Annotated in this window: 40 protein-coding genes, 1 tRNA gene and 1 pseudogene (1 of these 42 cut by a window edge); 33 read left to right on the plus strand and 9 right to left on the minus strand. The window is 46.8% G+C overall.

Translation table 11 applies throughout. The features are described from left to right. The first annotated feature begins 556 nt into the window (after window positions 1–556). The 4 genes from HMPREF0240_RS01695 to HMPREF0240_RS01710 all read left to right on the plus strand — a co-directional run bounded on the left by HMPREF0240_RS01695 (window position 557) and on the right by HMPREF0240_RS01710 (window position 3,912). Window positions 557–988: a hypothetical protein gene (locus HMPREF0240_RS01695; RefSeq protein WP_009001731.1), complete on the plus strand. Its 432-nt coding sequence runs from the start codon at window positions 557–559 to the stop codon at window positions 986–988. A 148-nt stretch (window positions 989–1,136) separates the two neighbouring features. Beyond that, a complete protein-coding gene (locus HMPREF0240_RS23270) occupies window positions 1,137–1,685 on the plus strand; it encodes a helix-turn-helix transcriptional regulator (RefSeq protein ID WP_009001732.1) in 549 nt (182 codons plus the stop codon). A gap of 73 nt (window positions 1,686–1,758) precedes the next feature. Continuing rightward, window positions 1,759–2,715, plus strand: coding sequence for an aldo/keto reductase (locus tag HMPREF0240_RS01705; protein ID WP_009001733.1), 957 nt, complete (start codon window positions 1,759–1,761; stop codon window positions 2,713–2,715). A 21-nt stretch (window positions 2,716–2,736) separates the two neighbouring features. Continuing rightward, complete coding sequence (locus tag HMPREF0240_RS01710; RefSeq protein ID WP_009001734.1) at window positions 2,737–3,912, plus strand: iron-containing alcohol dehydrogenase; 1,176 nt, start codon at window positions 2,737–2,739, stop codon at window positions 3,910–3,912. Window positions 3,913–4,283: 371 nt separating this feature from the next. Here the strand turns inward: HMPREF0240_RS01710 and HMPREF0240_RS01720 are convergent, their stop codons facing one another. Then, complete coding sequence (locus HMPREF0240_RS01720) at window positions 4,284–5,282, minus strand: ROK family protein (protein ID WP_009001735.1); 999 nt, start codon at window positions 5,280–5,282, stop codon at window positions 4,284–4,286. A 266-nt stretch (window positions 5,283–5,548) separates the two neighbouring features. On the opposite strand from HMPREF0240_RS01720, the gene HMPREF0240_RS01725 reads away from it, so the two are divergent. The 9 genes from HMPREF0240_RS01725 (at window position 5,549) to HMPREF0240_RS01765 (ending at window position 15,528) form a co-directional block, all read left to right on the plus strand. Next, window positions 5,549–6,586, plus strand: a complete 1,038-nt coding sequence (locus HMPREF0240_RS01725) for an NAD(P)-dependent alcohol dehydrogenase (protein ID WP_009001736.1) — start codon at window positions 5,549–5,551, stop codon at window positions 6,584–6,586. 2 nt (window positions 6,587–6,588) lie between these two features. Then, the gene (locus HMPREF0240_RS01730; RefSeq protein WP_009001737.1) at window positions 6,589–7,542 is read left to right on the plus strand and encodes a carbohydrate kinase family protein; all 954 of its coding nucleotides are present in this window, start codon (window positions 6,589–6,591) and stop codon (window positions 7,540–7,542) included. 30 nt (window positions 7,543–7,572) lie between these two features. After that, a complete protein-coding gene (locus HMPREF0240_RS01735) occupies window positions 7,573–8,643 on the plus strand; it encodes an alcohol dehydrogenase catalytic domain-containing protein (RefSeq protein ID WP_009001738.1) in 1,071 nt (356 codons plus the stop codon). A gap of 3 nt (window positions 8,644–8,646) precedes the next feature. After that, a complete protein-coding gene (locus HMPREF0240_RS01740; protein ID WP_009001739.1) occupies window positions 8,647–10,098 on the plus strand; it encodes an aldehyde dehydrogenase family protein in 1,452 nt (483 codons plus the stop codon). A 12-nt stretch (window positions 10,099–10,110) separates the two neighbouring features. After that, entirely contained in the window at window positions 10,111–10,962 is an 852-nt protein-coding gene (locus HMPREF0240_RS01745; protein WP_009001740.1) for a class II fructose-bisphosphate aldolase, read from the plus strand. Window positions 10,963–11,021: 59 nt separating this feature from the next. After that, window positions 11,022–12,395, plus strand: coding sequence for an MFS transporter (locus HMPREF0240_RS01750; RefSeq protein WP_009001741.1), 1,374 nt, complete (start codon window positions 11,022–11,024; stop codon window positions 12,393–12,395). Window positions 12,396–12,808: 413 nt separating this feature from the next. Continuing rightward, window positions 12,809–13,258: a ribose 5-phosphate isomerase B gene (gene rpiB / locus HMPREF0240_RS01755; RefSeq protein WP_035312238.1), complete on the plus strand. Its 450-nt coding sequence runs from the start codon at window positions 12,809–12,811 to the stop codon at window positions 13,256–13,258. A gap of 80 nt (window positions 13,259–13,338) precedes the next feature. Then, window positions 13,339–14,418, plus strand: a complete 1,080-nt coding sequence (gene mtnA / locus HMPREF0240_RS01760) for an S-methyl-5-thioribose-1-phosphate isomerase (protein WP_009001743.1) — start codon at window positions 13,339–13,341, stop codon at window positions 14,416–14,418. 348 nt (window positions 14,419–14,766) lie between these two features. Continuing rightward, entirely contained in the window at window positions 14,767–15,528 is a 762-nt protein-coding gene (locus HMPREF0240_RS01765; RefSeq protein WP_009001744.1) for a DeoR/GlpR family DNA-binding transcription regulator, read from the plus strand. A gap of 459 nt (window positions 15,529–15,987) precedes the next feature. Here HMPREF0240_RS01765 and HMPREF0240_RS01770 read toward each other — a convergent pair whose 3' ends face one another. Beyond that, entirely contained in the window at window positions 15,988–16,782 is a 795-nt protein-coding gene (locus HMPREF0240_RS01770) for an HAD family hydrolase (RefSeq protein WP_009001745.1), read from the minus strand. A gap of 304 nt (window positions 16,783–17,086) precedes the next feature. On the opposite strand from HMPREF0240_RS01770, the gene HMPREF0240_RS01775 reads away from it, so the two are divergent. Both HMPREF0240_RS01775 and glmM read left to right on the plus strand, forming a co-directional pair. Then, the gene (locus HMPREF0240_RS01775; protein ID WP_009001746.1) at window positions 17,087–18,487 is read left to right on the plus strand and encodes an FAD-dependent protein; all 1,401 of its coding nucleotides are present in this window, start codon (window positions 17,087–17,089) and stop codon (window positions 18,485–18,487) included. Between the two features lie 159 nt (window positions 18,488–18,646). Next, a complete protein-coding gene (glmM, locus tag HMPREF0240_RS01780) occupies window positions 18,647–19,993 on the plus strand; it encodes a phosphoglucosamine mutase (protein ID WP_009001747.1) in 1,347 nt (448 codons plus the stop codon). 412 nt (window positions 19,994–20,405) lie between these two features. On the opposite strand, the gene HMPREF0240_RS01790 is transcribed toward glmM, so the two are convergent. Beyond that, the gene (locus HMPREF0240_RS01790; protein ID WP_009001749.1) at window positions 20,406–21,131 is read right to left on the minus strand and encodes a MerR family transcriptional regulator; all 726 of its coding nucleotides are present in this window, start codon (window positions 21,129–21,131) and stop codon (window positions 20,406–20,408) included. A gap of 171 nt (window positions 21,132–21,302) precedes the next feature. On the opposite strand from HMPREF0240_RS01790, the gene HMPREF0240_RS01795 reads away from it, so the two are divergent. Further along, a complete protein-coding gene (locus HMPREF0240_RS01795) occupies window positions 21,303–23,816 on the plus strand; it encodes an excinuclease ABC subunit UvrA (protein ID WP_009001750.1) in 2,514 nt (837 codons plus the stop codon). A 14-nt stretch (window positions 23,817–23,830) separates the two neighbouring features. On the opposite strand, the gene HMPREF0240_RS01800 is transcribed toward HMPREF0240_RS01795, so the two are convergent. The 3 genes from HMPREF0240_RS01800 to HMPREF0240_RS01815 form a co-directional block, all read right to left on the minus strand. Then, the gene (locus HMPREF0240_RS01800) at window positions 23,831–26,413 is read right to left on the minus strand and encodes a PEP/pyruvate-binding domain-containing protein (RefSeq protein ID WP_035312240.1); all 2,583 of its coding nucleotides are present in this window, start codon (window positions 26,411–26,413) and stop codon (window positions 23,831–23,833) included. Window positions 26,414–26,584: 171 nt separating this feature from the next. Next, window positions 26,585–27,349 (minus strand): N-acetylmuramoyl-L-alanine amidase, encoded by a 765-nt coding sequence (locus HMPREF0240_RS01810; protein WP_035312243.1) that lies wholly within the window; start codon window positions 27,347–27,349, stop codon window positions 26,585–26,587. Window positions 27,350–27,526: 177 nt separating this feature from the next. Further along, on the minus strand, window positions 27,527–28,861 hold the full coding sequence (locus HMPREF0240_RS01815; RefSeq protein WP_035312245.1) for a hemolysin family protein: 1,335 nt from the start codon (window positions 28,859–28,861) through the stop codon (window positions 27,527–27,529). Between the two features lie 433 nt (window positions 28,862–29,294). Between HMPREF0240_RS01815 and HMPREF0240_RS01820 the strand changes: the two genes are divergently transcribed. From HMPREF0240_RS01820 to HMPREF0240_RS01850, 7 genes are all read left to right on the plus strand, one after another. Then, window positions 29,295–34,646, plus strand: a complete 5,352-nt coding sequence (locus HMPREF0240_RS01820; RefSeq protein ID WP_009001754.1) for a glycoside hydrolase N-terminal domain-containing protein — start codon at window positions 29,295–29,297, stop codon at window positions 34,644–34,646. A 334-nt stretch (window positions 34,647–34,980) separates the two neighbouring features. After that, window positions 34,981–35,886, plus strand: coding sequence for a UDP-N-acetylmuramate dehydrogenase (gene murB, locus HMPREF0240_RS01825; protein WP_035312247.1), 906 nt, complete (start codon window positions 34,981–34,983; stop codon window positions 35,884–35,886). Window position 35,887: 1 nt separating this feature from the next. Next, on the plus strand, window positions 35,888–36,766 hold the full coding sequence (gene rapZ / locus HMPREF0240_RS01830) for an RNase adapter RapZ (RefSeq protein ID WP_009001756.1): 879 nt from the start codon (window positions 35,888–35,890) through the stop codon (window positions 36,764–36,766). A gap of 9 nt (window positions 36,767–36,775) precedes the next feature. Beyond that, entirely contained in the window at window positions 36,776–37,735 is a 960-nt protein-coding gene (gene whiA / locus HMPREF0240_RS01835) for a DNA-binding protein WhiA (RefSeq protein WP_009001757.1), read from the plus strand. Next, on the plus strand, window positions 37,732–37,989 hold the full coding sequence (locus HMPREF0240_RS01840) for an HPr family phosphocarrier protein (RefSeq protein ID WP_009001758.1): 258 nt from the start codon (window positions 37,732–37,734) through the stop codon (window positions 37,987–37,989). The genes whiA and HMPREF0240_RS01840 overlap by 4 nt, the downstream gene beginning before the upstream one ends. Before the next feature lie 149 nt (window positions 37,990–38,138). After that, window positions 38,139–39,095, plus strand: coding sequence for a YegS/Rv2252/BmrU family lipid kinase (locus HMPREF0240_RS01845; RefSeq protein WP_009001759.1), 957 nt, complete (start codon window positions 38,139–38,141; stop codon window positions 39,093–39,095). Window positions 39,096–39,311: 216 nt separating this feature from the next. Further along, window positions 39,312–39,383 (plus strand) — tRNA-Glu (locus HMPREF0240_RS01850). 153 nt (window positions 39,384–39,536) lie between these two features. Here the strand turns inward: HMPREF0240_RS01850 and HMPREF0240_RS01855 are convergent. Further along, complete coding sequence (locus HMPREF0240_RS01855) at window positions 39,537–40,121, minus strand: TetR/AcrR family transcriptional regulator (RefSeq protein ID WP_009001760.1); 585 nt, start codon at window positions 40,119–40,121, stop codon at window positions 39,537–39,539. A 274-nt stretch (window positions 40,122–40,395) separates the two neighbouring features. Between HMPREF0240_RS01855 and HMPREF0240_RS01860 the strand changes: the two genes are divergently transcribed. The 3 genes from HMPREF0240_RS01860 (at window position 40,396) to HMPREF0240_RS01870 (ending at window position 45,897) form a co-directional block, all read left to right on the plus strand. Beyond that, on the plus strand, window positions 40,396–42,444 hold the full coding sequence (locus HMPREF0240_RS01860; RefSeq protein WP_035312249.1) for an FAD-dependent oxidoreductase: 2,049 nt from the start codon (window positions 40,396–40,398) through the stop codon (window positions 42,442–42,444). 250 nt (window positions 42,445–42,694) lie between these two features. Continuing rightward, a complete protein-coding gene (fba, locus tag HMPREF0240_RS01865; RefSeq protein WP_035312250.1) occupies window positions 42,695–43,561 on the plus strand; it encodes a class II fructose-1,6-bisphosphate aldolase in 867 nt (288 codons plus the stop codon). A gap of 221 nt (window positions 43,562–43,782) precedes the next feature. Then, window positions 43,783–45,897, plus strand: a complete 2,115-nt coding sequence (locus HMPREF0240_RS01870) for a glutamine synthetase III (protein ID WP_009001763.1) — start codon at window positions 43,783–43,785, stop codon at window positions 45,895–45,897. A gap of 261 nt (window positions 45,898–46,158) precedes the next feature. Here HMPREF0240_RS01870 and HMPREF0240_RS01875 read toward each other — a convergent pair whose 3' ends face one another. Further along, on the minus strand, window positions 46,159–48,003 hold the full coding sequence (locus HMPREF0240_RS01875) for a CocE/NonD family hydrolase (RefSeq protein WP_009001764.1): 1,845 nt from the start codon (window positions 48,001–48,003) through the stop codon (window positions 46,159–46,161). 117 nt (window positions 48,004–48,120) lie between these two features. After that, window positions 48,121–48,846: a Crp/Fnr family transcriptional regulator gene (locus tag HMPREF0240_RS01880; protein WP_035312251.1), complete on the minus strand. Its 726-nt coding sequence runs from the start codon at window positions 48,844–48,846 to the stop codon at window positions 48,121–48,123. 167 nt (window positions 48,847–49,013) lie between these two features. Between HMPREF0240_RS01880 and HMPREF0240_RS01885 the strand changes: the two genes are divergently transcribed. From HMPREF0240_RS01885 to HMPREF0240_RS01915, 7 genes and pseudogenes are all read left to right on the plus strand, one after another. Then, complete coding sequence (locus tag HMPREF0240_RS01885; RefSeq protein ID WP_009001766.1) at window positions 49,014–50,402, plus strand: APC family permease; 1,389 nt, start codon at window positions 49,014–49,016, stop codon at window positions 50,400–50,402. 106 nt (window positions 50,403–50,508) lie between these two features. Beyond that, complete coding sequence (locus HMPREF0240_RS01890; RefSeq protein ID WP_009001767.1) at window positions 50,509–52,329, plus strand: CocE/NonD family hydrolase; 1,821 nt, start codon at window positions 50,509–50,511, stop codon at window positions 52,327–52,329. Between the two features lie 328 nt (window positions 52,330–52,657). Then, entirely contained in the window at window positions 52,658–54,106 is a 1,449-nt protein-coding gene (locus HMPREF0240_RS01895; protein WP_009001769.1) for an aspartate ammonia-lyase, read from the plus strand. 37 nt (window positions 54,107–54,143) lie between these two features. Continuing rightward, window positions 54,144–55,307, plus strand: a complete 1,164-nt coding sequence (locus HMPREF0240_RS01900; RefSeq protein WP_009001770.1) for a malic enzyme-like NAD(P)-binding protein — start codon at window positions 54,144–54,146, stop codon at window positions 55,305–55,307. Between the two features lie 63 nt (window positions 55,308–55,370). Further along, entirely contained in the window at window positions 55,371–56,657 is a 1,287-nt protein-coding gene (locus HMPREF0240_RS01905; RefSeq protein ID WP_009001771.1) for a hypothetical protein, read from the plus strand. Window positions 56,658–56,865: 208 nt separating this feature from the next. Beyond that, a pseudogene (locus tag HMPREF0240_RS23275) lies at window positions 56,866–57,156 on the plus strand (metal-sensing transcriptional repressor); the annotation flags it as partial. Window positions 57,157–57,166: 10 nt separating this feature from the next. Further along, on the plus strand, window positions 57,167–57,671 hold the beginning of the coding sequence (locus tag HMPREF0240_RS01915) for a heavy metal translocating P-type ATPase (protein WP_009001773.1). 2,021 nt of this gene lie beyond the right edge of the window; only the first 505 of its 2,526 coding nucleotides appear in the window; its start codon is at window positions 57,167–57,169; its stop codon lies beyond the right edge, outside the window.

The raw sequence follows: 57,671 nt of genomic DNA on the forward strand, positions 1-57,671 counted from the left end.
GCGGCATGCAACCCGAAATTCGATAATTTCGGGTCTTAGGCCGCTTCAGAATTTGCCGTGAGACGACAAATTCTGCCCGCCATTTTCTATGTTTGTTCCTTAAGAGCCTCTAACGTAAACTCTAGGACTTTTAAAATGGCATCTATGCTCCCGACAGGGGTCAGGCTTCCCGGCTTCTCAGCTTGGTACATCCGGCCGGTAGGAAATGTTCAGCGTTGGGAGGGGCTCTGAGCCGTGGCAGCGTATTAATTTGCTTGGTGGAACGTAAAAGTTCCGGTAAATGATTCATAGTATATCAGCTATGTTCTGTAAATATGGAAAGAATATGTATATTGTTGTATAAGGCTATTCCTTTATTTCGCGTCCTCATTCGTTCACAAGGCTAAAGCTTGTTCCCTGAGATTTGGTTAGGTACTGGCTGAGGGATAAACAGTTAGATTTTATTAGTTTTGTATTCGGGCGGGGGATATTCAATTGTGGATAACTTCCGCCTGTGTTAAACTGAAAGTGTTAAAGTGTATTTGATGATGGGGTTAAGGGAAGTGGAGGGATAGAGATGAAGACAGTGAAAGAATTTAGAGCAGTCATTTTGGTTTTATTCGTGTATGTTATATTTGGGTGTAATCTGTGGTTGGAGAAATATGCTCTGGGGCAGCTTGAGAGAACCTATGAGGCCAGGTACAGGTATATGGCTCTGGTTTCCATGGTGGTGTTCTGGCTGCTGGCCGCCGCGGTGATTGCCCTTCTGGGCGGGATTGCCAAGAAATACTTCATGTGGGTAGAAATTGTTTTGATTGATATACCGGCGGTGCTGATGCTGTTTGCACAGATTCTTTATTTTAAGGCACCTGTTCCGCTGCTTCCCTATGTAGTGGGGATGTATTCGGATAAGTTTATGGTTTTGGGCGCGGTTCTTGCCGGCTGTGAGGCGGTGCGGTATGTACGGTATTTTAGAAATGGGCGGAGTCCTTATAAACGGATTGTATAAAGAGCGCTTCTGAGATTTTTTCTGAGTAGTAAAATGCCTGGAAACTGGGCGATGCAACTCCGGGTTGCGGCGATGTAAATTCGATCTGGTAGCTCAAAATATACGGGGATGGTATATTAAAGGCAGAAAAGATAAGGAGGAGAAGCGTATGACACTGGGCGAAAAGATACAGAAGCACAGGAAAGAGAAAAGCATGTCCCAGGAAGAGCTGGCAGCCCTGCTGGGCGTGTCCAGGCAGGCGGTTTCCAAATGGGAGCTGAATGATACCATACCCGATACGGAGAATGTGATACAGCTGGGGAAAATTCTGGAGGTATCTCTGGATTATCTTCTGAAACCGGAACGGGAGACGCCTGATGAGGGCGGGGACACTGCAACAGCCGGGAATGTTACGGCTGGGAGCTTTCAGGCTTATGATCCATCCGGCTCGGGGACCTGTGGAACCGGCGGGCAGACTAAAAACAGTATGTGCGGGAATGGTGACCGGGAAAATCCGGGAAGGCCGAAAAAAAGAAGATGGGGGCTCATTGGATGGGGAATATATCTGGTGGCTTTGATTATTTTTCTTGTGGTGATGCTGGAGAAGTCTTCTTTTGCGGTAGGGGTGATGTATGGAATTAATATTACGGTTCTGGCAGTATTTGTTTATATTGTCTGGCTTCTGATAAAAGCATTGAAGAAGTATATACAAAAGTAAAGAGAATAATTATAATAGAAGTGCCGGGGCAGTGATATTGCCGCCGGTACTTTGACTTGAGAGGAGTATTGGAATGAAAAAAATTGTGATACCCAATACAGAACTGGAATTATCCCCCATGGGGATGGGGTGTGTGAATGCCGGTCTGAAGTGGGATGGGAAGGATGCAGATTACTTGTTTGATGCCTTTCTTGACATGGGCGGTAATCTCTTTGACACTGCGCGAGTGTATTCCGACTGGGTTTTGCCGGAATCAGGGCGCAGCGAGCGGGTTCTGGGGGACTGGCTGGAACGGAGCGGCAAGAGGAGCAGGATCGTGCTGATCACCAAGGGGGGACATCCTGATATGACCTGTCCCAAACCGGATCTTCATAAAAACCGGATGCAAAAGGAGGATATGCGGCAGGATGTAGATTTGTCTCTGCGGGCGCTGCGCACGGATTATATAGACCTGTATTTTTATCACCGGGATGATGAGTCCATACCGGTGGAAGAACTGATTGAGACGATGGAGACATTTGTAAAGGAAGGAAAGATCCGCTATTACTGCTGTTCGAACTGGAATACGGGCAGAATGCGATCAGCAGACGAGTACTGCAGGAAACAGGGATACCGGGGGTTTGCGGCGAACCAGGTACTTTTCAATCTGGGTTCCCGATATATGAAGCCTCTGGAGGACGACACCATGCGGTATATCGATGAGGAGATGCAGAGGTATCATAAGGAGAATCCGGCGAATCTGGCTATGCCATATATGGGGATCTGCGGTGGTTTCTTCCATAATTTTATAGAAAAAGGGGAAGATTCAGTGGTGGATTCCCCATACTATACACCTGAAAATATCAGACTGGCTGGAAAAGTGAAAATGGCGATGGAAAAGTATCAGGCAACCGTGACACAGGCAGTTCTGGGATTCTATACATGCCAGGATTTTCAGTGTCTTCCGCTGTATGGTCCGCGTAATGCTGAGAATTTAAAGGAAGCAATGGACAGTTTTGAGATTCCTTTTGAAAAAGCAGATTATAAATAAGAAAGATGAAGGAGAGTTATTATGGAGAATTTCACATTTTACAGCCCTACATATTTTGTGTTCGGCAGAGGTAAGGAAGAGGAAACAGGGCATTACGTAAAACGTTTCGGCGGCAGTAAAGTTTTAATTCATTATGGCGGGGGGAGCGTAAAACGTTCCGGGCTGCTGGACAGAGTGAAAGCATCCCTGGAAGGGGAGGGGCTCGAATATGTAGAACTTGGGGGCGTGAAGCCAAACCCGAGAAGCGGACTGGTATACGAGGGCATTGAGCTGTGCAGGAATGAAGGCGTGGATTTTGTGCTTGCGGTAGGCGGAGGCAGCACGATTGACTCCTCAAAAGCCATTGCGGCAGGGGCAATCTATGACGGAGATTTCTGGGACTTCTATCAGGGGAAAGCAATAGACAGGGCGCTTCCGGTGGGGACGATTCTGACGATTGCGGCAGCAGGCAGCGAAGGCTCACCGGATTCTGTGATCACGAAAGAAGAGGGCATGTTCAAGCGTGGTGCCACAGGTGAAGGAATCCGTCCGGCTTTTTCAATCCTCAATCCGGAACTGACCCAGACACTGCCCGCTTATCAGACAGCATGCGGTGCAACCGATATAATGGCACATGTATTTGAACGTTATTTTACAAATTCAAAAGACGTTGAGATTACAGACAGGCTCTGTGAGGCAGTCCTTCTTACTATGGTGAAAGAAGTACCCAGAGTGATTGCCGATCCCGATAATTATGAAGCACGGGCCAATATTATGTGGGCAGGTATGGTTGCTCATAATAATACCTGCGGTGTGGGAAGGGAACAGGACTGGTCCAGCCACGATATCGAGCATGAGCTCAGCGCAGTGTATGACTGCGCCCATGGGGCAGGGCTTGCAGTAATATTCCCGGCGTGGATGAGGTATACTGTAGAGCATAATCCGATGAGATTTGCACAGATCGCAGTCAGGCTTTGGGGATGCCAGATGGATTTTGAAAATCCTCTGAACACGGCGCTTCAAGGGATTGAGGCCTTCAAGAGTTTTCTCGGTTCAATCGGCATGCCGGTATCCTTTGGGGAACTTGGAGCAAAAGAGGAAGATATCCCTGCCATGGCAGAAAAGAGCTGTTTTGGAGATGGAAGAAGCGGAACGCTTGGAAGTTTTGTTCAACTTGGGAAAGAAGATGTGGAAAACATATACCGGCTTGCTTTATAATGTGGAAAACTGTTGCCGGACTGCGGGGCAGGGGATGCCTTTCCCGCAGATGTGAGTATTGGCATTAAGACATACAGAAAAGGGATGATATCCGGTTATAAGGATATCATCCCTCATTTTTTATCTTATAGAAAGTTCGCCTATAAGATAAAAAAGCCCTCCCGGGGGGATGCGCACTGCGGCGTAAGAGGTAGATGTCGCGGTGCGACCGCCGCAGGCGCGAGTTTCGCAAGCGAAACTCTTTTTTTATCTTATAGAAAGTTCGTCTATAAGATAAAAAAGCCCTCCCGGGGGGATGCGCACTGCGGCGTAAGAGGTAGATGTCGCGGTGCGACTGCCGCAGGCGCGAGTTTCGCAAGCGAAACTCTATTTTAAAACATATGGTCAAATGCAATCTGGGTAAGCCCGGCAATATAAGACTCCATATAGTTCTCTTCATACCGGATCTGCGGAAGATGTTCCTGAGGAATCGCCTTCAGGCATTTTTCACGGATCGGGTCCAGCATATCCGGGGTGAGGATCTCGCCGGTAAAGACAACGAGTGAGGGGTTCAATGTGGCGCAGTAGCATGCCAGCGCCATGGCAGCACAATCAATAATTGCCTGGTTACCCTGTTTTATCAGGTGGTGGATCTCGGTCTCGGAATAAGGAAGATATAAAACTTCACCGGCAAAGTTGGAATATCCGTGTACAATCTTTCCGTTCAGTATAATACCAGAACCAATGCTGATATCCGGAAAAAAGGAAATCATCACAAATCCGGATTCGGAATCCTGCTGCAGGCAGTTGTTTGCATAGGATCCGTATGCAATTGCATTCATATTATTTTCCAGATAGATTGTTCTGTGAAAATCCTTCTCCAGCAGTTCTATCAGATTACATCCATTTAATTCTTCGACTCCGCAGGAGTCAATCTTCCCATTATTATAATAGCCGGGGATGCCGATGCTGATTGTTTTGATCCGCGGCTCCTTTGTGATCAGTTCTTCTACCAGCGTATAGATTTCGGAATAGTAAATCTCTTTGTACTGCCGGGAATTTTCAAATATGATATTTCCCAGAAGGTCGACGACTGCGTAGTTGATATGCTTCTGCCCGTCTGTGACGGCGGGAAACAGGCAGCAGATATAAGAATAATCTTTGTTAAACTTGTAGGACTTGGGTGGTCGCCCTACGGATGGTGTGCCGGTTTCGATAGGTATGATCTCCTGGCTTTCTGTTAATTCGTTCAAAATGGTATTGCAGGTTGCTATACTCAATCCGGTAATCTGTGCAACAGAATGCTTTGTTCCGGATGGTACAGAACGCAAAACATTTTTGATCAGATTTACATTATGTAATTTGACTTGATTAAAAGTAGTTATTTCCAAAATGAATCTTCCTTTCCCTAGAGGTCCAATATTTAACTGGTTATAAAAACGATTATATAATCTCAGAACATTATTTGCAAGTGATATTTACTTGTTTTATTACTTTGATTATAGGAAAATATCACAATTTTGCAAGTGCGTTTTTGTCTATAATGCTAATTATTATAAACGTTAGAAAAATGTTTATAATAACGTATTGACATAATTAAATTCCGAACGTATTATAAAAACAAGTTACAAAGAGCTGGAAGGAGAAAAGTAGAAAAATGAAAAATGAAGCGGTATATCTTTTAGAAAACAGAAAAATGGAAATCCGTGAAACAGAAATGCCCGAATGCAGCCAGGGGTATGTAAAGGTTAAGGTTCAGTACTGTGGAGTATGTGGATCAGATGTACATCTTTACCAGTACGGTGAGCCGGCATGGCCGGATATCTATCCATACATACTGGGGCATGAATGCGCCGGAGAAGTCGTAGAGACCGGTGAAGGCGTTACAAAACTAAAGGTCGGAGATAAGGTGGCCTTAGAGCCGGGAATCACATGCGGCAAATGCGAGTGGTGTAAAAGCGGCAAATACAACCTTTGCCCGGACGTGAAGTTCCTGTCTGCGCCTCCCTATAATGGAGCGTTCCGCAAATATATTGTGCATCCGGAGGAATTATGCTTTAAACTCCCGGAACAGATGTCTGTTCTTGAAGGGGCGCTCGTTGAGCCGCTTGCAGTTGGAATGAATGCAGTTAAGAATTCTCAGATCACGGTTGGGGATAAGGCTGTCATTCTAGGAGCAGGATGCATAGGACTTGTCACACTGCTTTCCCTGAAGTCCATGGGGGTAACGGATATCACGGTGGTGGATTTGTTTGATATCCGCCTGGACAAAGCCATGGAGCTTGGTGCGGCGAGGGTGATCAACGGGAAAGAGACAGACGTTATCGAAGAATATATGAAGATCACGGAGGGCCGCGGTGCAGATTTTGTGTATGAGACAGCAGGCAGCGCAGTGACAACGGGCCAGAGCGTTTCGTTAGTGAAGCGGGGCGGTACCATCATGATGATTGGAAATGTGGTGGGAGAGACGAAGTTCAATTTCCAGCTTCTTGTAGATAAAGAAGTGACTATTTTATCCAACTTCAGATACCGCAATATCTATCCGGTTGCCATTGATGCAGTTGCATCGGGCACACTGCCGATTGATAAGATTATATCTACAATCTATGATTTTGAAGATACACAGAAGGCGTTTGAAGACTGTATTTCCAATAAGCAGTCTATGGTAAAAGCGGTTGTGAAAGTAGAGGAATAGCAATGGGACAGAATCTTGAAGTAATTTGTGTTGGGATGGCAGTTGCGGATATTCTGGTAAAGGGAATGAACGGCATGCCTACGGAAGGCACCACCGGATTTGTGGACAGTATAGATATGAAGACCGGAGGAGATGCGGTAAATGAGGCCGTAACGCTTGCGGATCTGGGACACCGGGCCGGGCTGCTGACGCTGGTGGGAGACGATGCCCAGGGAAGATTTATCATCGAAAACTGCCGGAAATGTAACGTGGATATGGAAGGAATCGCGGTCAGCAAAGCGTATCCTACCTCCACCAGCATTGTCCTCGTGGGCGGGAACGGAGAGCGGAGCTTTCTCTCAAGAAAAGGCGGGACGGCAGATGAGTTTGCCCTGGCTGATGTTGCTCTCGAGAAAATTCAAAAAGGAGTAAAGGCGGTATCCATTGCCAGCCTGTTCTGTAGTGAGCAGCTGAACGATGCGGAGAATTACGCAATCTTAAGGACGGCAAAGGAGGCCGGTGCATTTACGATCGCAGATCTGGTGCTGAACCGGAAAGAGTGTACGCTGGATGAGATTAAGGATACTCTTTCCCTGCTTGATTATATTGTGCCGAGCAGAGATGAGGCGGAACATTTTACCGGGAAAAAAGATCTGGAGGATATTGCGGAGACATTTCACAGGTATGGCGTAAAAAATGTGATCATAAAGCTCGGGAAAGACGGTGTCTATGCCCATACCGGACAGGAAACACTGCGGGTACCCACTTTTGCAGCGGAAGTTGTGGATACAACCGGAGCGGGGGACAACTTTATGGCAGGATTTATATCAGGCCTGATCCGGGGATGTAAGCTCATAGAGTGTCTGGAATTCGGGAGCGCCGTATCTGCCATATCTATAGGCCATGTGGGGGCAACAGGGGCTATAAAAAGCAGGACACAGGTTCAAAATTTATTAAACAAACTGAAAAAGCAGTAAACAGCTGCGGCGAATAATGGAGGAAGCAAGATGAAAGCAGTAATTAAAAAAGACTATGGACCATATGAACTGGAGTATACAGAGATTCCAAAACCCGTGGTGGGAGAAAATGACGTGCTGATCAAGGTGAAAGCAGCGGCAATCTGCGGCTCAGATCTGGGGCTGTACTACGATACGGTGGAAGGGAAAACTGTGGATTATCCGATCGTTATAGGCCACGAATTTGCCGGGGAGATCTGTGAGACAGGAAAAAATGTAACGAGATGGAAAAAGGGCGACAGAGTGGTATCAGACAATACCGGCTATGTATGCGGTGAATGCTATGCCTGCGGAAGCGGAGAATATCTTTTCTGTTCCCACAGAAAAGGGATGGGAAATGATATGGACGGCGGATTCGCAGAATACGTAAAAATACCGGGACAGGTACTGCAGGCATTTCCGAACTGTCTCTACAGAATTCCGGACAATGCAGAGTTTGAAGATGCTGCCATGATGGATCCGTGCTGTAATGGATACAAAGCGGTGATCCAGGAAGGCGGTTTGCTGCCGGGGCAGAATGTGGTCGTTTTCGGAGCAGGAGCGCTTGGTTTGTTCAGTATGATTGCGGCGAAAAACGGTGGGGCAGGAAGAATCATTGCCGTTGGTATGTCAGAGGATGAAAAAGTCCGTTTTCCACTGGCCAAAAAGCTGGGTGCGACAGATGTGGTAGTTGCAGATAAAGAGAATGCAATAGAGAGATGCCGCCAGATTGCAGGGGAAGAGGGTGTTGCTCTGATTATTGACTGTGCGGGTGCTCCGATTGTCCTGAAACAGGCGATTGACATTGTTAGAAACGGCGGAAAGATCGTAAAAATCGGATACAGCAAAAATCCGGTTGACTTTTCACTGGATGCCATGGCTCTGAAAGGCGTTTCATTAATCGGGCATATGGGTTATGACTCCACATCATGGAAAAACTGTCTCCGTTTACTGGAAAAAGGAGAGGTGGACATGAAAGCACTGATTTCACACAGAATGCCGCTGTCCCAGTGGAAAGAAGGAATCGAACTTGTTAAAAATAAGGAAGCAACGAAAGTGATTTTATTACCCGAGGAGGAGTAGAAGATGATTGCAATGAAAATGCTGGCGGGCAAAGAGTTTGTTAATGCGAGTGACAAGGCTGTACAGAACGTGGTAAATCCGGCCACACAGGAAGTGATCGGAACCGTTCCTGGGGCTACAAAAGAAGATGTGAAGCGGGCCATTGAGACAGCAGTGGAAGGGCAGAAGGAATGGGCCGGGCGCACAGTCAGAGAGCGCACCGGGCTGCTGAAGAAATTTGCCGGGATGGTGATGGAGCGCAGACTGGAGCTGGGAGAGATCCTGGCGAAAGAATCCGGCAAGCCGTACATGAAAGAAGCTGTCTGGGAATTCGATTCTGTGGCATATGTATTTGAAGGCTCCTGTGAAGTGGCGAAGCACTATTATGGGAAAACAATGCCGATCGGTACGGAACCGGGATATGACAGCGATATCCAGTTTACCATTCATGAGCCTCTGGGTGTGATTGCATGTATTATTCCCTTTAATTTCCCGCCGGCCATCTGGTCCTTTAAAGTGGCCGCAGCACTGGCCGCAGGAAACGCAGTCATTGTAAAGGCTCCTTCCTACAATCCGATGGCTGTACTTAAACTGCATGAGATGTTAGTGGAAGCAGGGGTTCCGGCATCCGTAGTCCAGGTTCTGACAGGCAGCGGCGCGAAGATCGGGGACTGGCTGGTAAACGATGGACGAATCGCATCCGTAAACTTTACCGGCAGTACAGAAGTGGGCGTGAGTATTGCGAAGGCTGCGGCAAACCATCTTACGGCTTACCAGTTCGAGCTGGGCGGCAATGATCCGTTTATCGTATATGAAGATGCGGATATGGATCTTGCAGTGAAAGAAGCGGGAGACCAGTGCCGGAACAACAGGCAGTGCTGTACAGGCTCCAAGCGTTTTCTGATCCACAACTCCAAAAAGGAAGAATTCGTGAGCAGGCTGATATCGGAGTATCTGGAGAAGGAGGTCATAGGCGATCCGATGGATCCTGAGGTAACCATGGGGCCGATGATATCAGAAAGGGCGGCAAAAGGGGTAGAAGAGCAGGTGAACCTGACGGTTTCACAGGGCGCTAAGATCGTGTATGGCGGGAAGCGCAGCGGTGCTTTCTATCAGCCTACAATTCTTATAGATGTGACACCGGATATGGATATTGCCAGGGATATGGAAGTATTTGGACCGGTGTGGCCAGTCATTGGATTTGATACAATGGAAGAGGCTGTTGAGATAGCCAACAGCTCCGTTTACGGACTGGGCGGGGGCGTATTTTCCAGGGATATCAAGACCTGCATGAAGACAGCAAAAGCGCTGAAAACCGGTCATATTGCGATCAATGGTTCTGGTAATTTCCGGGCAGCGGAACTGCCGTTTGGCGGTGGGAAACCCATGAGCGGGAACAGCAGGGAAAGCCTTTCTGCAGTCATGGATGAAGTGACACAGTCAAAGTCAATTGTCTTGAGATATGTACTGGATTAGGAGGACAAAAACATGGAGCTTGTAACTATGAAAGAGCTGATGGAGGAGGCACACAGGGGACATTATGCAGTCCCTGCCTTTAATGTCTGCAATCTGGAGACGATACAGGGAGTGCTGGAAGAGGCCGAGGAAATGCAGGCGCCGGTTATCCTGCAGACGCACTGGTCGGAAGCTTATTATTCCACGCCACAGACTGTTGTGGATATGGTCCGGAGCGTGGGGAAAAATAAAAGAATCAGGGCAGCAGTACATCTCGACCATGGTTCTTCCTATGAAGATGCGGTAAGATGTATACAAGGTGGATTTAACAGCGTCATGTATGATGGCTCACAGCTTCCTCTGGATGAGAATATCAGAATTCTGAAACAGGTTGTTGAGCTTGCCGGATATGCGAAGGTCACTGTAGAAGGCGAGATCGGAACCATCGGACAGACATCGGAGATGGGAGAGAAGCTGGAAAAATCGTACCTGACTTCACCCAAAGATGCCCAAAAGCTTGTGGATGAGACCCAAATAGACTGCCTTGCCGTTGCGATCGGAAATGCACATGGTTTCTATACAGAGAATCCAAAGCTGGATTTTGACCGCCTCAAAGAGATCACGGAAGTAGTGAAGATACCGCTGGTACTGCACGGCGGAACCGGCATTCCCGAAGAACAGATACAAAAAGCAATCACAATGGGAGTCTGCAAGGTCAATTTCAGTACAGTGCTGCGGAAATCCTTTATCAGTGAAATGCAGGCATTTATGGAGGCGGATCCTGAGAATCTGGGATTAATGGATATTCTGGACGCAGGTAAGAATTCAATGAAGGCGGCTGTAAAAGAATCTGTGGAAATGTGCATGTGTCAGGGGAAATTGTAGATGTGGCGAGAGCATGGAAGTGGATCCGCTGCTAAGCTGTGGAATAAAAGGAGGGCGTTATGGAAAGGAAAGAGACAGATATTAAGATTCCCCTGATCGGGAAAATCGCATATGGAATGGGTGATGTCGGCTGTACATTCAGCTGGGCGTTTGTTGGAAGTTTTCTGATGATTTTTTATACAGATGTATTTGGTATCAGCATGAGTGCAGTGGCGGCTCTCATGCTCGTATCAAGAGTCTGGGATGCGGTCAATGATCCTATGATCGGAAGCTTGTCAGACAGGACGAGAACAAAATGGGGGACATACCGTCCGTGGCTGCTCATTGCGGCCCCGATTACGGCAGTGATATTGATTGTCACATTCTGGGCACATCCGGACTGGTCCGCAACCAGCAAAGTTATCTATATGGTTATTACATACGGATTGTTGGTTACAGGGTATACCGCAGTGAATATTCCATATGGAACCTTATGCGGAGCGATGACGCAGAATTTTGAAGAACGTGCAAAAATCACCACATTCCGGTCAACTTTTGCGATGGCGGCAACTGCTATTCTGAATGTTATTACAGTGCCGTTGATAGACAGACTGGGACAGGGCAGCTCCACACAGGGGTACCTTCTGGTGGCAATTGTATATGGCTGTATTTTTGCGGCATGTCATTTCTTCTGTTTTGCCAAAACAAAAGAGGTTGTCCAGGTCGAAAAGACGGAGAAAATCAACTTAAAGATGCAGCTGAAAAGTGTGGTACACAACAAGCCGTTCTTACTTGTGCTGATTGGACAATGCCTGATGGGATTTACCTTCTATGCAAGAAATTCAGACATTCTTTATTATTTTACATATGTAGAAGGAAATGTGAAACTGTTTTCTATCTATTCCGCAGTTTTACTTATCCCCGGAATCTTTGGGGCCGCAAGTTACCCGCTGGTGTTTAAATTTACCCACAACAAGGGCTGGGCATCTGCATTTTTTGCAATTGGAACCGGCGTCAGCATCATTGCTTTTTATTGGTTCTCAATGTCAGATAATCCGGTAGCGTTCTGTGTCATTGCGGGGATATCATGGTTCTTCCTCTGCGGGCACAATTCAGGTATTTACGCTATGATTCCGGACTGCGTGGAATATGGTGAGTTGAAGACCGGTGTCAGAAATGATGGCTTTCTGTACTCGTTGTCCTCTCTGTCTAATAAGATCGGCATGGCATTGGGATCTTCACTGGTGGCCTCGGTTCTGGGAGCAGCAGGGTATGTTGCGAATCAGCAGCAGAATGAAACAGTTCTGACGGTTATGAAGCTGTTTTTCAGTGTGATTCCGGGGGCAGTCTGGCTGCTGATGGCTCTTGCTTATCTGTTCTACAGGCTGGATAAAAGAAAGTATGCTCAGATTCTGATAGAACTAAAAAATAAAAAATCTGGTGCAGATTCATAAGGAGCTTAGGAGCGAGCTTTAGATTCGCGAATGGATGGGGTCAGGCTTCCCGGTTTCTTAGCTGGTACATCAGGCCGGTAGGGAAAGTTCAGCTTTGGGAGGGACTCTGAACCGGGGAGGCGTATGAATTCGTTTGGTGGAACGTAATGGCAGTAAAAAGCCTATAAAAGCGACTGGGAAGAAAATATTTTATAGGAGGGTATTTGTAAATGAAGACGGCAGCCGAGTGGTTTGAAGAATTATTGTTGTGATTTATAGCAGAGCCGTTAAGTAGATTTGAGGACCGGTGCACTTGACATTTTATGTATGATGGTAGACAATAAAAAAGGTATTAGTTTTATCTGGGGCGGAAAGTTTTTGTGCCGGCAGATGAAGGACAACAGACTTATAAAATTTACTGAGGAGTGGAGAAAATGAAAATAGGTATTGGCAATGATCATTCTGCGTTGGAGATGAAGGCGGAGATTATCGAGTTACTGAAGGAAAGAGGCCACGAGGTTGTAGATTACGGGACAAATTGTGCAGAAAGCTGTGATTACCCTAAGTATGGTGAGATCGTAGGACGTGCGGTTGCGAATCATGAGGTGGATCAGGGGATCCTGATCTGCGGAACAGGGCTTGGTATTTCACTGGCTGCAAACAAGGTGAAAGGTGTCCGTGCGGCAGTCTGCAGTGAACCATTTACGGCACGGATGGCGAGAATGCACAACAACTGCAATATTCTGGCATTCGGAGCAAGGGTTATCGGACCGGAGCTTGCCAAGATGATTGTTGAAGTGTGGCTGGATACAGGCTTTGAAGAGGGCGGACGCCATCAGAGAAGAGTGGATATGCTCGGTGAGATCGAGGACAGATGGGAATAACTCCTTTTTGAGATAGTTGTGAAACAGATGCTGAAGTGGCAGTGTCCACTTTGCGAATAAAAGACAAAGGAGAATTGAATATGGCGAAAACAATTCTTGAATATGACACAGTATCACTGGATGAGGAGAACGGTGCCCTGGTGATTATAGACCAGACGCAGCTGCCCGGCCGGATTGAACTGCTTTCCCTGACCAATATCGAGGACGTGTGGGAGGCCATTTATCTGCTGAAAGTGAGGGGCGCTCCGGCGATTGGGGTGTCCGCTGCTATGGGAGTTTATCTGGCGGTGAAAGACCTGAATACGAATGATATCATGGAATTCCGTGCGGCCTTTCAGCGGGCCAGGGATTACCTGGCCACATCCAGACCTACTGCCGTGAACCTCTTTTGGGCTCTCGACCGGATGGCAACAGTAGTGGAAGAGTATATGGACTGTAATGTGGAAGAGGTGAAGGAATTGCTCCGGCAGGAGGCGCTGCGTATCAGGGAGGAAGACATAGAGGTGTGCAGAAGAATCGGTGAAAATGCACTGACTCTTGTGAAGCCCGGCGATGGGCTGCTGACACACTGCAATGCGGGCAAACTGGCGGCGGTAAAATATGGGACTGCGACGGCACCCATGTATCTCGGCCAGGAGAAAGGATATGGGTTCCGCATTTTTGTGGACGAGACAAGACCTCTTCTGCAGGGAGCGCGTTTGACAGCTTTTGAACTGCAGGAGGCTGGAATGGACGTGACTCTGATCTGTGACAATATGTCTGGATCGGTCATGAAAAAGGGATGGGTTGACGCCATATTCGTAGGCTGTGACAGAGTAGCCGCCAACGGTGACGCGGCAAATAAGATCGGAACTTCTGTAGTTGCGGCGGTTGCAAAATATTACGGGATTCCCCTGTACGTATGTGCGCCTACCTCAACGATAGATATGTCCCTGCAAACCGGAGATGCAATTCCGATAGAAGAGCGGTCGGCAGAGGAAGTGACGGAGATGTGGTATGAGAACCGTATGGCGCCAAAGGGCGTGAAGGTATATAATCCATGTTTCGATGTGACGGACCATGAACTGATCGCCGGAATCGTGACGGAATATGGTGTCGCTAGGGCACCTTATGAGGAGTCTCTTAGAAAAATATTTGCCGGTAAAAATGAAATAAAATAAAGATACGAAGCACTAAGTAAGCTGTAATACGGCTGATTTAGTGCTTTTTATTTTGCAGAGAAACTTAAAAAACACTTTTTTATATGTTAAAAATATATTATGATAACTGTTTCATTGTCGTTTATCATCAGTGAATGTAATGGAAGTACCGTAAGAGTAGCTTTCTTAACCGAAACATTATTCTTCTAAAAGTTAAAAAATGGTAAAAATTGGAAAAATATGATTTATTCTGACGGTTAAATATGGTAGAATGTGGACATAAGGAAACCTGTTAAATCATTTTCTTATTAACAATTGTGGTGTTATAGTTCGGGAATACTTTTCTAAATATTACATAGGGGGAACGGTATGGAAGAACGCAGAAGAAAAATATTGCAGGAACTGGAAGAAAAAGGGAAGGTTCGTGTAAACGAATTGAGTGCAGAGTTAGGCTGTTCCGAAGTGACAATAAGGAACGATATTAAATGTATGGAACGGGCCGGGCTCCTGATCCGCACTCATGGAGGGGCACTTAAAATAGAAGAGAATCCCCAGAAAAAGTATTCTGCAGAAAGTATTTATCGGAATACAGACAGGAAACGGGCGATAGCGGCGTGTGCGTATGAGTGTATTGAAGACCGGGATACGATTATTATTGATGATTCGTCTACCAGCTTCTATCTGGCGCTGCATATCAAGCAGCATCCGGAAAAAAGCATAGCGGTGGTGACAAATTCTCTCATGTCGGGCATCGAGCTGGCAGGGTTAAAGCATGTGGAGCTGTATATGGTAGGTGGTTCAGTGGGCGGGCATCTTGCAGCAACGATGGGAGACGAAGCTGTAGTAGACATATCCCGGTTCCATGTAGATAAGGCATTCATCGGCGTGCACGGAATTAATTTTGATGTGGGAATCACATCCATAGCCACATCGCAGATGCAGGTAAAACAGGCGATTTTAAAAGCCACAGAAAAAGTTTATGTACTGGCGGACAGCAGTAAGTTCGGCGGCGGATATTTGTCTGTCATTTGTCCATTAAGAGATGTCTATAAGATCATAACAGACAATCAGGTCAATAGAGACTATATCAAACGCGCAGAAACAGAAGAGATCCCTCTCGTGATGGCTTAGGGGGGGCAAGAGGGATTTAGAGGGGACGCCGCAGGCCCCGTACATAGGGATGTCTGGAAGCGGGGGAACGGCTGTAAGCCGGAGTAAAGCAAAAGAGACGGAAAACCAGGGCAACCTGGACACATCACCCAAAGCCTTGATAGGCTTCGCGCGCTGAGTCCAGGGAAAATTGTGATTCGGAATCACAATTTTCGCCCTGGTTTTCCGTCTCTTTTGCTTAACTCTGGCTAACAACCGTTCCTACGCTTCCAGACATCCCTATGTACGGGGCCTGCGGCTGGACGCATCCAAAAAACTGATTGCACCGGGAGGGAGCCGGCGGTGAAGTCGGACGGTGCTTCCTTAACTTTCTTGTGCTGGCACGATCCGGTTGATCGAATTAGTACGCTTACCCCGTGTCCCCCGGCAGCATTTTGCCCCCCGCTTCAGCCTGGCGTACCTCTTCACCCAGTACTCCACTCACTCGAGTTCATTTATTAGGTCTTCGAGGACTTCTTCTACGGAGTCTGTTACGTAGGTGGAATAGTAGGAGATTCCAGGGGCCGCATTGGACATGGCATAGCTGGTGCCGGCGAGCTGGAGCATTTCTATGTCATTGTACTGGTCGCCGAAGGCCATGCATTCTTCTGGTTTGAGATGGAAGAGTTCCATTATTTTTTCGAGTGCGGTTGCTTTGTTGGCGCCCGGGGCGATGAAGTCGATCCAGATATTTCCGGAGGTTACTACTTTGATTTCGTCCTTGAATATATCCTGCAGGTGCTTGAGGTATTTATCCATGATATGGGAACCCTCTGACATGTTGCAGATTGCTATTTTCAGGATCGGGCCTTCTACAGTGGAGACATCGTCCACGATTTGGGTTGTATTGTGCATGACATTTACGATGTGATTGACAAAGGCAGGATCGTTGTCCTCGATAAAGCAGGAATCCTCACGGGATACGACTATCTCAAAGTGTTCTTCCCGTTTGATTTCCGCAATAATTCTGGCGGCAAGGCTGTCTTCGATAGTGGCGCGGGAAATAACCTTTCCCTGATGTATACAGAGTGAACCGTTCTCGGCGATGTAGGAGATCTCGTCTTTAATCTTCTCAAATACTCTTCGCTGGTTATCATACTGTCTTCCGCTGGCAGAGACAAAATGTATCCCTTTTTCTGTTAATTGGCGGATCAGTTCAACGGCATGCGGGGTGAGTTCCTGGGCACCTCCCTGCAAAAGTGTACCGTCCAGGTCGCTGGCTACTAATTTAATCATATAAAACCTCCAGATTCTATTTATAAAGGCCTTATACAAAAGTTCCTGCCGGCGTCTCAGATGCCATGGATACAGAACATTCAGATATAAGGCTTGCTTCATTATAGTAAGTTATACTTCTTATATAGTACCTCAAATTGGCCGGATTGTATAGCCTTGTTCTCTGGAAAATTGTATGATACTATTCTATTGTGGTAAGTGTGCGGGAATTGCGTGGGGGTCTGACCCCTTTGCAAAAGGGGTCAGACCCCCACGCAATTCCCGCACACTTAAAGATTGATTTCAGAGAAAGCCGAGGGATAAGATGAAACAGTATGATGTAATAATTATTGGTGCAGGTCCATCCGGGATATTCTGTGCGTATGAGCTGAAACGTCAGAAGCCGGATCTGAGTGTATTGATGGTTGAAAAGGGCCGCTGTATTGAAGAGCGGCAGTGTCCGAAACGAAAGACAAAGGTGTGCGTAGGCTGCAAGCCCTGTTCAATTACAACCGGTTTTGCGGGAGCCGGTGCGTTTTCTGACGGTAAGCTGTCCCTGTCACCGGATGTAGGCGGAACGCTTCCGGCTATATTGGGGTATGACAAGGCTACGGAACTGATTCACGAAGCGGACAGCATCTACCTGCAGTTCGGAGCTGACGAGAAGGTGTATGGTATCGAAGACCAGCAGGCGATTACTGATATCCGTTCCAAGGCAATCCGTGCAAATCTGAAACTGATAGAATGTCCGATCCGTCATCTGGGAACCGAAGAAGGGTATAAGATTTACACGCGCCTTCAGCACCATCTTCTGGATGCCGGTGTGGAGATTATGTTTAAAACGATGGTGACGGACATTATCATTGAGGATGGCGTGGCAAAGGGGATCGTGACGGATAAAGACGAGACCTTTTATGCTCCGGAGATTGTATCGGGAGTAGGGCGCGAGGGTTCCGAGTGGTTCTCCCATATCTGCAAGGGGCACGATATTGAGACGAAAAACGGAACCATAGATGTGGGTGTCCGTGTGGAAGTCCGCGATGAGATCATGAAAGAGCTTAATGAAAAGCTGTATGAGGCTAAACTGGTGTATTACACCCCTACTTTTGATGATAAGGTCAGAGTGTTCTGCACAAATCCATCCGGTGAGGTTGCAACGGAATATTATGAGCATGGTTTGGCTGTTGTGAACGGGCATGCATATAAATCAAAAGACATGAAGACGCATAACACAAACTTTGCCCTTCTGGTATCAAAGAATTTTACGGAGCCTTTCAAATCACCGATTGAGTATGGAAAACATATTGCGCAGCTTGGTAATATGCTGTGCGGAGGCAGAATACTGCTCCAGAGATACGGCGATTTCCGCAGGGGCCGCAGGACGACGGAAGAGCGTCTGCTTAGAAATAATATCACACCAACTTTGAAAGATGCAGTGCCGGGAGATTTGTCTCTTGTATTTCCGCACCGGATTATGGTATCAATTGACGAAATGATCCAGGCTTTGGATAAAGTAACCCCGGGGATTGCCAGTGACGAGACCCTTTTGTACGGTGTAGAAGTTAAATTCTATTCCAATAAAGTTATTGTAAACAAGAAATTTGAGACTAACGTAACAGGACTTCGGGCTATGGGGGACGGAGCATCCGTAACGAGAGGGCTCCAGCAGGCATCTGCCAATGGACTCTGCGTGGCAAGGGCAATTATTGAGAAAATGGAGAGTTAACAGTACGCAGCCGGAAGCAGGCCTGGGGGAGAACTGGCAGTACGGCGATTGTAAAAAATAGTTGTATCCTGAAGAAGATGAGAATATAATGGTAATAAATGTTGCCATAAAAGGGAGCATTATTATAGTAACCAGACAAATTAATAAGAGGAAAAGTATATGGGCAAATATTTTGGGACAGACGGATTTCGAGGAGAAGCAAATGTAGTATTAACGGTGGAGCATGCCTTTAAGGTGGGGCGTTACCTGGGCTGGTATTTTGGCCGTGAACACAAGGCCAGAATTGTAATCGGCAAGGACACAAGACGAAGCAGCTACATGTTTGAATACGCACTGGCATCAGGATTAACTGCATCGGGAGCGGATGCATACCTGCTCCATGTGACAACGACACCGAGTGTATCTTATGTAGTGCGCACGGAAGATTTTGACTGCGGTCTTATGATTTCTGCCAGCCATAATCCGTTCTATGACAATGGAATTAAAGTCATTAACGGCCAGGGGCATAAGATGGAAGCTGAAGTTGAAGCAAAAATAGAAGCATATATCGACGGTGAGATCGAAGAGCTTCCTCTGGCAACAAAAGAAAACATCGGCTGCACAATCGACTATGCTGCAGGAAGAAACCGTTACATCGGACATCTGATCTCACTGGCTACCCGTTCTTTCAAGGACATGAAGATCGGCCTGGACTGTGCGAATGGGAGCGCATTCAGCATTGCGAAGAGCGTTTACGATGCACTGGGAGCTAAAACATATGTGATCAATAATGAGCCGAACGGAACAAATATTAATACAAACTGCGGATCTACACATATTGAAATACTGCAGCAGTATGTAAGGGATAAAAAACTGGATGTAGGGTTTGCATTTGACGGGGATGCCGACAGATGTATTGCCGTGGATGGAAACGGCAATGTGGTAGACGGAGATTTGATTCTCTATGTCTGCGGCAAATATCTGATGGAGCAGGGCCGCCTGGAGGATAATACCATTGTAACGACGGTAATGTCCAATCTGGGACTCTACAAAGCCTGCGATAAAGTCGGCATGAATTATGAGCAGACTGCCGTAGGGGACAAATATGTATATGAGAACATGCTTAAAAACGGTTACGTGCTGGGCGGGGAGCAGTCCGGCCACATCATATTCAGCAAGCATGCAAGAACCGGCGATGGTGTACTGACTTCCCTGATGATCATGGAAGTAATCATGGAAAAGAAACAGAGCCTTGCCAAAATGTGTGAAGAAGTCAAGATCTATCCTCAGCTGCTGAAAAATGTCCGTGTGACAGACAAAAAAACAGCACGCGAGAATCCGGCAGTACAGAAGGCAGTGGAAGAAGTATCTGCGGCACTCGGAACTGATGGACGCATCCTCGTCAGAGAAAGCGGAACCGAGCCGGTAGTGCGCGTTATGGTAGAAGCAGCGACAGACGAAATCTGCGAAAAACACGTAAATCAAGTCATTCAGGTAATGGAAGCGGAAGGGCTTGTTATTGGGTAGGGGGTCGCTGTGAGGAATTGAAAAACTGCATGCGGTGCGGGAACCGGACATAGGGGGGACTGGATACGGGATTGCGGCAGTAAGCTGGAGTAACGGAAAAAGGAAGGGAAACAGGAGCAACCTGGACACAGCATGTGAAGCCTTGATGGCTTCACATACTGGGTCCAGGAAAAATTGTAATTTGGTGATTACAATTTTTACTCCCGTTTCCCTTCCTTTTTCCGCAACTCCAGCTAACAGCCGCAAGACGCATCCAGTCCCCCCTATGTCCGGTTCCCGCACCGCATGCAGTTTTTCAATTCCTCACAGCTGGGCGCACCCGGCGGAAGAAAATACCAGGGAGGTGTGGGGGATGTCGTAGTACTCCTGCTTTATATGGGGAATCTTCTACATCTTTTGATTGATTTAATTCTTACCAGATTTCAAATTTATTGGATTCTACTTGTTCGCAAAGTCTGTACAAAGCGCTGATGCTTTTTATCTGCTGTCTGTTCTTGTGATAAAGATATTTTTCTATTCCATTAATGACAGCGGCCAGTTTTTCGGTGTCTTCGGTTTGGAAACGGAGGATTTCTCTGCGGAGTAGTCCAATGGAGTATTTTTCGTTTTCTGCAAAAGAAGATAGTTTCAGAGTCTGTGAGATTAAAATTTCATCTATATGTCTTTGTGTAAATACTCTGTAATTGTTTTCCTTGGAGCGTCCTGCGGACAGGAGGCCGATGTTGCTCCAATATCGGATCGTAGAGGCGGGGACTCCGGTAATACTGCTTATCTCACCGATGCTATATTCCTTTTTGGATCTTCCAAGAGGGCGTTTCTTAATAAAACGCTGCCGCATCTGCTCACAGACTCGACGGTCATTTTGCAGTTCAGCCTGGGTTTTATTTGCCAGCCACAGGGCCTCGTCAATGCGGTTTTTCATGACAAAGCCGAGCATACCGGCTATGATCTGCAGACTAAATCCATTCATCATCTCCCGGATGCAGATAAAATAAGCGATATGCTCATCGGTATAAATCCGATAACCTGTTGGAGCACGCATTACTGCGGGAACCAGTCCTAAATCTTCATACCGGCGTATTGTTGTGGTGCTTAATCCGAATCTTCGGGCTATATCAACTGGTCTGACTGCCATCATCCGCCACCTCCTTTTTATGAACATATTATAATAGTGTGGAAAGGTTTTTACAAGAAATAAGGAGAAAAATAATAAAACTCTGCCGCTTGCATTAATGTTGTATACTGATAATACAGGAACTGAAAATGGATGTGCGGTGTCCGGCAAATAGGAAAAAGAGGGAGGTATCGCATGAGTGATATCAGAATTACAGGTGCAAAAGAGGGGAACTTGAAAAATGTTTCGCTGCAAATACCGAAAAATAAACTTGTTGTGTTTACAGGGCTTTCTGGCTCTGGAAAGTCAACTTTGTTGATTGATGTTTTGTTTCAGGAATGCCAGCGGCAGTATCTGGAAGCGATCACGCTGGAGGGGATCCACAAGCCTGAGGTGGAAAGTGTTAGAGGCGCATCTCCGGCTATCCTGATTTCTCAGATGGATGGAAATAGGAATCCACGCTCCACAGTGGGGACGCAGTCGGATATCTATACGGATCTGCGGATGATATATGAGAAACTGGGCGTCAGGGTCTGCCCGCACTGCGGTGAGATTATTTCAGCTGCAGACTGCAGGGAGGAAACGGAGAAAATAAATGCGGATTTCTATGTCTATATGTTTTGCAGTAAATGTGGGCAGCGGATGGACAAAATTACCCGCACGTATTTTTCTTTTAATACAAAGGAAGGAGCCTGTCCGACATGTGAAGGACTGGGAAAAGTGCATACTGTAAAAAGGGAACAGGTGGTAGATGAGAGCCTGTCTTTGGAAGATGGTGCGGTGCGCTTTTGGGAAAAACAATATGGTAAGTATCAGACTTCGGTGCTGTATGCTGCTTTTGAGCACTATGGCATCTTGACCGGCAAAAATATACCTGTACAAGATTTCAGTGAAATACAAAAAGAGATTTTATATAATGGTATAGAAAATGATCGGATTATGAAAATATTTCCTGAGATCAGCCCTCCTAAGACAGTGGCTTCAGGCAGGTTTGAGGGCGTGCTTCCTATATTGTGGAGGCGTCTGGCGGATAAGAAGGGGGATGTAAAACAGCTGGAGGCATATTTTGACGTAGTGGAATGTCCGGACTGCAAAGGAGAGCGCCTCTGTGAACTGAGCAGAAATGTTACTGTGAACGGCACCCGTCTGCCGGAACTGTCATTTTATTCCCTGGAGCGTCTGGCAGACTGGATCCGACAGCTGAAGGCCTCTGTTTCAAAGCAGTATATTGCACTTGTAAATGCTTATTTCCTGGATATAGAAACGAAGCTGAAGCGTTTTATTAAGGTGGGGCTGGGATATCTGTCTCTGGACCGGCAGGTCGTCACCCTGTCAGGAGGTGAATTGCAGAGACTGCGCCTGGCGGCTGCACTGGACTCGGAATTGTCCGGTATTATTTATATACTGGACGAGCCTACTGCAGGGCTTCATCCAAAAGATACTGCAGGGTTGCTGGAAATATTGAAGAGAATGCGCGATCTGGAGAATACGGTGCTTGTTATTGAACACGATACAGATATTATGGCTGGCGCCGATTACATCATAGACATCGGTCCGGGTTCCGGAAGACATGGGGGAGAAATCATAGCGTCCGGCACACTGGAGGAAATTATGCAGCAGAAAGAGTCTGTGACAGGAGCTTATCTGCAGGAATCTCATCCCGGAAAGAGAGACTACCGGAGCCCCCAGGGAAAAATCCAGATCCAGAATGCCGAAAAGTTTAATCTGGATCATCTCTCCGTGGACATCCCTGTCGGTTGTTTTACCTCTGTCACGGGCCCCTCCGGTTCAGGAAAATCAACATTGATTTTTGAAGTGCTGGCAAAAGGCAGTGCAGAAACAGAGGAAAACAAGGTAAACCCAGGGGCGCACCGTAATTCATGCCCTGCGGGCGGGTGCCCAGAAGAACTGCTCAATAAGGTATACGGCCTGGAACAGTTTGATCGTATTGTGGAAATCGGACAGGCGCCGATTACAAAAATGAAACGTTCTAACGTGGCAACTTATTCCGGACTCTATACAGAGATCAGGGCAGTATACGCTAAAACAGAGGCGGCAAAAAAAGCCGGGTTAACTTCCCGACATTTTTCATTCAACACTCCGGGCGGCAGATGCGAAAACTGTCAGGGGATGGGATATGTAGACAACAACATGCTGTTTTTTGCTGATACAAAAGTCGTATGTCCCATCTGCAATGGAAATCAGTTCCAGGACCAGATACTGTCTGTCAAATACAAAGGCTTGTCAATCAAAGAAATCCTGGATTTGTCGATAGAAGAAGCCGCCGATTATTTCGTAAATATCCCGAAAATTATAAAAATCTTAAGGCTTCTACAGGATGCAGGTCTGGGCTATCTTCAGCTGGGCCAAAGCCTAACAACATTATCAGGAGGAGAGGGGCAGCGCTTGAAACTGGCAAAAGAATTAATCGGAAGCAGTTCAGGCAGAAAAAACCTGTATCTCATGGATGAGCCCACAACCGGTCTGCACCCAATTGATATAGAGCACTTCCTGAGGCTCCTGAACCGCATGACAGATGCCGGGAATACCGTAATAGTCGTGGAGCATAACCAACAGCTCATCAGAAACAGCGACTGGATCATAGATATGGGGCCAGAAGGGGGAGAAAAAGGAGGGAAAATTATATTTGAAGGGACGCCCTCCCAAATAAAACAAAAACGGGTAAGTGTGACGGGGCGGTATTTGTAAGGGCGTCCCTCCCCCTACACACAGATCACCTTCTGTTCCACGATATCGGAATAGATCTCCGCCCCTTCTGAACGTAGATCTGCTACGTGTATGACATCGGAGTAGATTTCTTCTTCTATGCTTCCTTCCAGCAGTGTTTTTAGTATATTGGGGTGCGCGAGTATTTTTTCTTCGTTGAAGTGCACGTGGCTGTCTCCCTGGAACAAGGCGGTGTAGAAGATGTTGGATTCTACGATGTCCTGGAAGAAATGGCTTCCATAGGAGAGGTCGGGCATCAGGCCCAGATTCTCATAGGACACTTCGCATATGGCGTCCATGCTGCACAGGTCTGTGAAGCGGACAGGGACACCCAGTGCAGGTGTGGTGGTTCCCCAGCGGCCGGGGCCTATCAGGACGGCATGCTGGTCTTTGAGCAGGTGGTTCAGGGTGCCGATCTGATTCGCGATGGCGTATTTTTGATACTCATTCAGTTCCAGATAAGGCTTTATCTTAACAAAGATGATATAGTGAACCGGAAGCCGCACGTTTCCGCCCATAAAATTCCCTTTCGATGAGAAATAGCAGAGGCTCTTGTCAGCCGTGTCGGGGAATTCAATTGTTTTACCAAGTCCTTTTGTCTGCAGAGGACGGCACTGCAGCAGATTGATCCGATAGTCTTCCTGAGCGTTAAAGTTGCAGGTAAATTCGATGTCTACGGGATAGTCGTAGGTATGCGATATCACGGCCAGTATATCTTCCAGTGCTTTGGGAAAATCCGTATGCCGCAGCAGGCGGGTAAAACTGACAATGTCCGGAACCTTGCGTCCCGGCTGTCCTATCTCGCGGAAATGTCTGGCCAGTTCATAATCCGGTTCCATGAATAGGCGGATATTAGTCTTAAGGGGGAGCCCTTTGGTCTCCTCGATGGGGACGGTCTGGAATTCATTTTCCTCCAGATTGATTACATCTACATAATGCTGAGAAAACTTTCTTTCATCCCCATAAGTAAGCAGGGGAGGACGCTCCGGCTTGTCCAGCGCCACAATGCGCGGATAGTCTGAATTGACCCGGTCTACGGCGCGGGTGCCCATGCCGAACACGAGACGCAGCATGCCTTTGGACGGGTCGGTGTTCTTATCCCATACGAATAGATTGGAAGAATTGCCAACTCCGGCACAGTGGGGGAAGAAGTACTTCCCGTGGTAATCCCCGGATACTCTCTGCACCAGCAGGGCCATCTGCTCGTCCCTGCCGGCAAGTCCGCGGTTCTGCCGGTATTCCAGAGCCTCCTGGCTCATGACGCTGGCATAGACCTTGCGGACGGCCTCAAGAAAATTATCGTAGCGTTCTTCCGGGGATCCCTGGTTGGGACAGAAGAAGCTGTCGTATTTTCCCGCAAACGCATTCCCAAAATTATCTTCCAGAAGGGAGCTGGAGCGGACGATGATGGGAGACTGGCCGTAATATTCCAGCATCACCATGATCTGTTCCCTGATTGCAGCTGGAAAATGTCCAGTCAACAGCTTTTCACGAAGTTCTGCAGCGGCCCGGAAATATCCTTCCTCGGTTTTCTGTTCCATGCGGAGGCGCCAGCAGCCATTCTGTACAATATAAGTATAGAAGACATCCGAACCTATATAATAGGAGTCGTGCCGTTCCATATGCTTATTATAAAAATCGGGGTTCCTGGTTTCCAGGATTTTGCGGGCCAGCAGCATTCCCACAGACTTGCCGCCGATATAGCCTGTGCCAATCTCGCGGCTGCCGATCTGGATGAGGTCGGCCAGGGTAAAAAATTCTCTGCTCAGTGAGGCAATTCTGGAACGCTGTCCGATCAGCAGATTCAACAGGTTCTCTTTTACATAGGCCTGTTCCGAAGCAGCGGCATTCAGATAGGGCTTGGCCTCTTCAAAGCTGACATCCCAGTAATCCAGCTTCCTGGTATGAAGCTGCAGCCGGGAAAATAATTCGGCGGAACTTGCGCTGTCCGTAATACATTCCGCGCCGGTTTCCGTCAGCCGGTGAGGCAGAAACATGGTGGAGGAATAGCGTTCCGAGACCTTCAGAGGATGCAGGTAGTACTGACCGTCTATGGCGTAGAGATTCAAAAGGATGCGGGCCGCTTCACGGATGCGTGCAAGAGTATCCTGAGTATGGGCATTCCGGTCAAGGGCGAAGCAGGAGACCGTTTCCAGCTCGGACAGATAAGGGCAGGCGACCTGAAAAAAATTTCCGACCATCAGGTCAGAACACCAGTGCTGCTGCAGTTCAGTAAGGCAGTCAAACAGATAGAATGCGTGCTTTCCTTCCGCAGTGATAATCTGATAGATATCACTGGTAAAAGCTTCAAATCCCTGACAAACATCTATGGTATACATTTTAAAGTCGGCGCCGTCTTCCATCAGCACCGCTTCATCCAGCAGGGGCGCATGGCTGCCAAAGTGTATATAAAGAATCCGTTTGCCGTCTGCAGCAGCCTGTCTGACAAAAGGGCGGGCAGCAAAAGCATAGGCCTCCAGAGAGTCGACCTGCCAGATGATATGATCACCGGGGCGGAGGCCGTCGATTACTTCATCTGCCCCCGGAAGTCCGGTACTTATTTGTTCAAAAATTTCCATTGTTTTCCTCCATTCCCGCATGGACAACCGATAATATGTCCAGTTTACCACAAATGAAAGAAAAATCAAATATTGGGAATCCTCAGATTTCCCCTGCGGATTTTGTACGGGGACATACCTGCCACATTGTGGGACAGTGTGGCAGGAAAACCGCAGGGGAGATGTGCAGATTCATCGGCTGACTATAATTGTCGGATAGCCTGCTCTTTTGAGGCGCTGTTCCATTGCTGTTGCGTCGTCGAGTGTATCAAAATTCCCAACCTGAACCCGGAAGAAGCCGTCGGTATCAACGATGGATGCCGGAAAATCCTGTTCCAGCAGCTCGTTCAGCAGACGGTTTGCATAAGTTGGATTTCGAAATGCACCAACCTGTACCTTATATCCGGGCGGGTCAATCACATGGTCCATCTCCAGTGTATCCAGGATTCCGGAGGCGATAGCCTGTGCGATTGCATCAAAATTATCATCAAAAAGCTGGTTATCCGTGTTGGAATTGATGAATCCAACTTCGACCAGAACAGCAGGCATATTCGTGCGGCGGAGTACGACAAGATTGGGTCGTGCTTTTACGCCGAGGTTTACGAATCCAACAGACTCGAGCTGTTCATTGATATTCTCAGCCATCTGAAGCTTAATTCCGGACAGGTCATACACCAGGGATTCCACTCCTGATACTACATTATCTGTTGGAAAAGAGTTTCGGTGTATAGAGATGAAAAAGTCTACCCCCGCATTATTTGCTTCCATTGCTTTCTGATAAGGAGATTCGTATACATCCGTGGTTCTCGTGTATTCTACGTCGATATCATGATTCTGAAGAATTTCACCGACGGCTAAAGTAAGGCGCAGCGTATCATCTTTTTCCTGGCGTCCGTTATATACTGCTCCGGGATCCCGCCCGCCGTGTCCTGCATCTAACATGATTGAATAAGGCATAAGTAAAAATTCCTTTCACATTGTTCTATTTTATGATATGTAGAAATCCCAAGGAAGTTCCTGTTTGACAAAGAAAATCGGACTTCCGCATGAGTAAAGACTGCTTCTTGCAGTCCGGCCGCCATGTGGAAGTCCGATTATATTGCGGGCAGGGAAGATGCTTGATCCGCTGATTCCCTATGCCCGTTCACTGTATTCTTTTTTGGAGGGAGCGTCTTCCTGCTCCTCTATATCCTCGTCATCTTCATCAGATGCCTGCTTTTCGGGCAGATAAACGTGTACGCTTTCTACTCTGTTCTTATCCAGTGTTTCAACGACAAGCATGATCCCGCTGTCGGTTGTGACTTCATCACCTACCTCAGGCAGCCTGTCCAGATGTTCGATAATGAAACCGCCGAGAGAATCGTAATCCTCTGACTGTAGTTCCAGATCCAGGCGGTCATTCACATCGTCCAGACTCATGGAGCCTTCGATGATATATTCGTATTCGCCAAGCTGCTTAACGAATTCTTCTTCATTCTCGTCATATTCGTCATGGATCTCACCTACGATTTCTTCCAGAATATCTTCCAGAGTAACCAGCCCGGCTGTTTCACCGTATTCATCCAGTACGATTGCGATATTGAAGGAGGCATCTCTCATTTCCACAAGAAGCTCGGATATATTTTTGTATTCGTAAGTAAAGTAAGCCTCGCGCAGTATGTTGCGCACAGAGAACTGTTCTTTGCTGTCAAACAACAGGAGGTCCTTCATATTAATGGTACCAATTACATTGTCAGTTGTATCCTCATAAACAGGGAGACGTGTGAATTTGTCTTCTTTGAAAATATCAATCAGTTCTTTGTAAGTACTGTTTACATCTGCAAATGTTACATGGACACGCGGCACCATAACGTCCTTTGCACGGGCATCGCCCAGGTCGAATACATTGTAGATCATTTCTTTTTCTTCTGATTCAATGACTCCATCTTCATGGCTTACGTCCACGATTGTACGAAGCTCGTCCTCTGTCATGGCACTGTTCTTCGCATTGGGGTCAATGCGGAACAAAAACAGGATAGCACGTGAGAACAGGTTAATAATGAAGATAAACGGTGTCATTACTACCATAAATGCCCTTATCACCGGGATATAGGATAATGACAGCTTTACAGAATTCAGGGTTGCAATGCTCTTCGGGGTAATCTCTCCGAATACGAGGATTGCAACGGTCAGAGCTGCGGTTGCAATGCTGACCATGTAACCTCCGAAACTGTATGCCAGTGTGGCTGCCAGCGAAGAGGCAGAAATGTTGACAATGTTGTTGCCGATTAAGATTGCGCTCAACATCTTACGGGAATGGTTTTCCGTAACGTCCAGAACCATTCTGGCACGTTTGTTTCCGTCGTCTGCCAGAGAACGCATACGGATCTTGCTTACTGTGGTAAGCGCTGTCTCCGCGGATGAAAAAAATGCAGACAGTATCAATAGTACGATTAATATAACAAATTGTATGGCATCACTCGAGTCCAATTATCTGTTCACTCCTTTATTATTTTATTGCGTAATTGCTCTAAGCATGTATACCTCATAAATATACATCATTTGGGGCCTTTTTGCAAGTACAGGGTGTTCCGGGAGCCGGTTAAATAGTCAATATGGGCCATGATTTCAGTTATTTTGTATGAAAGGATATTAAAAACAGGAAAAATTTCATTAAAAACAGTAAAAAAATGAATTGGGAAAAAATGGAGGCGGGAATATAATAGTAGTGCTACTTTTTAGCGGCAGTATATCTGGGGATATTCTGCAATGTAAAGTCCTTCTTGGGGAGAGGAGGGAAAAATGGGTGTCTGAAACATAAAATTGTCGGATGGCCATTTTTATTTACAAATTTATAAGGAAAGGAGGGGGAAGTCAGGGGGGATAAAGGGAGTTACAGGGAGAAATTGGAGGAAAAGCATTGATGGGTAAAAAAGGAAAATCAGGAAGGCGGTTTTTGTCACGGGCAATGGCTGCTGTTTTTGCAGCAGCACTGGTTGCAGGAAGTATACCGGCAAAGGGCCTTACTTACGTGAAGGCGGCAGAAGAAACTGGCAGTGAGCAGAAGGACGGCAACAGCCTGCGACTCTGGTACGACAGCCCGGCAGATATCGGAAGTTACAGCTCCTGGGAAAAATGGTCACTTCCGATCGGAAACAGCGCGATCGGTGCCAGCGTATTCGGTGGAGTTGATATAGAGCGAATTCAGCTGAATGAAAAGTCATTGTGGTCTGGCGGGCCAAGTGACAGCCGTCCTGATTATAATGGGGGAAACATCCAGCAAAACGGCCAGGACGGGGCAACCATGAAGCAGATTCAGGAGCTGTTCAAGGAAGGAAATAACAGTGCAGCGTCGGCTCTCTGCAATAAGCTGATCGGCGTGAGTGATGATGCCGGCGATAAGGGCTATGGGTATTATCTGAGTTATGGAAATATGTATCTCGATTTTCAGGACGGTGCATCACCTGACAATGTAGAGAATTACAGCAGGGACCTTAATCTCAGGAATGCTGTATCATCTGTTGATTACGATTACAAAGGAACACATTATCACAGAGAATATTTTGTTAGCTATCCGGATAATGTACTGGTAACGAGACTTACTGCAGAAGGCGGTACGCTGGACTTTGATGTTCGTGTGGAACCGGATGATCAGAAGGGCGGCGGATCCAACAACCCGAGTGCGGAGTCTTATGGAAGGTCATGGGACACGGATGTAAAGGATGGCGTTATTTCGATAAACGGGGAATTGACCGACAATCAGATGAAGTTCAGTTCCCATACAAAAGTAGTTGCAGATGAGGGCGGCAAGGTGAAGGATGGAACCGAAAAGGTCAGTGTATCCGGAGCGAAAGAAGTCACAATCTACACCTCTATAGGAACAGATTATAAAAACGAGTACCCGGAATATCGTACCGGACAGACAGCAGAGGAAGTTTCCGCAAGGATCAAAGCCTATGTGGACCAGGCTGCAGTCAAGGGATATGAGGCTGTAAAAGAAGCCCATACAAAGGATTTCGATTCTATTTTCGGCAGAGTGGATCTGAATCTCGGACAGACGGTTTCAGACAGAGCGACCGACAGTCTTCTGGCTGCATATAACAGTGGAAAGGCCAGTGAAGGCGAGCGCAGACAGCTGGAGGTTATGCTTTTCCAGTATGGGCGTTATCTGACCATTGAGTCCTCGAGAGAAACACCGGACGATGATCCATCAAGGGAGACACTTCCTTCAAACCTGCAGGGAATCTGGGTTGGTGCTAATAATTCAGCATGGCATGCAGACTACCATATGAATGTAAATCTGCAGATGAACTACTGGCCGACTTACAGCACCAATATGGCAGAATGTGCACAGCCGCTGATCTCCTATGTGGACAGCCTGCGTGAGCCGGGACGTGTTACGGCAAAGATTTATGCAGGGATCGGCGATGGCAAATCAGAGACCGGATTTATGGCGCATACACAGAACAATCCTTTCGGATGGACATGCCCGGGATGGGATTTCAGCTGGGGATGGTCACCGGCAGCGGTTCCGTGGATTCTTCAGAACTGCTGGGATTACTATGATTTCACAGGAGATACAGAATACCTGAGAAATGTAATCTACCCGATCATGCGTGAGGAAGCACTCCTTTATGACCAGATGCTGGTAGATGACGGGACGGGAAAACTGGTTTCCTCACCAAGTTTTTCACCGGAGCACGGGCCTCGTACAGCAGGAAATACCTATGAGCAGACCCTGATCTGGCAATTATATGAGGATACCATTCAGGCAGCAGAAATCCTTGGGACAGATGCTGAACAGGTAGAAGTATGGAAAGACAAACAGTCCAGGCTGAAGGGACCGATCGAGATCGGTGACAGCGGACAGATCAAAGAGTGGTATGAAGAGACAACTGTAAATAGTCTGGGAGAAGGCTTTAATCACCGCCATCTTTCTCATATGCTTGGCGTCTTCCCGGGCGATCTTATTTCTTCAGATACACCGGAATGGTATGAGGCAGCTAAAATATCTATGAACAACCGTACTGACGAGAGCACCGGCTGGGGAATGGGACAGCGTATCAATACATGGGCAAGACTCGGAGACGGTAACCGCGCGTATAAGCTGATTACTGATCTGTTCCATAAAGGAATCCTTACAAATCTTTGGGATACACATGCACCATACCAGATCGATGGTAACTTTGGGATGACTTCAGGTGTGGCAGAGATGCTTCTGCAGAGCAACCAGGGATATATGAACCTGCTTCCGGCTCTTCCGGATGAGTGGGCAGACGGCAGTGTTAATGGCCTGACAGCGCGCGGAAATTTCGTACTGAATATGAGCTGGGGAGAAGGTGTTGTTAAGACAGCAGAAATTCTTTCCCGAAATGGGGGGACGGCAACAGTTCAGTTCCCGGATGCAGCGCTTGCAACTGTAGTGGACGGATCCGGCAATGTAGTTGAAATCAACGCGGTCAGCGACAACCGGATTTCTTTTGAAACAAGTGCAGGAGAAACATATACAGTAAAAGACGTGCCGGATATGAAGGTTCCTTCCGCTCCGACAGGGCTGGAAGCTGTCAGAGTATACGACGATAAGGTTGATCTGACATGGGATACATATGATGCAGATGGCAAAACGGTTACATATAATGTTTACCGTCAGGTAGGAGACGGTGATGTGCAGAGAATTGAGACGGGGCTTACGGTTCCTTCCTTTACAGATGCAAGGGCAGGGGCTATCCTGGGAGCGATGACCTATCAGGTGTCTGCGGTGGTTGGCGACCAGGAAGGTGAACGCACTGCGATGTGTGAAATCAGAGATCTAAGAAATATGGCAGGAATGATTGATGACGATGATTCCAGGATCGAGTATACCGGAAGCTGGGGCGACTGGGATCACAAAGGTGATCCGAACTATGCGGACACAATTAAGTACCTTGAGAATCCTACAGGAAGTGAAACTGTGAAGATGAATTTTGTCGGAACAGGAATCGAAGTAATTACCTGTACAAACACTGACCGGGGAATGTATGAAGTGTTTATTGACGGTAAGAGCGAGGGAAAGGCAGATACTTATACCGCTTCAACAGTACGTCAGTCAGTCGTATTTACAAAAGAGGATCTGGAATATGGAAGCCATGTGATTGAGCTGAAGGTTCTGGGTGAGAAGAATCCGGCCAGCAATAATACAAAGGTAGAATTTGATGCCTTCCGTGTGCTGGACAGCACGGTGCAGAAACCGGAAAGTATGACAGTATCTGCAGTTTCCGGAATTACTATGGTGGGTAAGGCCGGCAGCAGTGTGCAGATGCAGGCAGAAGTGCTGCCAGAGGATGCAGCAGATAAAAGTGTAGTATGGTCTGTTGACAATGACCTGGCTTCAATAGACGAGAACGGCCTGCTTACAGTTGGTGACAGAAATGGAACGGTAAGGATAACAGCAGTTTCAAAAGCGGACAGCAGTGTGACTGCAGATTTGGAGATGACGATTGCCCTTGCCGGCGATGTAGCAGACAATGAGACAATTGTGGAGGATAGTGTGAATAATTCTACTCCAAATCCGGCAATTACCTGGACTGGAAATTGGGGTACCTATGCAGGTGAAGCTGACAAACATCACGGTGGAACGAAGACTGAGGCAAAGGCTGGGGCAGCGTTCGAGTATACGTTTAATGGTACTGGTATAGAAGTATATATACAGAAGCATGCCAATTTTGCCAGCTTTGATGTGGAAATTGACGGAGGGTTCATTGAAACTGTATCTATGAACGGAAGCGGCAGTGGAGATCCGCAGTCTGTAGTCTTTTCAAAGACGGATCTCGGGAACGGAACACATACAATTAAGTGTACAATCGTTGAGAGAGACGGAAGAATGGATGGCAACCTGGATTATTTGAAAATCTTTTCACCAGGCACATCAGACTACGCGGATAAAGCGGATCTGCAGGATGCTATTACCGAGTGCTCAACTCTGGTAGCGGAGGCATATGACGCAGCAAAATGGGCTGACTTTAAAGCGGTATATAATGAAGCAGTCAAAGTAATGAATGATGCGGATGCGAAAGAAGACACAGTGAAGGATGTGGCTGAACGCTTACTGGCAGCTAAGGCTGATCTGGGCGAACCGTCCATGCCGACGCCGGTTATAGGTGAAGCAAAAGGCGGGCTGCTGCATGTAGAGCGCACGAGAGCAACTGTCAGCTGGGATGCTGTAAAAGGTGCAGCGTCTTACATCATCAGAACCGGGGGGACGGAAGTACAGACACTGGAGAGTACCGGTGATATGACAACAACGGATACCTGGTATACGCTGACAGGTCTGCAGCCGAATACAATGTATGAGGTACAGATCTTCGCAGTAAACGCACTTGGTGATGTGTCCGAAGATGCAATCAGGATTCCGGTGGAGACAACAGCGGCAAATGACACAGAAGGCCCCGGATCAGTAACAGAGATTTCTAAAAAAGCAGTCGGAGAGGATGCTGTGGAACTGTCGTGGAAAGCGCCGGAAGACGAAGACCTGGCCGGATATAATATTTACATCGATAATATCAAAGCAGCAGACCTGAAAGATAAAACGGCAACTACATGGAAGATGGAGAATCTGACGGTGGGACAGATATATGTGGTGAAAATTACAGCATATGACCAGACCGGAAATACTTCCATACCGGCCCAGTTCTCCTTTACCTTCAGCGTGGAACGCATTATCGCCGGAATCACAGTGGATCCTTCTGAACTGGCCGTGAAAAAAGGAACCGCATTTAAAGAGCTGAAGCTTCCAAAGACAGTGGATATTACATACAAGAGCGGACTAAATGAAAAAGATGTTCCGGTAAAATGGGACAAGGGTGATTATAAAGCAGACGAAGCGGGCGTTTATACGATATATGGAGAATTAAAAACAGATATCGCAATGGATAACCCGGATGAGCTGAAACCGGCGGTTAAGGTTACCGTGAAAGACACTGCAGTGGACCCGGCACCAGATCCGGACCCAACGCCAGATCCCGATCCGACACCGGATCCAGACCCGTCACCAGATCCGAATCCAAGCCCAAATCCGAATCCAAATCCGTCTAATCCGGGCGGATCAACAGGCGGTGGAAATCAGAACAATACAACTAATAATAATTCCGGAAATCAGGGAACAACTGGAAGCACTGCAAAAGATACAGTTAAGACAGGCGACCAGGGGCACCCGGCAGTATGGGCAGCAACTGCGGCAGCGGCAGTTCTGCTGATAGCGGTAATGGGTGTTGTATTGCGGAGAAGAAAAAGAAAATAATTATTTGACCACTAAAGGGTCGGCTTTATAGGCTGTTTCCAATAAGAACATACAGCAAGGAAAGCAAATGCCGGGCATCCGGTAAACATTCTGCGGTTTACAGCAGGGGTGTTTACCGGATGCCGCGGCTTTTTTTCGGGTTACGTCTTTTTCTTACGGCGTATGGTCCGGGCATTGCAGGCATAGTTACTGTTTACACCCTCCGGGGAGACAGCACGGTCTTAACCGTAACAGCGGACAGCCTGTTTGGGTAAACGGAAGTGACATCCTGTTGAATTTGAGTAGGGTTTGTTGTATGATTGAGGAGAAAGTTCAAAAGAATTGGAGAACGTATATGAATTTATATGAAAAACTATGTGACTTACTGGGAGAGGAAAGCGTTTTTGCGGATGAACCGATGAGCCGGCATACAACATTCCGCATCGGGGGGCCGGCGGATTATTTTACGGTTCCCGGTGATACAGATGACGTAAAAAAGGTAATCGATCTCTGCAAAAAGGAAGAAGTGCCTTATTACATTCTTGGAAACGGGAGCAACCTGCTGGTAGGAGACAAAGGATATAGAGGTGTTATCATTCAGATATATAAAAATATGAGTGAAATACACACCGATGGGAACAGGATTTTTGCGCAGGCTGGTGCGCTGTTGTCTAAGGTAGCTGCAGAAGCTCTTTCACACAGTCTGAAAGGCTTTGAATTTGCTTCCGGTATCCCCGGGACACTGGGCGGAGCCGTTATGATGAATGCAGGAGCCTATGGAGGTGAGATGAAGCAGGTTCTGGAGAGTGCCCGGGTTCTGACTCCGGAAGGGGAGATTAAGACCCTGAAAGAGGAAGAACTGGATTTGGGATACAGAACAAGTGTGATTGCCAAAAAGAATTATATTGTTCTCGAAGCAGTAATCCGGCTGGAGACTGGGGATGCCGAAAGCATCCGCTCTTATATGGAAGAGCTGAAAGAAAAAAGGGTGACAAAGCAGCCTCTGGAGTATCCGAGTGCGGGCAGCACTTTTAAACGGCCGGAAGGGTATTTTGCAGGGAAGCTGATAGAAGATGCAGGACTTCGCGGATTCCAGGTGGGAAATGCACAGGTATCACAGAAGCACTGCGGATTCGTGATTAACCGGGGCGGAGCTACGGCAGCGGAGGTGATATCATTGATGGGGCAGGTCGCTGATAAAGTGGAGGCGGCATCGGGCGTCAGACTGGAGCCGGAAGTGAAGCGGATAGGAGAATTCTGAGATGAGATTTGTGATTGTTACTGGTATGTCGGGCGCCGGCAAATCGACTGCGCTGAAGATGCTGGAAGATATGGGGTACTTTTGTGTGGATAATCTGCCGATCCCCCTGATCCAGAAGTTTGCGGAGATGCTGGCAGCGCCGGATTCCGAGATAGACAAGGCGGCCCTGGGGATAGATATCCGGGGCGGCCAGGCATTTAAGGGACTGGAAGAAAAGCTAAAACAGATTGATGAGATCGGGATACATTATGAGATTCTTTTTCTGGATGCAGGTGATGACGTGCTTGTAAAGCGGTACAAAGAAACACGCCGCCAGCATCCGCTGGGCGGAGTCGGACATATCGACATCGGAATCGCCAAAGAAAGAGAAAAAATTGCGTTCTTAAAAATGCAGTCCACGTATATACTTGATACAAGCAAGATGCTTACGAGAGAGCTGAGGCTGGAGCTTGAAAAAATCTTCGTAGAGGGAAAGGATTTTAAAAATCTCTATATTACTGTGATGTCCTTTGGCTTTAAATATGGAATCCCTCAGGACGCTGACCTTGTATTTGATGTACGTTTTCTGCCCAATCCTTATTATATCGAGGATCTGAGGCCAAAGACCGGCAATGATCAGGAGGTCCGCGATTACGTGATGGATAATGACAAGGCCAGGGAATTTCTGGATGAACTGACCCGAATGATGGATTTTTTGATCCCCAATTATATACTGGAGGGGAAGAATCAGCTGGTGATTGCCATCGGATGTACCGGCGGCAAGCATCGGTCCGTGACTCTTGCGAATGCTCTTTACCAGTTTCTGGAGCCGAAGGAAAGCTATGGTGTGCGTATTGAACATCGGGATATTGGGAAAGATGCTATTACGAAAGCAAAATAGGAGAGAGCTATGTCATTTTCTGGAAATGTGAAAGAAGAACTTTCGAAACAATGGAATACCGCAAGGCACTGCCAGATTGCTGAACTTGCGGCATTAATCAGCATGTGCGGATCTATTGTCATCAACAGTTACGGGCATTACAGCGTGAAAATTCATTCGGAAAATTTGGCTGTTGCAAGAAAATGCTTTACATTGATAGCAAAAACATTTAATATAGAAGCTGATATCTCTATCCGAAGAAACATTTCAAAGGAAAGTGTTTCTTATGCTGTGGTAGTAAAGCGGCATAAAGACGCTCTTTTTATCCTTCAGGCAGCAAAACTGATCGAAGAATACCAGGCAGGATTTGAAGATGTTCATATCGCAAATTCTCTTGTGGTTCAGCAGACATGCTGCAGACGATCTTTTATCAGAGGGGCTTTTTTAGCAGCAGGCTCGATGAGTGATCCAAACAAGTCGTATCACTTTGAAATTGTCTGTGCTTCTGAGAGAATGGCGCACCAGATTCAGGAACTGATATGTGGTTTCTCCATGGACGCCAAGATTGTCCAGCGTAAGAAGTCATATGTTGTATATCTGAAGGAAGGCTCACAGATAGTGGATATCCTGAATATTATGGAGGCGCATATATCGCTGATGGAGCTGGAAAATGTCCGGATTCTCAAAGAGATGCGCAATACCGTAAACCGCAAGGTAAATTGTGAAACTGCCAATATTAACAAAACAGTATCAGCCGCTGTCAAGCAGGTGGAGGATATTACATATCTGAGAGATACGATAGGTTTTGAAAAAATGTCGGAGGGACTGGAGGAAGTAGCGCTTGCCCGCCTTTCACATCCTGATGCGACACTCAAAGAGTTAGGTGAACTCTTATCACCGCCCGTTGGAAAGTCTGGTGTAAATCACAGACTCAGAAAATTGAGCGAGATGGCAGAAAAGGTAAGGCAAAAACAAGGAGGATTATTATGATTGAAACACCGGTTGTTATAAAACAGGACAAGGGACTTGACGGAAGACCAATCGCATTGTTAGTACAGGAGGCAAGCCAGTACTCAAGTTCAGTTTATATTCAGGTAGATGGGAAAAAGATCAATGCAAAAAGTATTATGGGGATGATGAGCCTGAACCTTTCAGAGGGCGAAAAGCTTACAGTAGTAACAGAAGGCGAAGATGAGCAGGTGGCTGCTGAAGGTATTAAAACTTTTTTTACCAGGAAAAAATAGTCAGCCACATTTAAAATAGAATAAAGAAGTATGAGGAAAGAGGTTGTGCTTTTGTGCGGCCTCTTTTATAATGAATGGATATGAAGCACAGCAAGTGGACGGCATAATGGCCGAACCACGGTTTACATAGTATGGTGGAGGGATAAATTATGAAGAAAATGCTGTTTATCTACAATCCAAATGCCGGAACGGGGCTGCTGAAACCGAAACTTTCCGACGTGCTGGATATTTTTGTAAAGGGTGGATATGAGGTGACGGTTTATCCGACTCAGCGTTATCATGATGCGCTGTCTAAGACGATCAGTTATGAAGCAGATTACGATTTGGTTGTCTGCAGCGGAGGCGACGGAACGCTGGACGAGGTAGTAACGGGAATGGCAAAAAGAGCGAAGCAGGTGCCCATCGGCTATATTCCGGCAGGGACGACCAATGATTTTGCCAATAGCCTGCATATTTCAAAAGATATGCTGGAGGCTGCAGACACAGCCGCAAACGGGGTGCCGTTCCCATGCGATGTAGGAGTTTTTAATGATGATATCTTTGTATATATTGCTGCTTTCGGCCTGTTTACGGATGTATCTTACGAGACAAAGCAGAGCATGAAGAATGTGCTGGGCCATCTGGCCTATGTTCTGGAGGGCACGAAGCGTATCTTTAATATCCCTTCATACCGCATCAGAGTGACTTATGACGATGAGGTACTGGAAGATGAGTTCGTATTTGGAATGGTGACAAATTCCAGATCCGTCGGGGGATTTAAGGGCATCATTGGTAAAGATGTGGTGTTCGATGATGGAGAGTTTGAGGTGACGCTGATTAAGACGCCGAAGAATCCGATAGAGCTGAATGAAATTATTGCTTCGCTTGTGATCAAGCAGATTGACTCTGCGCATATGTATTCCTTCCGTTCAGGAAATATCCGGTTTGAATCAGTGGAAGAGATCCCATGGACGCTGGACGGAGAGTTCGGCGGGGAACATGATGATGTACAGATCAGGAATAAGAAACAGGGACTGCGGATCATGGTGGCGGAGAAAAGTATTGAGAATCTTTCTGTGAAGGGGAGGATTTCTGGGGGAATTGGGATGAAGGGAGACGTTTTGTGAGGGGGGACGCTCTATGACAGGACTGCCGGGAAGGCGTTGGAACTGTATATGCCTTCCCGCCAGTCCTGTCATAGAGCTGGTGTAGCCGTGCCACGGGTCTTTACGAACCATGCCGTTAAAAAAAGGACAAAAACGACAAAAAATTAAAAAAAATGCTTGCATATTTTAGAATCGTATAGTATAATGAAATTCGCTTGTGAAAGCAATATAATACATGGCTCCATGGTCAAGCGGTTAAGACGCTAGCCTCTCACGCTGGAATCAGGGGTTCGATTCCCCTTGGAGTCACTGAACGAGATACCGGAAATCCTTTGGTAAGAGGGTTTTCGGTATTTTTTTGTTTCTCGAAATAAAAAAGGGAACAAAAAAGGCAAATTATATTGTCAAAGAATCTTTGCTTGCCCAAAATATGAATGGAAAAGGCTGATTGCTTTTTTTCTTTTATTTATTGTAATAGCTGAGGATCATATCTAGTGCGCGGCTTGAACGCTCAGAAAGTGGGTATTCCCCCTCGTGGAGACACCAGTCGTAGATCATGCCTCTGGTAATACCCAGGATATCTTCTGTGATTGCAGCGGGATCTCCCTGGAGTGAACCGGCGGCAGTCTCTTCCAGGACGGCCTGATAGATTGTCTGGTAGAAGAAGCGTTCCGGGTTCAGGATATATTTTTCACTGCTGGAAAGCTGATGTTTGAAATATTGGAGTGCGGCTCTGGCTCCCATGTCCTCCATAGAGCGGGCCTGCCCCGAGATGAGAAAATGAATGGCTTCCAGCGGTGATTCGGGATGCCCTTTTTTCCAGGCCTCTTCGGACTGCTGGTCAAACAGGCGGTAGCCCTCGTCCAGTATGTTTTCTTTGCTTTTAAAATGATGATAAAAAGCGCCTACGGATACTTCTGCCTTGTCGCAGATATCCTGAACCGTTACATTTTCGTAAGATTTTTCTGCGAACAGAGATACGGCACACGAAAAGATATTCTGCTTGGTTGCTATTGCCTGTTTCTGGCGGTTTGTCTGTGGTTTCATAAAATCCCCCCCTAATCCGTCCTGACGGATGTCATGTCTATTATAAATTTAATTCATTTTCAAAGTGATATTACGCAGTACTGACGCCGATACTCCGGGCAATACTGTTTTTTTAGCATACCATGATTATTCCCTGTTTGACAAGGTATCGGAATATTATAGGCATATTTAACAAAATATAATTCGGCGAATTGTATTCTGTGCCAATAGATACAGATTCGATTCAGTGTTATAATTTTAACAGAACATGTTGGAAAGCTGAAAGGAGTTGTCTATGTCTACAAAGTACAAACATTTATTTTCGCCGGTCAAGGTTGGGAACACAGAGGTGCCAAACCGTATTGCCATGATGCCGATGGGGGTATTCTCACCGCGCCTGATGAATCAGAAAACGGGAGCTTACACAAAAGACGGCGCAGACTATTATATTGAACGTGCAAAAGGGGGAACCGGCCTGATTGTTACGGGACTGGTGCCGATTATTCCGATTCCGGCGAGAAACCCGGTTAATTTTCCTGATGAATATGTATCTGCCATGAAGTATCTCACGGACGGGGTCCATAAGTATGGTTCCAAAGTATTTGTTCAGCTGACGGCTATGACGGGCAGAGCCGCACATATTGAAAGTGAGACGGACTGGAAGATGCTCCCCGCCCCAGCGCCAATACAGAATGTGTGGGACCCCGCTATAAAGAACAGAGGAATCTCAAAAGAGGAGATTCACAAATACGTTGAGAATTTTGCCCAGGCGGCATATCTTGTAAAGCAGGCGGGCGGTGACGGCGTTGAAATCCATGCAGTCCACGAGGGATATCTTCTGGATCAGTTTGCAATCGGATTCTACAACAAACGTACAGACGAGTACGGCGGATGTCTGGAGAACCGTCTGAGATTTCCAAAGGAAATTGTGGAAGCCATCAAAGAAAAATGCGGGAAAGATTTTCCGGTGTCCGTGCGCTACAGCGTGCGCAGCTATGTAAAAGACTTCAACCGCGGAGCGCTCCCGGGTGAGGAATTTGAAGAAAAGGGCCGCGATCTGGAGGAAGGCGTAACCGTTGCCAAACTACTGGAGGAATATGGATATGATATGCTGAACTGCGACAACGGAAGCTATGATTCCTGGTTCTGGCCGCACCCTCCGGTGTACATGCCCAAGGCCTGCAATCTGCAGGATGTGGCAGCAGTTAAAAAAGCGGTAAACATTCCCGTTGTCTGTGCGGGCCGTTTTGATGATCCGGAGCTTGCCGAAAAAGCAATTGCCGAGGGCCGGATCGACATTATGGGAATGGGACGCCCGCTCCTGGCAGACCCGGAGCTGGGCACCAAGTTCTACGAGGGGCGTCTGGACGATGTACGTCCCTGTATATCCTGTCATCAGGGCTGTCTGGGCAGAATCTTCCAGGGCAAGGACATCAGCTGTGCCGTCAACCCGGCATGCGGAAGAGAAAAAAGCTATGAAATACAACCGGCCCAGAAGAAGAAAAAAGTCCTCGTAATCGGCGGCGGACTGGGCGGCATGGAAGCAGCCAGAGTCTGTGCCCTGCGCGGACATGAAGTAGATCTGTTCGAGAAAACAGGAGAACTCGGAGGCGTCTTTGTAGCCGCCGCAACCCCGGACTTCAAAGATGACGACAAAAACCTTCTGAAATGGTACAAAAAACAGATGAAAGACCTCCCCGTCAACGTACATATGAACACCGAAGTAACAGCAGAAATGACCACTGGATATGACGAGATATTCGCGGCCACAGGAGCATCAGAAAGAAAACTGACCACACCGGGATTCGACGCAGCAAATGTAACCTATGCCATCGACACCCTGAGAAACACAGACATAAAAGGCAAAAACGTTATCATAATAGGCGGCGGCCTAACCGGCTGTGAGATAGCCTACATGCTTGCCCGCGAAGGCAAAACCGTAATAATCATAGAAATGGCAGAAACAATCCTGAACGCTTTCGGCCTCGCAGCCGCAAACTACAACATGTTAATGGAACTCCTGGATTACTACAAAGTCAAAGTAATAAAAAATGCAGTAGTAGAAAGCTACAAAGACGGCACAGCCACAGTACAAGAGACCATCAAAAACTATCCAAACACAGCAAACCGTGCAGCCCGCATGTTCGCCCTCGGTCCGCAGGGAACGAAAGTAAAACACCAGATCCCCGCCGACCATATCGTAGTATCCGTCGGCTACACCCCGGATCAATCACTATACGAAAAAATAAAAGCAGAAAATGTCCACCTAATAGGCGATGCAAGACAGCCCACAAACGTAATGGACGCCATCTGGGCAGCCTACGAAACAGCAATGACCTTATAACACCATTAGATAAACCCAAAACAAAATGCAGCTCACGAGCTTTAGCCTCGTGAGCGCAGTCTTAACCACCTGCCATATCAATCCTCAACACACAGCCAGAAAAAATCCACCGCCCCGGTCTGTCCCCCACCGATTTCTATCATTTATGGATTGTCTTTTCCACGACGATAAGCTATAATGTAAAAAGATTTGATAACAAACATGCTCACCGGTTTCTATCCGGCGAGTCATAGAAGTGGAGGAGGATTATATGTTAGTATCAGCAAAAGAAATGCTTCAGAAGGCAAAAGCAGGCCATTATGCAGTAGGACAGTTTAACATTAACAACCTGGAATGGACAAAAGCAGTTTTGACTGCAGCCCAGGAGTGCAACTCTCCGGTAATTTTAGGTGTATCAGAAGGTGCCGGAAAGTATATGACAGGATACAAGACAGTCGTGGGTATGGTGAATGGAATGATGGAAGAACTCAACATTACTGTACCGGTAGCTCTCCACCTGGATCACGGCAGCTATGAGGGATGCCTGAAGTGTGTAGAAGCAGGATTTTCTTCTATCATGTTTGACGGTTCCCACTATCCGATCGAAGAAAATGTAGCAAAGACAAAAGAACTTGTAAAGATTGTAAGTGAGCATGGAATGTCTCTGGAAGCAGAGGTCGGCTCTATCGGCGGCGAGGAAGACGGCGTTATCGGTAAAGGCGAGTGTGCAGATCCTCAGGAATGCAAGATGGTTGCAGACCTTGGAATTGACTTCCTGGCAGCAGGAATCGGCAATATCCATGGAAAATACCCGGATAACTGGGAAGGGCTGAGCTTCGAGACTCTGGATGCAATCCAGAAGCTGACAGGGGACATGCCTCTGGTACTTCACGGCGGTACAGGCATTCCGGAAGATATGATCAAAAAAGCGATTGATCTGGGCGTTGCAAAGATCAATGTAAACACAGAATGCCAGTTATCATTTGCAGCAGCTACACGCAAATATATCGAGGCTGGAAAAGATCTGGAAGGAAAAGGATTTGACCCGCGTAAGCTATTAAAACCAGGCGCAGACGCAATCCAGGAGACCGTGAAAGAAAAGATGGAATTATTCGGATCAGTCGGAAAAGCTGAATAAAAATTAAAAATTTTTACTTGCCTTTTTTGGACGATTGAGGTATACTGACAGACGTAGATACGAACAAGGGCGTTCCAAGATAACTTGGAGTGCCCTTTTACTTTATGGGAATGTTGTACATATGCAGTATAGAAGGCCCATAAGATAAAAAGATTAAAACGGGGATTCGCGAGGCAGCCCGGTTCTACAAATTTTGAGAAGCGAAAAGAAAGGAAGGAATTATGAGTGCAGAACTAGTCAATGTTGCAGAGATTTTTGGGGAAAACGTGTTTAATGATACTGTAATGCAGGAACGTTTGCCGAAAAAGATCTACAAAAACCTGAAAAAAACGATTGAGGAAGGATCGGAGCTGGATCTGGAGACGGCCGACGTCATCGCACATGAGATGAAGGAATGGGCGATCGAGAAGGGCGCCACACATTATACACACTGGTTCCAGCCTCTGACAGGTGTGACCGCAGAAAAGCATGACTCTTTCATCTCAGCTCCGCTGCCGAGCGGTAAAGTGCTGATGAGCTTTTCCGGAAAAGAGCTGATCAAAGGAGAGCCGGATGCATCTTCATTTCCGTCAGGTGGACTTCGGGCCACTTTCGAAGCGAGGGGCTATACCGCATGGGATTGTACTTCACCGGCTTTTGTAAGACAGGATGCCGCAGGTGCCACGCTCTGTATTCCAACCGCGTTCTGTTCCTATAAAGGAGAGGCGCTGGATCAGAAGACTCCGCTCCTTCGTTCAATGGAAGCTGTCAGCAAACAGTCACTCCGGATGCTCCGCCTGTTCGGAAATACGACTTCCAAAAAGGTGACACCTTCTGTTGGTCCGGAGCAGGAATATTTTCTGGTGGATGCGCAGAAGTTCAGGCAGAGGAAGGATCTAATTTATACAGGAAGAACTTTGTTTGGTGCAATGCCTCCGAAAGGCCAGGAGTTGGATGACCATTATTTTGGTACGATCCGTCAGAGAATCGCCTCATTTATGAAAGATGTGAATGAAGAACTTTGGAAGGTAGGCGTGTCGGCAAAAACACAGCATAACGAGGTGGCACCGGCACAGCATGAGCTGGCCCCGATCTATGCAGAGGCAAATATCGCAGTGGATCACAACCATCTGGTTATGCAGACGCTTAAAAGGGTTGCATGTCAGCATGGTATGAAGTGCCTGCTTCACGAGAAGCCGTTTGCAGGTGTAAATGGATCCGGCAAGCATGATAACTGGTCCTTAACTACAGACGACGGGATCAATATGCTGGAACCGGGCAAGACACCGCATGAGAATACACAGTTCCTGATGGTGCTGACCTGTATTCTGAAGGCTGTCAACAGACATGCAGATCTGCTTCGTGAATCTGCGGCAGATCCCGGAAATGATCACAGACTGGGAGCCAATGAAGCGCCGCCGGCTATTATATCCGTTTTCCTCGGTGAACAGCTGGAGGATGTGCTTGAGCAGCTGATCAGCACAGGTGAGGCGACACACAGTCTCAAGGGCGGAAAACTGGAGACCGGTGTGAAGACCCTGCCGGATCTGGCTAAGGATGCAACCGACCGGAACCGGACTTCTCCTTTTGCATTTACAGGAAATAAATTCGAATTCCGTATGGTAGGTGCACGTGATTCTGTAGCGGCTCCGAATATTGTACTGAATACGATCGTTGCAGAGGCATTTTCAGAGGCATGTGACGTGCTTGAAAAATCCGATGATTTTGATAAGGCGGTACACGACCTGATCAAAGAATATGCTACAGAAAACCAGAAAATTGTATTCAACGGAGACGGATATTCAGAGGCATGGGTAGCGGAAGCAGAAAGGCGTGGACTTCCGAATATAAAATCTATGGTTGAAGCGATTCCGGCAATGACGACCGATAAGGCAGTGGCATTGTTCGAAAAGTTCAGTGTCTTTACAAAGGCGGAGCTGGAGTCACGTGCGGAGATTCAGTATGAATCCTATGCAAAGGCAATCAACATTGAAGCACGTACAATGATCGACATGGCGAGCAAACAGATTATACCGGCAATTATGAATTATACAAAAACGCTTGCGGATACAATTATTGCAGTAAAAGCTGCCGGAGCAGATTCCTCCGTGCAGAGTGAACTGCTTCATGAAGTGTCAGGGCTGCTGATAGAAACGAAAACTGCTCTGAAAACCCTGATAAAAGTGACAAATGAAGCGGCAGAGAAGGAAGAGGGAGCTGTGCAGGCGAACTTCTATCATACAGATGTATTCCCGGCTATGGAAAATCTGCGTACACCGGTGGATGCACTGGAAATGATTGTAGACAAAGAAGTATGGCCGATGCCTTCTTATGGTGATTTGATATTTGAGGTATAAAATACATTAAAAATACAACGTCTGTCATACTGGCGGAAAAGACTATATCACAAGATATGTCTATGATTATGAATAGATCCGGATTTATAATGTGAATTATAGCATGTAATGGGGAAAGAGATGGTTGTCATTAGCCATCTTTTTTCTTTTTGGAAAAGTTTGGGTGAGGCTGTGACTCGTACGAGTCACAGCCTCACCTATTTAGAAGTGTCTGTTTCCCGACAGCCCCTTGTTTAAGAGAAGAAATTGATGGGGAAGAGATTAGTGTGTGTTGCCCCGTCCGCTTCCCCCGATGACGATATCATCGTCACATACTGGCTGCAGCCACAGTTCACCTGGCGTTTCGGGGATGTATGGCATAAGGATATAGGAGGGATAATCTTTATCTCTGTAAATCTTGTAATTGATGGTAGTTGCACTTGGGATTGGACCAAGGTGATCCATCTTGGCCTGCCATGCCCCTTTTTGCTCGTAGAAGTTATCCATAGCTTTTACTTCAAGCTCAATAGCAGAGCCAGGTGCAAAGACCATTCCGATTGGGTTAATTTCAATCACGTATTCCTTGATTTCTCCGGGTACAACAGGGACTTTTTTTGTATAATCATGGGCCGGGCGTCCGATTTCGCTCTTTTCCTCATCAAGCGGATAACATGCCTTTAAGGAACCCGTGCGGCATACAGGCATTCTTGTTCCGCCTGGTGTAATCTGCCATAGTTTGGTAATAAAGTTAGCATTATCACTGTCGATAGAAGCCCAGAGATGGAGTTCGATTGGCCCTGTGAATTCCGTTGGCCGGCTGAAACGGTCTGTGCGGTAAACAAGGGTTTCCACCTCGGTTGTGATGTGAGGCGGCCTGTGCGTAAAGCTGTCTGGAGGCAGATTGCCTTCCACAACAGGCTCCCACCGCAGGTTGCCGAATGTATGAAGATATAATTTCTTCCAGTTTGTTCTTGCCAGTGGATATTCGTATTCATAACGGTATCCCCGCCCCAGAATATTCAGTTTCATCGGAGGCTCATCCACGATACCTGTGTCAATGCCTTTCATCCAGTAATCATACCAGCGCAGCATTTCCTCATTCATAAAGCGGTAAGGCAGTTCCATTCCGTTATAGCCTTCCATAACGCCGCAGCGCTTGTATACATTCAGTTCTTTTGAATTCATGGCGTTGAATACCGGAGCTGACCAGCGGCCCTGCGGAGCCCAGCCGCATTTGAAATATACAGGGACTTTAATCTGGTCATATTTATATTTCATAGAACGGGGGCGCCAGAAATCATCTTCCTGCGGATGAAGCAGATAGTCAAGATAGAAGGTGTGATATTTTGGAGGCCATACATTAAACATCTTGTTAAAGTATGTGTTAATGGCAATATCAGGATCTTTTTGTACCTCTTCAATCAGGTTCTTCATCTCGTCCCCGGACATCATTTTGCTTGTCCAGGTAGTTGGATTATTGGATGGGCAGAGTTCCCAATACATATTCATGTATGTATCAGCGACACCGCCGTAATAGCCGTGCTGATAGTAGTCATCCGTATAGCTCAGCGGCATAATACATACCAGGTGAGGCGGCTGAAGAGCGGCAGCCAATGCTTGGATAATACCAAAATAGGAATATCCAAGCAGGGCAACCTTTTCCGTACTCCACTGGCAGTCCGTTCCTGCCCACTCAACATAGTCATAGACATCTTCCTGCTCCTGCGGGTTATAAACACCAAGGTATTCCCCCTCACTTCTTCCGATACCGCGTCCGTCAGGGATGATAAATGTATAGCCTCTTTCCACAAAAAAATCAATATCGCCCGCTTCCAGGCTGTGGTCGAAATAGTTGGATGCACCCGGAAGTGCACCGTGGCGCATCCTCTGCATCTTCTTTCCATAAGCAGAGTATGCAATCAGAGAAGGAGCCGCCTCCAGCTCTGCCGGATGATAAATATCAACATAAGTCTTCGTTCCGTCTCTTAAATAAACTTCCACATCTTCTTCCAGTTTAACATTGTAAATAGGCTTTGAAAGCTTGTCGAGGTTCTTAGTATATCGTCTGTCCCAATAAACCGGAACCTTTTCCAGACCTGTCTGCCCGTAAAATTCTTCTTGGTTCATAATCGTACCTCCTATGTTTTTGATAAGGTAAGTATAATCCCCAAAAAAGCATCTGTCTGTCTATAATGTGACACAAAAAGAAAAATCTGACAAAAATGACGGGGCCGCTGCCTGCCCCTAATCCCCAATCTCACTATTAAGAATAATATCCAGGAGTTTGTTGAAATCCAGTACGGACAGTTTTCCGCGTTCTGTGGATATGATTCCTTCTTTTCTCCAGTCGCTTAATATTTTGGCCGCTGTCTGCCTGGCCATTCCTGAGGAAAAGGCAAGCGCACTCTGGGTGATGCGGATATTCATGCTTTTCTGTTTGCTGTTTGTGGTCAGGTTGACAATGGTAGAGGCAAGCCGCCCCGGGGCATCCAGGTACATGGCGTTGACCATGTGCTGTGCGGAATTCAGCAGGCGGTCGATCAGTTCATGAATGATAACTTTGCATACACAGGGATTGTTCCAGACTGCTTCTAAAAAATAATTTTTGGGAATAGAGATTAACTGACAATCCTCCAGAGTCAGCGCTGTATTGGGATAGGGTTCATTTGTCAGCATGCCCATCTCTCCGAAATATTCGCCGTCGCTCCTCACCTTTACAATAATATCTGCGCTGGTTCCGTAAAATACGGATTCCATTATGTAGCCGGATTTAATAATGTATAAGTGATTGGATGACTCATCTTTTCTGTAAATTGTTGCACCTTTTTTCTTATGGACGACCCGACAGTGCGTGGAAAGTTCAATAAGCTGTTTGACAGGGATATTTTCAAACAGTGCGGTTGCTTTCAATGACTGAAAAATCGCTTGTTCTTCTTTGCTTAAGTCTTGGAGTTTGGTTGCTTTGTCCATATTACCTGCAGTCCTTTCTTTATTATGTGCTACTAGGAGTTTAACATATTGCACAAAAAAATGGAATAAACAACTCAAAATTAGGGAAATGTCACATGCCTGACACTTTGAGAGTCAGAAATTAGGTATAGTTAACTAAAATAAACAGAAAGAAAAGAGGTAGGTAGATGAAAAAACAGAAAATGAATTTGTTGTCCTGTATCTTAATGGGTATCGGAAGTATCATAGGTGCCAGCGTATTTGCCACAACACCTATTGCCATTAAGATTATTGGAGGTAATGGGATTGTTATCGGTTTCATCTGTGCGGCGCTGTTTGTATTTCTCCGCAGTATCCCCGAGATGTTACTGGTTTCAGCATTACCTGCTAACGGCGGCTCCTACATGTACCTGACAAGACTGGTCCATCCGGTTATGGGTGCGTGGGATGCATTTAACGAATTGGTGGTAGGTGTTATGAAGATCGCAACCATGGCATTAACGTTTTCTACATACTTTTGCATGCTGGTTCCGGCATGCCCCGAGAAAGCAGCAGCAGTCGCCTGCATCATAATTTTTACAATTATTTCTTGTTTTGGCATCAAGTTTTCATCCACGGTACAGAATGTCTGTGTAGCAGTTCTGCTTGTTGCATTAGGTGTCTATATCTTTGGCGGATGGGGAGCAGCAGTCGTATCTCTGGGAGAAGTGATTTCTACAACATTCCAGCTCGGAGCACTCTGGGCAGCCATGGGAATTATGCACGGCAGCCTGATTGGTGCGAATGTACTTTACTACTCAGCAGAGGAAATCGAGAATCCTGGCAAGAACGTGCCGGTCGCATACCTTGTCAGTACACTGGCAACAGCAGTTATCTATGCAGCAGTTGCATATGTAACAGTAGGCGTTATGCCTAATTTTTACGAGATTGACAACCTGGCACAGGTTGCAGGAGAATTCATGGGCCCCGGAATGCTGATGTTCTTTGTGGCTGGCGGCGCACTCCTAGCAGTTGTGACAAGTATCAACTCCGCTATGATGATGTTCTCACGGATTAACTTCGCAGCAGCAAGAGACGGCCTGTTCCCGAGTAAAATCTGTGAGTCTAACAAACATGGCGCTCCAGCCTTTTCGCTTTGGGTAAACTCCGTGATCGCTATTGCGGCAATCGTTTCAGGATTTAACCTTGACGATGTCGTAAAGATTACGACAATTCCTGGCCTATTATTGCTGCCGATTACTTTCTTCAGTATTTTCATGCTGCCAAGAAAGTTCCCCAATGCATATAAAAATGCTTATATCCGGACACCTCATATCTTAAACTGTCTGCTGACTGCTGCAGCGGGTGTTATGTGTGTACTGCTTGGAAGCTATGTACTGTTCCAGATGTCCTCTAAGAACTGGATTACAATGGTTATCTTCTATATCTGTGCTATTATTTATACAATGATACGCCGGAAATATGTTCTGGATAAAAAAGGCTACGATATTTTTGCAAAGATGAAAGAACCATACGAACCATGGCATAAAATGGAAAAGCAGGCAAAAGCAGAGATCGAGGGCGGCACGGCCAGTTGATTGTCTTGTAAGATGACATACAAAATTAAAAAAATGGTGTGTACGTGACAACGGTATACACCATTTTTTGATACGATATATACATGAAAAGGAGGTACGAATTACTATGAAGAAAAAGATAACAGAAGTTTTGGGGATTGATGTTATTCCAAATTATTGGGATAAACGTTATGTGAAGAATCTTGACAAATTATCGAGGGCCATGTATGAAGTGGAGTACCATGGGGACGTATGGATGACGATGAGGGACGGTGTGCGCCTCTGCGCAGATGTATACCTTCCTGAAGGAGCCGGCCCGGTGCCGGCCCTTGTGAGCTGGTCAGCATACAGTAAAGAGATGCAGGGTATCAAAAGAGGTGCGATTCCGCCGGAATCTCTGTTGTTTGACCATAGTCTGGAAGCCGGTGACATAGAGTATTTTGTTAAGAGAGGATATGCATATATTATTCCGGATCCGAGAGGAATCGGTAAGAGCGAAGGGGAATTCTACGGTGTATATAACCCGCAGGAGCACCTGGACATTTATGATACGATTGAATGGGCAGCTGATCAGGAATGGTGTGACAGCAATGTAGGCATGATCGGATATTCTTATTTTGGTATATGCCAGATACTTGCAGCCGCTCAGCAGCCTCCTCATCTGAAATGCATTATGCCGTGTTCTTTTGTTGATGATTACTATCAGCACGGATATTATGGCGGTGTTCCGTCCACTTACATGAGTATTTACTGGGAACTTTGCCCGTCCAATAATCCGCTTCCGTGGTCACTGAAGATGTACGGGGAAGAAAAGGTGAAAGAGATGATGAAAGAGCGCCTGAGGGATCCGGATATTGCGGTAAATTCATATTTTACAAAGATCCTGACAACATGGCCTCCGACATATCATACTTTCTACCTGGATTATCTGCTTCATCCGCTAGATGATGAATACTGGAAACAGCGTTCTGCAAACCAGATGTATGATAAAGTAAAAGTGCCGGTATACCTGCACTGTGCATGGTCACCTATTGGAAGGTGGAGTGCACCTATCTTTTCGGCAATGAGTGACGACAGACTACAAGTGCCAAAACGCTTGGGCGTACTGGAGGGATATGATGGGCTGGAGCTGCCGTACCGTGCATTAAATGAAGAGTGCCTGAGATGGTATGATCACTGGATGAAAGGCGTGGATACGGGAATAATGGATGAGCCTCCCTATAAGTTCTGCATTATCAACGGGGGTACCCGTTATGAGAATGAATGGCCGCTTAAGAGAACACAATGGCAAAAGATGTATCTGCGTTCATTTAATCGCCTGCGCTGGGACAAAGAGCCGGATAAAGATCTGCCGCCGGATGGATTTACACATTTACCGCCGTCTGTTTCTACAGAAGTGAACAAGATTGTCTATAAATCGTCACGCTTTCCACAGGACAGGGAAATCACAGGTCCAATGGAGCTTCATCTGTGGGCATCGATTGATGCAGAGGATGCAAATTTTGTATGCAGCCTGTTTGATATACTGCCGGACGGTACAAGAATGCCTCTGCTGCGCTACGGGGCATTGAAAGCTTCTCATCCGCTGGATGAAGAGAAGTCAACAATCGGCGCACCGGTACATGACAACAGCGTGTCTGTTCCTGTTACTCCGGGAGAAATCCGTGAATATGTGATTGAGATGAATCCGACCTCTATGATTATTCCGGCCGGCCACTCACTGGAGCTGGAAATCTCAAGCCAGTGCCCAAATGCGTGCCATACAGAGAGCTGGACGGGCAAGGTTGGAAATATGAATGTTATACCGTCAAATACCACGACTGCTTATAAGATATACAGGGATAATAATCATCCTTCTTATCTGCTGCTTCCGGTAATTCCTTATACAGATCCGGAACAATGGGTGCAGGCTTATGAGAACTGGGATGAGATTGAGATAAACGAATAGCCGGTTAGGGGACGCTTTGTGGAATCGAGGCAGGGGTCTTGCGGTGCATCCGCAAGCTTCCTGCCTCGATTCTGTAAAACTGGTGCATCCTGGCGGTACATGGGATCCATTTACCTTAGGAGACCCTGGGTAAAAGGGAGTTTTTTATGTCTGATGCGGGGACGGCTTCGTACATCTGCCACTGGTGATGATGCATTTGCAGCAGGGATGCGGGTAAATATAAGTGAATGGTTATATGTAGTATATGAATATCTGTCTTTGATTATGGGCGGATTGAGACTTATAATGTGTCTTATAAATGGAAGTTATTGTTAGGAGGTCTTAGGTTATGGTTATGACGAAGAATGTAGATGGGTTGGAGTGTAGGACGGAGAAGGATTCTATTGGATCTAAGGAGATTCCGGAAGGGGTTTATTATGGGGTCCAGTCTTTGCGGGCTGCGGAAAATTTCAGGATTACGGGGCTGTCTATGCATCCGGAGGTTATTAACAGCCTGGCGCAGATTAAGAAGGCTGCAGCAATGACTAATTGTGAGGTTGGTCTTTTGGATAAGCATATTGCGGAGGCTATTGTGAAGGCTTGTGATGAGATTCTGGCGGGGAAGCTGCATGAGGCGTTTATTGTAGATCCGATCCAGGGGGGCGCAGGGACTTCTATTAATATGAATGCCAACGAGGTGATTGCGAACAGGGCTATTGAGATACTGGGCGGTCAGAAGGGCGACTATTCTATCGTGCATCCGAATGACCATGTGAACTGCGGACAGTCTACCAATGATGTGATACCTACTGCTGGGAAGATGACTTCTTTGAAGCTGCTGAAAAATGCGAAGAAGGAATTGGAGCGTTTACATAAAGCTTTTTGTGATAAAGGTGAGGAATTTGACTCTATTATTAAAATGGGCAGGACGCAAATGCAGGATGCGGTCCCGATCAGGCTTGGGCAGGAGTTCAAGGCGTATTCAGTGGCTATACAGCGGGATATAAACCGGATGGAAAAGGCGCAGGAGGAAATGCGGACTCTGAATCTGGGAGGAACTGCGATTGGTACCGGTATCAATGCGGATGAAGCATATTTGAGGCGGATTGTTCCGAATCTGGCGCAGATCTGTGACATGGAATTTGTGCAGGCTTATGATCTGATTGATGCCACCCAGAATCTGGATCCGTTTGTTGCTGTATCAGGGGCTGTGAAAGCGTGTGCTGTGACACTTTCCAAGATTGCAAATGACTTCAGGCTGATGTCCTCGGGACCGAGGTGCGGTTTTGGGGAAATCAACCTGCCGGCAAAGCAGAATGGCTCCTCCATTATGCCCGGCAAGGTAAATCCGGTTATTCCGGAAGTGGTGAATCAGGTTGCCTTTAATATTATCGGGAATGATGTTACGATTACGATGGCTGCGGAAGCAGGGCAGCTGGAGCTGAATGCCTTTGAACCGATTGTGTTCTACTGCCTGTTCCAGTCCATTGATACGCTGGCATATGCGGTGGAGACTTTTGTTGATAATTGCGTGGCCGGAATTACGGCAAATAAGGACCGCTGCAAAGAACTTGTAGATAACAGCGTGGGAATTGTGACGGCCCTCTGCCCGCATGTGGGCTATGCGAAGTCAGCATCTCTGGCAAAAACAGCGATCAGGAGTGGTGTGCCGGTCAGAAAACTAATCCTGGATGAAGGATTGCTCAATGAGTCAGAGCTGGATGAAATCCTGGATGTGAAGAATATGACAGAGCCAGGTATATCGGGAAAAGAGCTCATGCTTAAAAAACAGATGTAATCATAAATGTGCAGTAAATAAGAAAGAGGTGTCAGTTATGGATTATGGAAAAGAAGCTTTGGAGATGCATGAAAAATTTCACGGGAAAATAGAGGTGTGCAGTAAAGTCCCGCTTAAAACAAGGAAGGATCTAAGTACCGCCTATACGCCCGGTGTAGCCAGCCCATGCATGGAAATCTATAAGGAAGAAGAAAAGGCATACTGCTATACGGCGAAAGGCAATTTGGTTGCCGTTGTGACGGACGGTACCGCAGTGCTTGGTCTTGGGGACATCGGCCCCAAAGCGGCGATGCCGGTTATGGAGGGGAAGGCAGTACTGTTCAAGGAATTCGGCGGTGTGGATGCATTTCCCATATGTCTGGATACAAAGGATACGGAAGAAATTATTGAAACAGTGAAACGTATTGCCCCTGGTTTTGGCGGCATCAATCTGGAGGATATCTGTTCTCCAAAATGTTTTGAGATTGAGCAGAGGCTGGAAAAAGAGCTGGATATTCCGGTATTTCATGACGACCAGCACGGCACCGCCATTGTAACTACAGCGGCGTTGATGAATGCGCTTAAAGTAGTCCATAAAAAAATAGAAGACATCAAAGTTGTGCTTAACGGGCCGGGCAGTGCAGGAACTGCCATTGCAAGAATGATGCTGCATGCAGGTGTAAAGCATATGACAATCTGCGATCTGGACGGGATTCTGGCAGAGGGATGCCCCTTTGCAGTGGGACATAAGCTGGAGCTGGCGAGGCTCACAAATCCTGAAAGAATTACCGGAACACTTAGGGATGCGATTAAGGGGGCGGATGTTTTTGTGGGGGTTTCTGCTGGGAACATCCTGACAAAAGAGATGGTAAGTACTATGGCAGCAGAGCCGGTAGTGTTCGCTATGGCAAATCCGACACCGGAGATTACATACGAGGACGCCGTGGAAGCAGGGGTAAAGGTAATGGGAACCGGACGTTCGGATTACCCAAATCAGATAAACAATGTACTTGCCTTCCCTGGGCTGTTCCGGGGGGCGCTTGATGCCGGGGCCAGAGACATCACCTATGACATGAAGCTGGCAGCTGCGCGGGCAATTGCATCTCTGGTAACGGAAGAAGAACTGAAACCGGATTATATCATTCCATCCCCGTTTGATAAACGAGTGGCGGTCAAAGTGGCAGAAGAAGTAGCAAAATGTGCTCATGTGTCAGTTTTCTGACAGTAAAATTTTCACCGTTCCCTTATACTTTCCTATAGAAAGATAAAGGACGGTGATTTTTTTATGGGGACTGATTATACATGGGCATTTGACAGAAGCTTTCTGGTATTTCTCCTAATAGCGTTTGTCTCGTTGACAATAGCGGCAAAACTGAAATCTATGATTCCGATGCCGCTTATTTATGGGTTATTATTTGCAGCTGGATTTGGAACAGGTATCCTTCCCACAGACATGATGCTGTCTGCAAATATGATAGCGGTAGGTACCATTGCATTTAATGTACTGGTCATACATTCTGGTACGATGATTAATTTTAAATTGCTTAAAACAACTAAGAAAGAATCCCTTCTCTGCATAATAGCATCTCTGATACTTGTATTGACCGTTGGATTCGGACTGGTGCCGGTGCTGGGAAAAGGACTGGCATTCCTCGCACCGGGATCCGTAATAGGAGGCGGTGCCTCCTGTGCGATTGCATCCAGGTGGGTGCTGGACAAGAATCCAGGGCTCTCTGTGTTTCCATGGCTGATATTCATGTTCCAGGGCTTGTTCAGCGTGCCGGTGGTTACATGGGCGCTTAAAAGGGAAGGGAAAGCGCTGCTTGCAGAATTCAGAGCAAATAATCCGGGGGCTGCAGCTGAGAATGAAGAAGTTTCCTGCAATAATTTCCCGGACGTGACAGGCGCGGGTATACCTGTCCGTACTGGCGGAATGCCCATGTCTGGTACAGGCAGAGACGGCGGGCCGGGAACGCAAAGGAGAAAACCCTTCTGTGGCAGAATACCGTTAAAGTATAAAAATACAGCGTATTATCTGGGAATCATTATGATAGTAACCGTTATAAACAATCTGCTCCACAGCACCATACTATCCGGCCTGAACCTGAATCCCAATATCACAGCACTGTTATTCGGTTTCTTTCTTGGCAGTATTGGGGTCATAGATAAGGCTCCGCTGTTTAAGTCCGATTCTTACGGCCTTCTATTGCTGGGGCTGATGGGATTGATGGCAAATACTATGGCGAAATACCCCTGGCAGACATTATTAGGATTCCTTCCGCCCATACTTCTGGTGTTTGCAGTATCAACTGCGGTGCTGATACTCTGCGGAACCGCGGGAGCGAAAATATGCGGATTCCGTCCCGAACGTGGGATTGCGCTAACAGTGAACTGCATGATGGGATTTCCCGTTAATGATATGTTGACAGTAAACGCAGCGGCAGGGGCAGAGACTGAGGCAGAAAAAGGGTACATAAAAAGCCAGATAGGACCGGTACTGGGGATTGGGACCATGCTCATATCCAATGCGGTATCCATACTTATTGTGAGTATCATGGTGATATTTGTGTGATGTGTGGTGATGGGGATGTGGGCGCTAAGGGGGAATAGCTGCGCGGGAAATAGGGGGGAGAAACGGATTAGCAGCAACTTGTCATCTCTGACGAAGTCCGTACCAATCCGTGTAGGGCTCACTCCTTCCAATCAATTTTCTTCTTGCAATATACCCGTAAGGGGTATATAATATCCTTGGAAAGAGGTGATAAGGATGGAGGAGAAAAAAGGAATGCTGCCACAAGACAAAAGAACGTTCTGAGAAGGAGTTCAAGGATCTCGTAAATCGTCTGAACAGGATTGAGGGGCAGATCCGTGGTATAAAAAGAATGGTGGAGAGCGATACTTACTGTACAGACATTCTAATACAGGTGTCGGCAGTAAATGCCGCACTGAACAGTTTCAATAAAGTTCTTCTTGCGAATCATATCAGAACCTGCGTGGCGGATGACATCAGGGCAGGGAAAGAAGAGACGATAGACGAGCTGGTTGTAACTTTGCAGAAATTAATGAGATAGGAGGCAGAAGATGGAACAATATTCAGTAACAGGAATGAGCTGTGCAGCCTGCAGTGCCCGTGTGGAAAAGGCGGTCGCCAAAGTTCCGGGTGTTACGTCCTGTTCGGTCAGCCTGCTGACAAATTCTATGGGAGTAGAAGGCGCTGCGGCAGCTTCTGATATAATTGCTGCAGTGGAAGAGGCAGGCTACGAAGCGGCCCCTAAAGCTTCCGTCGATAAATCGGGCGCTTCAGCTAAGGCTTCGGCGGATAATGAACTTTTAAAAGACAGGGAAACCCCGATATTAAAGAAGAGGCTGATCGCTTCACTCTGTCTTTTGGTTCCGCTGATGTACGTTTCGATGGGACATATGATGTGGAACTGGCCTGTTCCGGCAGTTTTGGATGGAAATCATGTGGCGATGGGGCTGATTCAGCTGTTGTTTACAACGGCAATTATGGTGGTTAACCAGAAGTTTTTTGTCAGTGGCTTCAGAAGCCTCTGGCATCGGGCACCGAACATGGATACACTGGTGG

Origin of the sequence: Clostridium sp. D5 (genome assembly GCF_000190355.1) — a bacterium.
Classification (GTDB): domain Bacteria; phylum Bacillota; class Clostridia; order Lachnospirales; family Lachnospiraceae; genus Faecalicatena; species Faecalicatena fissicatena_A.

What these genes read in the sequence shown, in the direction of transcription:
- HMPREF0240_RS01695 (WP_009001731.1), top strand. Translation starts at nt 557, where the DNA reads ATGAAGACAGTGAAAGAATTTAGAGCAGTCATTTTGGTTTTATTCGTG.
- HMPREF0240_RS23270 (WP_009001732.1), top strand. Translation starts at nt 1,137, where the DNA reads ATGACACTGGGCGAAAAGATACAGAAGCACAGGAAAGAGAAAAGCATG.
- HMPREF0240_RS01705 (WP_009001733.1), top strand. Translation starts at nt 1,759, where the DNA reads ATGAAAAAAATTGTGATACCCAATACAGAACTGGAATTATCCCCCATG.
- HMPREF0240_RS01710 (WP_009001734.1), top strand. Translation starts at nt 2,737, where the DNA reads ATGGAGAATTTCACATTTTACAGCCCTACATATTTTGTGTTCGGCAGA.
- HMPREF0240_RS01725 (WP_009001736.1), top strand. Translation starts at nt 5,549, where the DNA reads ATGAAAAATGAAGCGGTATATCTTTTAGAAAACAGAAAAATGGAAATC.
- HMPREF0240_RS01730 (WP_009001737.1), top strand. Translation starts at nt 6,589, where the DNA reads ATGGGACAGAATCTTGAAGTAATTTGTGTTGGGATGGCAGTTGCGGAT.
- HMPREF0240_RS01735 (WP_009001738.1), top strand. Translation starts at nt 7,573, where the DNA reads ATGAAAGCAGTAATTAAAAAAGACTATGGACCATATGAACTGGAGTAT.
- HMPREF0240_RS01740 (WP_009001739.1), top strand. Translation starts at nt 8,647, where the DNA reads ATGATTGCAATGAAAATGCTGGCGGGCAAAGAGTTTGTTAATGCGAGT.
- HMPREF0240_RS01745 (WP_009001740.1), top strand. Translation starts at nt 10,111, where the DNA reads ATGGAGCTTGTAACTATGAAAGAGCTGATGGAGGAGGCACACAGGGGA.
- HMPREF0240_RS01750 (WP_009001741.1), top strand. Translation starts at nt 11,022, where the DNA reads ATGGAAAGGAAAGAGACAGATATTAAGATTCCCCTGATCGGGAAAATC.
- rpiB (WP_035312238.1), top strand. Translation starts at nt 12,809, where the DNA reads ATGAAAATAGGTATTGGCAATGATCATTCTGCGTTGGAGATGAAGGCG.
- mtnA (WP_009001743.1), top strand. Translation starts at nt 13,339, where the DNA reads ATGGCGAAAACAATTCTTGAATATGACACAGTATCACTGGATGAGGAG.
- HMPREF0240_RS01765 (WP_009001744.1), top strand. Translation starts at nt 14,767, where the DNA reads ATGGAAGAACGCAGAAGAAAAATATTGCAGGAACTGGAAGAAAAAGGG.
- HMPREF0240_RS01770 (WP_009001745.1), bottom strand. Translation starts at nt 16,782, where the DNA reads ATGATTAAATTAGTAGCCAGCGACCTGGACGGTACACTTTTGCAGGGA.
- HMPREF0240_RS01775 (WP_009001746.1), top strand. Translation starts at nt 17,087, where the DNA reads ATGAAACAGTATGATGTAATAATTATTGGTGCAGGTCCATCCGGGATA.
- glmM (WP_009001747.1), top strand. Translation starts at nt 18,647, where the DNA reads ATGGGCAAATATTTTGGGACAGACGGATTTCGAGGAGAAGCAAATGTA.
- HMPREF0240_RS01790 (WP_009001749.1), bottom strand. Translation starts at nt 21,131, where the DNA reads ATGATGGCAGTCAGACCAGTTGATATAGCCCGAAGATTCGGATTAAGC.
- HMPREF0240_RS01795 (WP_009001750.1), top strand. Translation starts at nt 21,303, where the DNA reads ATGAGTGATATCAGAATTACAGGTGCAAAAGAGGGGAACTTGAAAAAT.
- HMPREF0240_RS01800 (WP_035312240.1), bottom strand. Translation starts at nt 26,413, where the DNA reads ATGGAAATTTTTGAACAAATAAGTACCGGACTTCCGGGGGCAGATGAA.
- HMPREF0240_RS01810 (WP_035312243.1), bottom strand. Translation starts at nt 27,349, where the DNA reads ATGCCTTATTCAATCATGTTAGATGCAGGACACGGCGGGCGGGATCCC.
- HMPREF0240_RS01820 (WP_009001754.1), top strand. Translation starts at nt 29,295, where the DNA reads ATGGGTAAAAAAGGAAAATCAGGAAGGCGGTTTTTGTCACGGGCAATG.
- murB (WP_035312247.1), top strand. Translation starts at nt 34,981, where the DNA reads ATGAATTTATATGAAAAACTATGTGACTTACTGGGAGAGGAAAGCGTT.
- rapZ (WP_009001756.1), top strand. Translation starts at nt 35,888, where the DNA reads ATGAGATTTGTGATTGTTACTGGTATGTCGGGCGCCGGCAAATCGACT.
- whiA (WP_009001757.1), top strand. Translation starts at nt 36,776, where the DNA reads ATGTCATTTTCTGGAAATGTGAAAGAAGAACTTTCGAAACAATGGAAT.
- HMPREF0240_RS01840 (WP_009001758.1), top strand. Translation starts at nt 37,732, where the DNA reads ATGATTGAAACACCGGTTGTTATAAAACAGGACAAGGGACTTGACGGA.
- HMPREF0240_RS01845 (WP_009001759.1), top strand. Translation starts at nt 38,139, where the DNA reads ATGAAGAAAATGCTGTTTATCTACAATCCAAATGCCGGAACGGGGCTG.
- HMPREF0240_RS01855 (WP_009001760.1), bottom strand. Translation starts at nt 40,121, where the DNA reads ATGAAACCACAGACAAACCGCCAGAAACAGGCAATAGCAACCAAGCAG.
- HMPREF0240_RS01860 (WP_035312249.1), top strand. Translation starts at nt 40,396, where the DNA reads ATGTCTACAAAGTACAAACATTTATTTTCGCCGGTCAAGGTTGGGAAC.
- fba (WP_035312250.1), top strand. Translation starts at nt 42,695, where the DNA reads ATGTTAGTATCAGCAAAAGAAATGCTTCAGAAGGCAAAAGCAGGCCAT.
- HMPREF0240_RS01870 (WP_009001763.1), top strand. Translation starts at nt 43,783, where the DNA reads ATGAGTGCAGAACTAGTCAATGTTGCAGAGATTTTTGGGGAAAACGTG.
- HMPREF0240_RS01875 (WP_009001764.1), bottom strand. Translation starts at nt 48,003, where the DNA reads ATGAACCAAGAAGAATTTTACGGGCAGACAGGTCTGGAAAAGGTTCCG.
- HMPREF0240_RS01880 (WP_035312251.1), bottom strand. Translation starts at nt 48,846, where the DNA reads ATGGACAAAGCAACCAAACTCCAAGACTTAAGCAAAGAAGAACAAGCG.
- HMPREF0240_RS01885 (WP_009001766.1), top strand. Translation starts at nt 49,014, where the DNA reads ATGAAAAAACAGAAAATGAATTTGTTGTCCTGTATCTTAATGGGTATC.
- HMPREF0240_RS01890 (WP_009001767.1), top strand. Translation starts at nt 50,509, where the DNA reads ATGAAGAAAAAGATAACAGAAGTTTTGGGGATTGATGTTATTCCAAAT.
- HMPREF0240_RS01895 (WP_009001769.1), top strand. Translation starts at nt 52,658, where the DNA reads ATGGTTATGACGAAGAATGTAGATGGGTTGGAGTGTAGGACGGAGAAG.
- HMPREF0240_RS01900 (WP_009001770.1), top strand. Translation starts at nt 54,144, where the DNA reads ATGGATTATGGAAAAGAAGCTTTGGAGATGCATGAAAAATTTCACGGG.
- HMPREF0240_RS01905 (WP_009001771.1), top strand. Translation starts at nt 55,371, where the DNA reads ATGGGGACTGATTATACATGGGCATTTGACAGAAGCTTTCTGGTATTT.